Origin of the sequence: Salipiger sp., assembly GCF_048261495.1 — a bacterium.
In the GTDB taxonomy this organism is placed as follows: domain Bacteria; phylum Pseudomonadota; class Alphaproteobacteria; order Rhodobacterales; family Rhodobacteraceae; genus Salipiger.
In genome coordinates this window covers 1-57,671 of sequence record NZ_JBLXFX010000017.1, presented here as the reverse complement: position 1 = coordinate 57,671, position 57,671 = coordinate 1, and the positions used below count along the sequence as shown (strand labels likewise).

The 57,671-nt window shown below is 66.5% G+C and carries 47 protein-coding genes (1 of these 47 running past the window's edge); 23 read left to right on the top strand and 24 right to left on the bottom strand.

The window, feature by feature from the left end; genetic code table 11:
• Positions 1–108 carry the final stretch of a hypothetical protein gene (locus tag ACN0RJ_RS21600; RefSeq protein WP_417725630.1) on the top strand. Its footprint begins 279 nt before the window's first position, so the window shows 108 of its 387 coding nt (coding positions 280–387); its start codon lies beyond the left edge, outside the window; its stop codon occupies positions 106–108.
• A 275-nt stretch (positions 109–383) separates the two neighbouring features.
• Here ACN0RJ_RS21600 and ACN0RJ_RS21595 read toward each other — a convergent pair whose 3' ends face one another.
• Entirely contained in the window at positions 384–698 is a 315-nt protein-coding gene (locus ACN0RJ_RS21595) for a hypothetical protein (protein ID WP_417725629.1), read from the bottom strand.
• 883 nt (positions 699–1,581) lie between these two features.
• On the opposite strand from ACN0RJ_RS21595, the gene mprF reads away from it, so the two are divergent.
• From mprF to ACN0RJ_RS21565, 6 genes are all read left to right on the top strand, one after another.
• Positions 1,582–4,167, top strand: a complete 2,586-nt coding sequence (gene mprF / locus ACN0RJ_RS21590) for a bifunctional lysylphosphatidylglycerol flippase/synthetase MprF (RefSeq protein WP_417725628.1) — start codon at positions 1,582–1,584, stop codon at positions 4,165–4,167.
• Between the two features lie 120 nt (positions 4,168–4,287).
• On the top strand, positions 4,288–4,755 hold the full coding sequence (locus tag ACN0RJ_RS21585; protein ID WP_417722211.1) for an Lrp/AsnC family transcriptional regulator: 468 nt from the start codon (positions 4,288–4,290) through the stop codon (positions 4,753–4,755).
• 177 nt (positions 4,756–4,932) lie between these two features.
• Complete coding sequence (locus ACN0RJ_RS21580; protein WP_417722212.1) at positions 4,933–6,408, top strand: NAD-dependent succinate-semialdehyde dehydrogenase; 1,476 nt, start codon at positions 4,933–4,935, stop codon at positions 6,406–6,408.
• Positions 6,409–6,425: 17 nt separating this feature from the next.
• Positions 6,426–7,796, top strand: a complete 1,371-nt coding sequence (locus tag ACN0RJ_RS21575) for an aspartate aminotransferase family protein (protein WP_417725627.1) — start codon at positions 6,426–6,428, stop codon at positions 7,794–7,796.
• Between the two features lie 360 nt (positions 7,797–8,156).
• The gene (locus tag ACN0RJ_RS21570; protein WP_417725626.1) at positions 8,157–8,759 is read left to right on the top strand and encodes a hypothetical protein; all 603 of its coding nucleotides are present in this window, start codon (positions 8,157–8,159) and stop codon (positions 8,757–8,759) included.
• 11 nt (positions 8,760–8,770) lie between these two features.
• Complete coding sequence (locus ACN0RJ_RS21565) at positions 8,771–9,877, top strand: cache and HAMP domain-containing protein (protein WP_417725625.1); 1,107 nt, start codon at positions 8,771–8,773, stop codon at positions 9,875–9,877.
• Here ACN0RJ_RS21565 and ACN0RJ_RS21560 read toward each other — a convergent pair.
• The 9 genes from ACN0RJ_RS21560 to ACN0RJ_RS21520 form a co-directional block, all read right to left on the bottom strand.
• Positions 9,874–11,856 carry a glycosyltransferase gene (locus tag ACN0RJ_RS21560; protein ID WP_417725624.1) on the bottom strand — a complete coding sequence of 661 codons (1,983 nt, stop codon included), beginning with the start codon at positions 11,854–11,856 and terminating at the stop codon, positions 9,874–9,876. The genes ACN0RJ_RS21565 and ACN0RJ_RS21560 overlap by 4 nt on opposite strands.
• Positions 11,856–13,031 (bottom strand): HlyD family efflux transporter periplasmic adaptor subunit, encoded by a 1,176-nt coding sequence (locus tag ACN0RJ_RS21555; RefSeq protein ID WP_417725623.1) that lies wholly within the window; start codon positions 13,029–13,031, stop codon positions 11,856–11,858. Before ACN0RJ_RS21555 ends, ACN0RJ_RS21560 begins: the two co-directional genes overlap by 1 nt.
• A gap of 119 nt (positions 13,032–13,150) precedes the next feature.
• Complete coding sequence (locus ACN0RJ_RS21550; RefSeq protein WP_417725622.1) at positions 13,151–14,176, bottom strand: glycosyl hydrolase family 8; 1,026 nt, start codon at positions 14,174–14,176, stop codon at positions 13,151–13,153.
• Between the two features lie 138 nt (positions 14,177–14,314).
• Entirely contained in the window at positions 14,315–15,292 is a 978-nt protein-coding gene (locus tag ACN0RJ_RS21545) for an ion transporter (protein ID WP_417725621.1), read from the bottom strand.
• Positions 15,289–16,116, bottom strand: a complete 828-nt coding sequence (locus ACN0RJ_RS21540) for a low temperature requirement protein A (RefSeq protein WP_417725637.1) — start codon at positions 16,114–16,116, stop codon at positions 15,289–15,291. The genes ACN0RJ_RS21545 and ACN0RJ_RS21540 overlap by 4 nt, the downstream gene beginning before the upstream one ends.
• 8 nt (positions 16,117–16,124) lie before the next feature.
• Positions 16,125–16,385 (bottom strand): low temperature requirement protein A, encoded by a 261-nt coding sequence (locus ACN0RJ_RS21535; protein ID WP_417725620.1) that lies wholly within the window; start codon positions 16,383–16,385, stop codon positions 16,125–16,127.
• A 305-nt stretch (positions 16,386–16,690) separates the two neighbouring features.
• Positions 16,691–16,990 (bottom strand): SH3 domain-containing protein, encoded by a 300-nt coding sequence (locus tag ACN0RJ_RS21530; protein ID WP_417722221.1) that lies wholly within the window; start codon positions 16,988–16,990, stop codon positions 16,691–16,693.
• Positions 16,991–17,114: 124 nt separating this feature from the next.
• Positions 17,115–19,535, bottom strand: coding sequence for a ligase-associated DNA damage response DEXH box helicase (locus ACN0RJ_RS21525; RefSeq protein ID WP_417725619.1), 2,421 nt, complete (start codon positions 19,533–19,535; stop codon positions 17,115–17,117).
• 133 nt (positions 19,536–19,668) lie between these two features.
• A complete protein-coding gene (locus tag ACN0RJ_RS21520) occupies positions 19,669–20,604 on the bottom strand; it encodes an aldo/keto reductase (RefSeq protein ID WP_417725618.1) in 936 nt (311 codons plus the stop codon).
• Between the two features lie 172 nt (positions 20,605–20,776).
• On the opposite strand from ACN0RJ_RS21520, the gene yghU reads away from it, so the two are divergent.
• Positions 20,777–21,634 carry a glutathione-dependent disulfide-bond oxidoreductase gene (gene yghU / locus ACN0RJ_RS21515; protein ID WP_417722224.1) on the top strand — a complete coding sequence of 286 codons (858 nt, stop codon included), beginning with the start codon at positions 20,777–20,779 and terminating at the stop codon, positions 21,632–21,634.
• Positions 21,635–21,694: 60 nt separating this feature from the next.
• On the opposite strand, the gene hisG is transcribed toward yghU, so the two are convergent.
• Genes hisG through hisS form a run of 3 tightly spaced genes read right to left on the bottom strand, consistent with a single transcriptional unit; the run spans position 21,695 to position 24,980 of the window.
• Positions 21,695–22,387: an ATP phosphoribosyltransferase gene (gene hisG / locus ACN0RJ_RS21510; protein WP_417722225.1), complete on the bottom strand. Its 693-nt coding sequence runs from the start codon at positions 22,385–22,387 to the stop codon at positions 21,695–21,697.
• Positions 22,384–23,508 carry an ATP phosphoribosyltransferase regulatory subunit gene (locus tag ACN0RJ_RS21505; RefSeq protein WP_417725617.1) on the bottom strand — a complete coding sequence of 375 codons (1,125 nt, stop codon included), beginning with the start codon at positions 23,506–23,508 and terminating at the stop codon, positions 22,384–22,386. The genes hisG and ACN0RJ_RS21505 overlap by 4 nt, the downstream gene beginning before the upstream one ends.
• The gene (gene hisS, locus ACN0RJ_RS21500; RefSeq protein WP_417725616.1) at positions 23,508–24,980 is read right to left on the bottom strand and encodes a histidine--tRNA ligase; all 1,473 of its coding nucleotides are present in this window, start codon (positions 24,978–24,980) and stop codon (positions 23,508–23,510) included. The genes ACN0RJ_RS21505 and hisS overlap by 1 nt, the downstream gene beginning before the upstream one ends.
• A 195-nt stretch (positions 24,981–25,175) precedes the next feature.
• Between hisS and ACN0RJ_RS21495 the strand changes: the two genes are divergently transcribed.
• Complete coding sequence (locus ACN0RJ_RS21495) at positions 25,176–25,382, top strand: SlyX family protein (RefSeq protein ID WP_417722228.1); 207 nt, start codon at positions 25,176–25,178, stop codon at positions 25,380–25,382.
• A 9-nt stretch (positions 25,383–25,391) separates the two neighbouring features.
• On the opposite strand, the gene ACN0RJ_RS21490 is transcribed toward ACN0RJ_RS21495, so the two are convergent.
• Positions 25,392–26,264 (bottom strand): hypothetical protein, encoded by an 873-nt coding sequence (locus ACN0RJ_RS21490; protein ID WP_417725615.1) that lies wholly within the window; start codon positions 26,262–26,264, stop codon positions 25,392–25,394.
• 113 nt (positions 26,265–26,377) lie between these two features.
• Complete coding sequence (gene dnaE, locus ACN0RJ_RS21485) at positions 26,378–29,905, bottom strand: DNA polymerase III subunit alpha (protein ID WP_417725614.1); 3,528 nt, start codon at positions 29,903–29,905, stop codon at positions 26,378–26,380.
• A 344-nt stretch (positions 29,906–30,249) separates the two neighbouring features.
• On the opposite strand from dnaE, the gene ACN0RJ_RS21480 reads away from it, so the two are divergent.
• Positions 30,250–31,125 (top strand): alpha/beta fold hydrolase, encoded by an 876-nt coding sequence (locus ACN0RJ_RS21480; protein ID WP_417725613.1) that lies wholly within the window; start codon positions 30,250–30,252, stop codon positions 31,123–31,125.
• A gap of 57 nt (positions 31,126–31,182) precedes the next feature.
• Here ACN0RJ_RS21480 and ACN0RJ_RS21475 read toward each other — a convergent pair whose 3' ends face one another.
• Positions 31,183–31,365 (bottom strand): hypothetical protein, encoded by a 183-nt coding sequence (locus tag ACN0RJ_RS21475; protein ID WP_417725612.1) that lies wholly within the window; start codon positions 31,363–31,365, stop codon positions 31,183–31,185.
• Positions 31,366–31,523: 158 nt separating this feature from the next.
• Positions 31,524–32,060, bottom strand: a complete 537-nt coding sequence (locus ACN0RJ_RS21470; RefSeq protein WP_417725611.1) for a DUF2269 family protein — start codon at positions 32,058–32,060, stop codon at positions 31,524–31,526.
• Between the two features lie 159 nt (positions 32,061–32,219).
• On the opposite strand from ACN0RJ_RS21470, the gene ACN0RJ_RS21465 reads away from it, so the two are divergent.
• The 9 genes from ACN0RJ_RS21465 (at position 32,220) to ACN0RJ_RS21425 (ending at position 42,712) form a co-directional block, all read left to right on the top strand.
• The gene (locus tag ACN0RJ_RS21465; RefSeq protein ID WP_417722234.1) at positions 32,220–32,552 is read left to right on the top strand and encodes an ArsR/SmtB family transcription factor; all 333 of its coding nucleotides are present in this window, start codon (positions 32,220–32,222) and stop codon (positions 32,550–32,552) included.
• A 59-nt stretch (positions 32,553–32,611) separates the two neighbouring features.
• Positions 32,612–33,082 (top strand): SRPBCC family protein, encoded by a 471-nt coding sequence (locus ACN0RJ_RS21460; RefSeq protein ID WP_417722235.1) that lies wholly within the window; start codon positions 32,612–32,614, stop codon positions 33,080–33,082.
• Positions 33,083–33,320: 238 nt separating this feature from the next.
• A complete protein-coding gene (gene xdhA, locus ACN0RJ_RS21455; protein ID WP_417725610.1) occupies positions 33,321–34,709 on the top strand; it encodes a xanthine dehydrogenase small subunit in 1,389 nt (462 codons plus the stop codon).
• The gene (xdhB, locus tag ACN0RJ_RS21450) at positions 34,706–37,129 is read left to right on the top strand and encodes a xanthine dehydrogenase molybdopterin binding subunit (RefSeq protein WP_417725609.1); all 2,424 of its coding nucleotides are present in this window, start codon (positions 34,706–34,708) and stop codon (positions 37,127–37,129) included. The genes xdhA and xdhB overlap by 4 nt, the downstream gene beginning before the upstream one ends.
• Entirely contained in the window at positions 37,119–38,069 is a 951-nt protein-coding gene (gene xdhC / locus ACN0RJ_RS21445) for a xanthine dehydrogenase accessory protein XdhC (protein WP_417725608.1), read from the top strand. Before xdhB ends, xdhC begins: the two co-directional genes overlap by 11 nt.
• Positions 38,036–39,559 (top strand): ABC transporter ATP-binding protein, encoded by a 1,524-nt coding sequence (locus ACN0RJ_RS21440; RefSeq protein WP_417725607.1) that lies wholly within the window; start codon positions 38,036–38,038, stop codon positions 39,557–39,559. Before xdhC ends, ACN0RJ_RS21440 begins: the two co-directional genes overlap by 34 nt.
• Positions 39,560–39,610: 51 nt before the next feature.
• Positions 39,611–40,696: an ABC transporter permease gene (locus ACN0RJ_RS21435; RefSeq protein WP_417722240.1), complete on the top strand. Its 1,086-nt coding sequence runs from the start codon at positions 39,611–39,613 to the stop codon at positions 40,694–40,696.
• The gene (locus ACN0RJ_RS21430) at positions 40,696–41,604 is read left to right on the top strand and encodes an ABC transporter permease (protein WP_417722241.1); all 909 of its coding nucleotides are present in this window, start codon (positions 40,696–40,698) and stop codon (positions 41,602–41,604) included. The genes ACN0RJ_RS21435 and ACN0RJ_RS21430 overlap by 1 nt, the downstream gene beginning before the upstream one ends.
• 37 nt (positions 41,605–41,641) lie before the next feature.
• Positions 41,642–42,712: a BMP family ABC transporter substrate-binding protein gene (locus tag ACN0RJ_RS21425; protein WP_417725606.1), complete on the top strand. Its 1,071-nt coding sequence runs from the start codon at positions 41,642–41,644 to the stop codon at positions 42,710–42,712.
• Between the two features lie 106 nt (positions 42,713–42,818).
• Here the strand turns inward: ACN0RJ_RS21425 and ACN0RJ_RS21420 are convergent, their stop codons facing one another.
• Positions 42,819–43,805 (bottom strand): hypothetical protein, encoded by a 987-nt coding sequence (locus ACN0RJ_RS21420; protein ID WP_417725605.1) that lies wholly within the window; start codon positions 43,803–43,805, stop codon positions 42,819–42,821.
• A gap of 181 nt (positions 43,806–43,986) precedes the next feature.
• On the opposite strand from ACN0RJ_RS21420, the gene ACN0RJ_RS21415 reads away from it, so the two are divergent.
• On the top strand, positions 43,987–44,460 hold the full coding sequence (locus ACN0RJ_RS21415) for a YdcF family protein (RefSeq protein WP_417725604.1): 474 nt from the start codon (positions 43,987–43,989) through the stop codon (positions 44,458–44,460).
• A 104-nt stretch (positions 44,461–44,564) separates the two neighbouring features.
• On the opposite strand, the gene ACN0RJ_RS21410 is transcribed toward ACN0RJ_RS21415, so the two are convergent.
• Positions 44,565–44,996, bottom strand: coding sequence for a DUF1489 family protein (locus tag ACN0RJ_RS21410; RefSeq protein ID WP_417725603.1), 432 nt, complete (start codon positions 44,994–44,996; stop codon positions 44,565–44,567).
• Positions 44,997–45,175: 179 nt separating this feature from the next.
• Here ACN0RJ_RS21410 and ACN0RJ_RS21405 point away from each other — a divergent pair, with 179 nt between their 5' ends.
• On the top strand, positions 45,176–47,464 hold the full coding sequence (locus ACN0RJ_RS21405) for an adenosylcobalamin-dependent ribonucleoside-diphosphate reductase (RefSeq protein WP_417725602.1): 2,289 nt from the start codon (positions 45,176–45,178) through the stop codon (positions 47,462–47,464).
• A 374-nt stretch (positions 47,465–47,838) separates the two neighbouring features.
• Here the strand turns inward: ACN0RJ_RS21405 and ACN0RJ_RS21400 are convergent, their stop codons facing one another.
• The 5 genes from ACN0RJ_RS21400 to ACN0RJ_RS21380 all read right to left on the bottom strand — a co-directional run bounded on the left by ACN0RJ_RS21400 (position 47,839) and on the right by ACN0RJ_RS21380 (position 52,593).
• Positions 47,839–48,162: a hypothetical protein gene (locus tag ACN0RJ_RS21400; RefSeq protein WP_417725601.1), complete on the bottom strand. Its 324-nt coding sequence runs from the start codon at positions 48,160–48,162 to the stop codon at positions 47,839–47,841.
• 66 nt (positions 48,163–48,228) lie between these two features.
• Positions 48,229–48,642, bottom strand: a complete 414-nt coding sequence (locus tag ACN0RJ_RS21395) for a hypothetical protein (protein WP_417725600.1) — start codon at positions 48,640–48,642, stop codon at positions 48,229–48,231.
• A 349-nt stretch (positions 48,643–48,991) separates the two neighbouring features.
• Complete coding sequence (locus ACN0RJ_RS21390; RefSeq protein WP_417725636.1) at positions 48,992–51,226, bottom strand: Mu transposase C-terminal domain-containing protein; 2,235 nt, start codon at positions 51,224–51,226, stop codon at positions 48,992–48,994.
• On the bottom strand, positions 51,226–51,969 hold the full coding sequence (locus ACN0RJ_RS21385) for a hypothetical protein (protein ID WP_417725599.1): 744 nt from the start codon (positions 51,967–51,969) through the stop codon (positions 51,226–51,228). Before ACN0RJ_RS21385 ends, ACN0RJ_RS21390 begins: the two co-directional genes overlap by 1 nt.
• Positions 51,970–52,170: 201 nt before the next feature.
• Positions 52,171–52,593, bottom strand: a complete 423-nt coding sequence (locus ACN0RJ_RS21380; RefSeq protein ID WP_417725598.1) for a hypothetical protein — start codon at positions 52,591–52,593, stop codon at positions 52,171–52,173.
• A 564-nt stretch (positions 52,594–53,157) separates the two neighbouring features.
• Here ACN0RJ_RS21380 and ACN0RJ_RS21375 point away from each other — a divergent pair.
• Together ACN0RJ_RS21375 and ACN0RJ_RS21370 are read left to right on the top strand one after the other, a co-directional pair.
• Positions 53,158–54,393, top strand: coding sequence for an ATP-binding protein (locus ACN0RJ_RS21375; protein ID WP_417725597.1), 1,236 nt, complete (start codon positions 53,158–53,160; stop codon positions 54,391–54,393).
• A gap of 518 nt (positions 54,394–54,911) precedes the next feature.
• Complete coding sequence (locus ACN0RJ_RS21370; RefSeq protein WP_417725596.1) at positions 54,912–57,392, top strand: DUF4238 domain-containing protein; 2,481 nt, start codon at positions 54,912–54,914, stop codon at positions 57,390–57,392.
• Positions 57,393–57,671: the final 279 nt, after the last annotated feature.

Sequence of the window (57,671 nt, the reverse complement as noted above, 5' to 3'; positions counted from 1 at the left end):
ACCTGGGTGTCAGGGGCGGACTGCTGGCTGGTCGTGCGCGTCGATGCCAACACGCTCCAGGCCTACAAGGACGGCAAGCCTCTGAAGCACCCGTGGAAGATCAAATAGACCAACCGTGTCCGCCGACGTCAGGCTTCGCGAGGGCAGGTTGATCTTGTCTTGACGCTGTGGCCAGGAGGGCGGTGACGTTGACAGGTCCTGACCGTGCATAGAGCCTCTGGGAAGGCCGCCCAGGGCCCTCTAGCGTTCAGCCTAGGGTGAGGTGCCTGACGTACATGGGGCCGCCCGTGACTCTCTCCGTGGCTATACGGAGCAGTCCAGCATGCGACCTTGTCACGGCCACAGGTTCCGGACCTTTCAGCGGTCTGACCTGCAATCTAGAGCTATCCTTCGTTGGCAATGCTTTCCACCCAGTCCGCCTTTGAGCGACCGGTAAGGGCCAACACCTCGACCTCGGTGAGTTCCCCGGCCTCAGACGCGAGTTCGAGAACTCCGACCAGCCCTTCAGGGTCGGGCAGATCGCAGATGGCTCCAGCGACATCGTGAGAACCGGTCGGGGTGAGGTAGTCGTCTCCGTTGACCGACAGTTCGGTGCCGTCACCATCGACAGTATGTACGGTAAGCTCGGAATTGATGGCACGCGCGACGGCCAAGGCCCTGTGAGCCTGTTCAGGCGTCGCCAGAAAGATCTTGGTCACTCGAACAAAGGTGTAGCCGTGTTGGGGCATAGTTGGTTCCTTTCTGAGGTTGACGGTCGCCACCGTGGCCGAGGTGGCTCGGGCTGACTCTGTGACGGTTGAGCAGGGTCGAGGTGGGGGAACTTGGCCTTGAGGACATCCGAGGCTTGCTTCCGGCGGACGACATTGCCTTCGTGGACTTGGAACCGGCCTCTTAACCCTTTGGTGCGACTGAGCGGGTTCTTGCGGAACTTTGTCGGCTAAGTCATTGAAGTTGCGCATTTGAGGTAATCCTCCTCGGTCCGCCACCTTGCACTTCGACAAGATGTGAACGGGTCGCCTCTGGCGGCCCTTTTCTTTTGTTTGCCGGGCTTTGGCCGCGGGGGAGCAGTCGTCGCGGGGTCATCGCGGCTCTCGCGGATGTGCAAACGCTGCAAGGGCAGGGGGGGCGCGCAGGACGGCAGGCACGGGACCGAGACCCGCCGCAGGAACATTACGGATATCCAATCCTGCCGTCAGGCGCCGGTCGGCTCAGGGCCTCAGAACGCGATGCCGAAGGCGGCGGCAGGGTGCCGGGCCTCATGCCCGAAAGGATTCGCCGTGAACTGTCTGATGCCCGCTCCGTTGCCGCCCCCTCCGGATTTTCCGTCGCGGCGCGCTCCGGCGTGACCCTTCCCCCTGCGACCGGCAGGGCCGTGATCGGACCCGGCTGAACGCCCTCCCCGCCCCCGGCCGGGGATGGCTCGCGCCGAGCGCACGGGCTGGTTCCTCCGGCCCGGTGCCCGCACCGACGACCCGGGGCCTTGCCCGGTCCCGTTTCATGGGTCATGCGGAAGCTGCGGCGATCCCGCAGGGTGCCGTGGAGACCGCACGCCCCGCAGCCCGCGATCGACAGGACTGAACCATGGACCGACACGTGACCGATACCACCCGAGCCCGCGCCAGACTGCTGCTTCCCTATCTCGTGACGGCGGCGCTCTTTGCCGCCGGAGGCTGGGCGCTCTACCGGATGCTGGCGCCGGTGGATCTGCGGGACGTGATGGAGATGGTCCGGGCGACGCCCCACACGACCATCCTGCTGGCGCTTATCTGCACCTTCGGCGGCTACGTCGCGCTGATCGGCTACGACTGGTCGGCGCTGCGCTACATCGGGCGCAAGCTGCCGCTGCCGGTGATCGCGGCGGGAGGCTTTCTGGGCTATGCCATCGGCAACAACCTCGGCGCCGGGCCGGTGACGGGGGGCGCGGTGCGCTACCGTATCTATTCGGCGCTGGGCCTGTCGCCCTACGACATCGCGGCGATATCGGTGTTCGGCTCGGTGGCCTTCGGGTCCGGCGCGTCGCTGATCGGGCTGGGCGCGCTGGCCTGGCACCCGCACGCGCTGGACGCGTTCCTGCCCTGGCCGCCAGGGGTGATCCGCTGGTCCGCGCTTGCCATCATCGCCGCGCTCTGTGCCGCGATGCTGGCGCTGTCGCTGCGGCAGGCGCCCTTCACCCTGCGCGGGCTGACCTTCCGGCCGCCCTCGCCGGGGCTGATGGCCGGGCAGTTCGTCTTCACGGCGGTCGAGACGCTTCTGTCCGCCCTTGTGCTCTACATCCTGCTGCCGACCGGGGGCGGAGCCTTTCCGACCTTCCTCGCGGTGTTCTCGGTGGCGGTGATGGCGGGGGTGCTGTCGCATGTCCCCGGCGGGGTCGGGGTGTTCGAGACCATCATCATCGCCGCGCTGCCCGCCACCGTCCCGGTGAGCGAGGCGGCGGCCGGACTGCTGCTGTTCCGCATGGTCTACTACCTTGTTCCCTTCGCGGTGGCGCTGGCGCTGATGGCGCTGGCCGAACTGCGGATGGCGCGCGGCCCGGCCCGCGCCGTGATGATCCCCGTGTTCCGCGCGATCAGCGCGCTGACGCCGCTGGCAATGGCCGCGATGGTCTTTGCCTCGGGCGCGATGATGATGGTCGCGAGCCTGCTGCCGCCCACCAGCGCCTGGACCGAGGAACTGGAACTGATCCTGCCGCTGTCCTTTCTCGAAGGCGGCGCGTTGCTGTCCAGCGCGCTCGGGGCCTGCCTGCTGGTGATCGCCCACGGGCTGCTGCGCCGGGTCGAGGGGGCCTGGTGGCTGGCGCTCTTCGCGCTGATCGTCGGCGCGGGAGCGAGCATCGCGCATGGTGTCGACTACGACCGTGCGGCGATTCTCGGACTGGCGACGCTGATCCTCCTGCCGGCGCGGCGCGAGTTTCACCGCGCGACCCGCCTCACCCGGAACGTGCTCAGCCTGCGCTGGCTGCTGCTCATGCTCTCGCTCGGGCTGATGATCGTCGGGGTGCTGTTCTTTGCCCACAAGGCCACGCCCTACAGTGCCGAGCTTTGGTGGCAGTTCGCCGAGGACGACGCCGCGCCGCGCGCCCTGCGCGCGCTGCTGGTGGGGCTGATCGTCATGGGGCTGGTGCTGCTGCGCTACGCCCTGCGGCCGGGTCGGCTGGAGGCGACCCTGCCGGATGCCGCGACGCTCGACCGCGCGCAGGCGATCCTGCGCGACAGCGACGCCCCCGAGGCCACGGTGGCGCTCTCCGGGGACAAGGCGCTGCTCTTTTCTCCGAGCGGGGCAAGTTTCCTCATGTATCGCACCCAGGGGCGCAGCTGGGTCGCGCTGCACGAGCCGGTTGGCCGCGCCGGGGAACGGGCCGCGCTGGCCTGGGAATTTCACGATGCCGCCTATGCCGCCAATGCCCGCCCGGTGTTCTACGCGGTCTCCGCCGGTTCGGCGCCGCTGTGGATCGACATGGGGCTGGCGCTGCACAAGCTGGGGGAGGAGGCGGTCGTCGACCTGTCCGCCTTTTCGCTCGACGGCAGCGCGCGCAAGCGCCTGCGCACCACGCACAACCGGGCGAAACGGGACGGGCTGGCGTTCGAGATCTCGTTGCCGCCCCATGCGCCCGGCCTTCTCGACCGGCTCGAACGCATCTCCGACGCCTGGCTGGCGGCCCGGTCGGCGGGGGAGAAGGGGTTCTCGGTCGGGGCCTTCGATCGGGCCTATCTCGACCGGACGCCGATCGCGCTGATCCGTCTCGGCGAGGGCATCGTGGCCTTTGCCAACCTCTGGCAGACCGGGCGGAGGACCCGCGCCACGCTGGACCTCATGCGCCATGTCGAGGATGCCCCGGCCGGGGTGATGGAATTTCTCTTCACCGAACTGCTGCTGCATTTCAAGGCCGAGGGTTTTGCCGAGTTCAGCCTCGGCAACGCGCCGCTTTCGGGACTGGAGGCACGGCGGGGCGCGCGGCTCAGCACCCAGCTCGGCGCATTTGTCTACCAGCACGGCGGGGCCTTCTACAATTTCGAGGGGTTGCGCAGCTTCAAGGACAAGTTCGATCCGGAATGGCGCCCCGTATATGTCGCCGTGCCGCCCAGGGTGAACCTGGTGGCGGTGGCCGCCGACCTCGTCGCGCTGATCGGCGGCGGGGTCGGGCGCACCCTGGGCCGCAAGCCGGGCTGAGGCCGCCCCGCCTCATCCGGCATGTGACGCCCGCCGCCGGACGTGATAGGCACCCGATCCGAACGCCTGCCGCCGGCAGGGCCGATGCCGCGATCCGGCGGACCGCAGAAAGGGACAGTCATGGAGCTTGATCGCGCGGATGCCGCCATTCTCGAGGCGATCCAGAAGAACAACCGTCTGACCTCGGACGAGCTGGCCGCCATCGTCAACCTGTCGCCCACCGCCTGCCAGCGACGGCTGAAGCGGCTGCGCAGCGACGGCGTGATCGAGGCCGATGTCTCGATCGTCTCGCCCAAGGCGGTGGGACGGCCGTTCTCGATGATCGTCTTCGTCACGCTGGAACGCGAACGCCACGACATCGTCGACCTGTTCAAGCAGTCCATCCGCGACTGTCCCGAGGTGATGACCGGCTACTACGTCACCGGCGAAACCGACTTCGTGCTCGTCGTCACCGCCGAGGACATGGAAAGCTACGAGGAATTCACGCGGCGGTTCTTCTACGAGAACCCGAACATCCGGGGGTTCAAGACGATGGTGGTCATGGACCGGGTGAAGGCCGGGTTCGAGCTTCCGATTCACGTCGACTGACCCCGCGCCGGGCACTGTCGCCGGATTCTTGCGCCCCGCGCCGCCTCTTTGCAGAAATCCGGCCCGCGGGGCGGGAAGATTGCCGGTTCGCGACCCGCGTCGCGATCTAGAACAAAGGCAGGCGGCACGGCACCGTGCCGGCCCACCCTTGTGACGCGAACCGGAACGGATCCCATCATGAATGCAATCGCACCCCTTGCGCCGGGCGGCGTGTCGGACACGACGCTCTTCCGGTCCGGCGCCTTTCTCGACGGCCGCTGGACGGAGGCGGCAAGCGGCGACAGCCTCCCCGTCACCGACCCCGCGGACGGGGCGCGGATCGGCAGCGTCGCGGCGCTCTCCGCCGCCGAAAGCGCCGCCGCCGTCGATGCGGCGCAGGCCGCCTTTCCCGCCTGGGCCGGTCTGCTTCCGCAGGAGCGCGCCGCGGTGCTGCACCGCTGGCACGACCTGATCCTCGCGGCGAAGGAAGACCTCGCCCGCATCATGGTCGCCGAACAGGGCAAGCCGATTTCCGAGGCGCGGGGCGAGATCGACTATGCGGCGAGCTTTGTCGAATTCTACGCCGAAGAGGCCAAGCGCCCCAATATCGAGGGCGTCACGAGCCACCTGCACGATGCCGAGGTGGAACTCTGGCTCGAGCCGGTGGGCGTCGTCGCGCTCATCACGCCGTGGAACTTCCCCGCCGCCATGCTGACGCGCAAGGCCGCCGCCGCGCTGGCCGCGGGCTGCACCGTGGTCGCCCATCCTTCGCAGGAAACGCCGTTCTCGGCTCTGGCGCTGGCCGAACTGGCGGCGCGGGCGGGCTTTCCCGCCGGGGTCTTCAACGTGGTGACCGGCCGCGCGGCGACCGTCGTGCCGCCCTGGACCGGGGACACCCGGGTGCGGGCGCTGTCCTTCACCGGCTCGACCGAGGTGGGGCGCATGCTCTACCGCGACTCCGCGCAGACGGTGAAACGGCTGGTGCTGGAACTCGGCGGCCACGCGCCCGTGCTGGTGTTCCGGGGTGGCGATCTCGACCGCGTGGTCGAGGAATGCATCAAGGCAAAGTTCGCGACCTCCGGGCAGGACTGCCTCGGCGCCAACCGGATCTATGTCGAGCGGCCGATCTACGACGCCTTCTGCGAAAGGTTCACAGCCGCGACCCGCGCGCTGACCCTCGGCAGGGGCATGGACGATCCCGACATCGGGCCGCTGATGAACGAAAAGGCGGTCGCCAAGCAGGAAGAGCACGTGGCCGATGCCCTCGCCCGGGGTGCGACGCTCGCCTGTGGCGGCAAGCGCCACGCGCTCGGGCCGCTCTGGTACGAACCGACCGTGCTGACCGATGTCCCGGACGACGCGCTGATCGTCCGGGAAGAGACCTTCGGCCCGGTCGCGGCGATCCTGCCCTTCGATACCGAGGAGGAGGTGGTCGCCCGTGCCAATGCCAGCGAATACGGGCTGATCGCCTATGTCCACAGCAACGACCCGCGTCAGATCTACCGCCTCACCCGCGCCCTGCAATACGGCATGGTGGCGGTGAACCGCACCAAGGTGACCGGCGCGCCGATCCCGTTCGGAGGCATGAAGCAATCCGGCATCGGGCGCGAAGGCGCGCGGCGCGGAATGGAGCAATTCATGGAAATCAAATACGTCTGCCGCGACTGGGCGTGAGAAGAAAGGACCGAGACATGCTGCACAACGACCAGCTCGAAAAATGGGACCGCGAGAGCTTTTTCCACCCCTCGACCCATCTTGCGGAATTCGCCCGCGGCAACCTGCCCCAGCGCGTCGTCACCGGCGGCAAGGGCTGTCACATCGAGGATCGCGACGGCAACCGGCTGCTTGATGCCTTTGCCGGGCTCTATTGCGTGAACGTCGGCTACGGCCGCCCCGAGATCGCCGAGGCGATCGCCGAGCAGGCCCGGGAAATCGCCTATTACCATGCCTATGTCGGCCATGGCACCGAGGCCTCGATCACCCTGTCCCGGATGATCCTCGACCGTGCGCCGGACAATATGTCCAAGGTCTATTTCGGCCTGTCCGGCTCGGATGCGAACGAAACCAACATCAAGTTGGTCTGGTATTACAACAACATCCTCGACCGGCCGGAAAAGAAGAAGATCATCTCGCGCTGGCGGGGCTATCACGGATCGGGCCTGATGACCGGCTCGCTCACCGGGCTCGAAGCCTTCCAGAAGAAATTCGACCTGCCGCTCGACCGCGTCATCCACACCGAGGCGCCCTATTATTTCCGCCGCCCGGACCTTTCGATGAGCGAGGCGGAGTTCGTCGCCGATTGCGCCGCCAAGCTGGAAGAGCTGATCGAGCGCGAAGGCGCGGACACCATCGCTGCCTTCATCGGGGAACCGGCGCTGGGCACCGGCGGACTGGTCCCGCCGCCCGCCGGATACTGGCAGGCGATCCAGGCGGTGCTCGACAAGCACGACATCCTGCTGATCGCGGACGAGGTGGTGACCGGGTTCGGCCGTCTCGGCTCCATGTTCGGCTCGGAACACTACGGGATCCGGCCCGACATCATCACCATCGCCAAGGGTCTGACCTCGGCCTATGCGCCGCTTTCGGGGTCGATCATTTCGGACAAGGTGTGGAAGGTTCTCGAAGCGGGCACCGACCGCTTCGGCCCCATCGGTCACGGCTGGACCTATTCCGCCCATCCTATCGGCGCAGCCGCCGGAGTGGCCAACCTCAAGCTGCTCGACGCGTTGAACCTCGTCGACAACGCCCGCGAGGTCGGCGCCTATTTCAAGGCCGCGCTGACCGACGCCGTGGGCAGCCATGCCAATGTCGGCGACGTCCGGGGGGAGGGGCTGCTCTGCGCGGTGGAATTCGTCGAGGACAGGGCGGACCGCGCCTTCTTCGATCCCTCCCGCACCGTCGGCGCCAAGGTCAATGCCGCGCTGCTGAACCGCAAGGTCATCAGCCGCGCCATGCCGCAGGGCGACATCCTCGGCTTTGCGCCGCCGTTCTGCCTGACCACCGAAGAGGCGGACGAGATCGCGGGCAAGCTGAAGGAATCGGTCGCCGAAGTGCTCGGCTGACACGAGCCCCGGCCCGTCGCGGCCTGCCCCTTGCCGCCCCTCGACCGGGGGCGGCGGGAAGGCAGGCCGGACCCGTGCGCAGGACCGCGCCCGCGCGCGCCGCCCGCGACCGTGGCACGATCCACGCAACTTTTCGCGCAGAGCGTCCCATGGCGCGGACAAGCCTATGCGCTGACGCGGAAATCCGGCATCCTCACCTTCGACAGACAAGTCGCCCGCCCCTGTTCCCGGTGCCCGGAAGTGGTCCGTTCCCCGCGCGCTCCGCCCCGGTGATGCGCGCCATGGGCGGGATGATGCCGGGCGGGGTGGACCTGTCGGGCGAATACCGCTTAACGTGTAGTTTATGGACGAAGGACAATCATGGGTTTTCCCTTGACCCGCAGCATCCGCTCCCGTCTCACCGGCCTCGGCGGGGTCGGGCTGGCGGCCCTGCTGCTGTCCGGCGCCGCCCGGGCGGACGGAACCTTTCTGCAGTTCGACATTGCCCCGACCGCGGAGGACGGGGTGGCCGCGGTGACGCGCGGGCGGGTCAACTACGGGCTGACCCATGCGGCCTACGACGGCGGCAGCACGCTCGGCGCCTCGCTCACCTATTCCTTCCCGATCGCGGATGCGGGCACGATCAAGATCGGGCCCAGCCTCAGCCGGACGCTGGATGACGACGGCGACGCCGAGACCGGCTTCGGCGCCAAGATCAGCTACGACCGCTACATCGTGACCGAGGGCGGCTTCGTCTATCTGCTGGGCGAATACAACACCATCGACAACAACTGGTTCGCGACCGTGCAGTTCGGCCTGCCCGCCGCCGTCACGCTGGAGCTGTCCGCCGGCGGAAGCGACAATTACGAGGCCGCGACCGTCGGCCTGTCGAAACGCATCGGGACCGGCCCGGTGAGCCTCCGGGCGGGGTACAAGCTCCTCGCGGAGGAAGTCTACGTCGGCGTTTCGATCAACACTTTCTGAGGATATTGCCGATGCCGACCGCGAGCAACACGACCTCCGTGCAGATGCGCCCGACCCTGGCTGCCGCGACCTACACCTTCGTGGCCCTGACGCTGCTCATCGTGACCTGCGTCGCGGGCGTGTTGCTGTGGAACCGCTCGGACCGGTTGATCGACGATGCGCTGGACAGCGCGGTGCGCCTGCGCACCTCGGCGGCGGGGCAGATCGTGGCGCGCAGCCTTCACGAGGACATGCAGGACCTGCGCGCCCTGGCCGGGTCCATATCGGAGGCCGACGACGCCACCATGCGCGGCATGATCAAGGGCCTGCGCGGCGATTCCGGCCGCCTGTCCTGGATCGGCTATGCCGGGACCGACGGCCGGGTGCGCGCGGCCTCGGACGGGCTGCTGGAAGGCGCGGACGTGAGCGAACGGCCCTGGTTCCGCAACGGGCTCCAGCAGAGGGAGGGGTTTGCCGGCGATGTGCACGACGCGGTGCTGCTGGCCGGCAAGCTGCGCCCGGAAGGCGGCGATCCGATCCGCTTCGTCGACCTCGCGGTGCCGGTGCAGAACGGAACCGGCGAGGTGACCGGCGTGCTCGGCATGCATATCGACGCCGAATGGGTGCGCAAGATCCTGGCCGAAACCGGAGAGTTCCTGTCCATCGACCTTTTCCTGATCGACCGGGCGGGGACCATCATCATGGCCCCCGACGGCGTCGATCCCAGCCCCGACGACGTCGGCATCCTGCGCGCCGCGCGTTCGGGGACGCAGACCTCGGCGCGCGAGGTCTGGCCGGACGGCAAGGTCTATTTCTCCTCGCTGGTGCCGTCGGTGGGCTATGCCGACCTGCCCAGCTTCGGCTGGCGCCTTGCCGGGCGCATCGGCGCCAACGCCTTCCGGCCCAGCCTGTCGTCTCTGCTGACCTCGGTGCTGGTCGCGGCGGGGATCAGCCTGACGCTGCTCCTGCTGCTCACCGCGCTGTTCGTGCGCGTGGTGCTGAGGCCGATCTCGGGGCTGGCCTCGGCCGCCGACCGGATCGCCGCGGGCGAGGACGAATACCCGCCCGACCTGCGCGGCACGCGCGAGGCCTGGGAACTGTCCTCGGCGCTCGGGCGGATGCAGGCCAAGCGGCTCTAGCCGCGCGCGGCGCGCGCGAGCCGCAGCAGCAGATCCCGCACCAGCGCGCTGCCGCGCACGCCGATGACGCCGGGTTCCTCGCCCTCGGCATAGAACCGGATGAACAGGGCTTCGCGCTGGGCGTCGTCGGGCAGAAGCTGCAGGCGCGCGCCATCGCCCGTCGGGGCGATGACGTAGGCGGCGATCTCGCCGGGGATGCCGTCGATGGTCAACTGGCCGCGCTCCTGCGCGCCGAGCGCGACACCGCGCAGGCGCACCGTGTCCATCGTCAGCGAGTCGATCCAGAGGAACCAGCTTATGCCGTCCGTATTGAAGATGGCGCGCACCGGCTTGTCCGCGACGTGTTTTTCGCGGCGCGGCAGTTCGATGCAGGCCATTGCCGTCGTCGCCAGCACGACGAGGTTGTAGAGCGTCCAGAACAGGATCACCCACTTGCCGTCGCCCGCGTCGTTGAAGGCGAAGGTGTCGAAGGCGATGCCCAGCACGAGGCCGCCCAGCGTGGCCGCGAAGGCGATCAGGAACGGCATCATGAGGTGCCACTGCACCGTGATCCGCGAGCGGTCGCCGCCCTTGGCGGTCACGGAAAACGGGTGGCCCTGCGGCTTGAACAGCCCGGTAAACGCCGCGCGGGAGATGGGAATGGCCCCGAGAAGCTGGCTGACGTCGTTCAGGATCGGCACCACCATGCCCCGGCTCAGCAGGTTCAGCGTGAACAGGATCCAGACGAAGTAACAGCCGAAATAGCTGATGACATCGGGCAGGCGCGCATCGACCACGGTGATGTTGAAATACCAGTAGAGCAGGGGATAGATGATCGCCGCGATCCGGAACGGAAAGGTCGTCGTCCAGTACAGCACCGAGTCGATCACGCTCCAGCGGTCGCGCAGCCGCAGGTCGTTGCGTGCGAACGGTCCGAGCGAGGATCGCGCGATCTGCATCAGCCCGAGGCACCAGCGGGCGCGCTGGGTGACGTATTCCTTGAGCCCTTCCGGGGCGAGGCCCTCGGTCAGCGGCTCGGAAAGGTAGACCGTCTTCCAGCCCCGGTTCTGCAGCACGAGGGTGAGCATGAAATCCTCGGTCACGCTCTCGGTGCTGAAGCCGCCCACGTCGCGCAGCGCCTCCCAGCGGCAGACCGAGGAGGTGCCGCAGCAGAAGGCGATGCCCCACCCGTCCCGCGACGGCTGCATGTGATCGAAGAAAAAGCGCTGTTCGTCCGGGTAGGACTGGCTCAGGCCGAAATTGTGCTGGATCGGATCGGCGTTGAAGAAATGCTGCGGCGTCTGCACCAGACCCACCCGCGGGTCGTGAAACAGCGCCAGCGTGCGCGAGATGAACCCCCGGTGCGGCACGAAATCCGCGTCCAGCACGGCGATGTAGTCGGGCGGCACCGGGTCCTCGGCCAGCCGGTCGAGCGTGTGGTTGATGTTGCCCGCCTTCTGCCCCTTGTTGTCCGGCCGCCGCATGTAGCGGACCCCGAGACCGGCACAGAAATCGCGCAGCCAGTCGCGGCGGCTGTCATCGCAGACGATGACCTCCTTGTTGTGGTGCCGCAGCGATTTCGCCCCCACGATGGTGCGTTCGAGAACGTCCCGATCCTCGTTGTAGGTCGCGATCAGGATGGCGACGCGGGGCTCATCGGTGCCCCACCAGCCGGCATGGGCATCGGCCTCGGCGCTGCGCAGGGTGACGCGCGACATGATGACGAAGGCGCTCAGCGACCCGACCAGCGACAGCATCTCGATGCCGAAAAGCGACCAGCTCGCCAGCATCTCGATGGTCAGGCCGGGGGGCGCGATGGTCTCGGTCGCGCGCCACCAGGCGTAGCGGATGGCCAGCGCGAAGGCGACGGCGAACAGCAGGCTGCGGTGCAGGGTGCTGCGCGGGTTGACCAGCGAACTCGCGGCAATCGCCAGCCCCGCCAGCGTCACGAGATGGACCGCGCTCGTCCCCAGCTCGCCCAGGTGGGGGAAGGGCAGCATCAGTCGAACCAGCTGCGCAACAGGTCGAGCGGGCGGCGGTCGAAGAAGGCGCGCCCGGTGTGGCCGACCAGGCAGCCGTCCACGCTGTCGGGCCTCAGCGCGGGCACGTCCAGCGTCACGTCGTAGCGTTCGAGGTGCTTGAGGCTCGGCGCCACGGCCAGGTGTTCGTAGATCGTCGCCGCGCCGCTGCCCGCCAGCCGCGCCACGGTGGCGTCGTGAACGCCGGAGGCGCCGCTCAGCCGGAAGGTGGCGGGATCTCCGACGCGCAGGCTGTTGTAGACGCGCTCGGTCACCGAAAGCGTCACCATCGTGGCGTTGCAGTCGAGGATGCGCAGGATCGGGTCGCCGCGCTGGACCGTGACGCCGTCCGCCTGAAGGATCTCCCAGAACTGCCCCGACACGGGCGAGGCGATCTCGCCGCCGATCAGGTCGTTGACCCGGACCTGTTCGCGCGTGACGCGCCGGGCATAGGCCTCTTCGCGGGCGCGGTTTTCGGCCAGTTGCGATTCCAGGTTCGAGATCACCGTGCTCAGCTCGACCGCGCGCTGTTCGGCATTCGGGGAATCGTTGTAGCCGTCGCCGAGAAAGACGCCTTGCTGCGCCGCGCGCAGGGCGATTTCCAGCACCTCGACCCGCTCGCGGGCATGGTCGAGCACCAGCGCCTCGATGCGCGGTTCGGCGGGCAGGGAGGTCTCCGGGGTTCCTTCGACCGCGTCGAGCAGGCGCTGCCCGTCGCGATCCGGCACGGCGCCGCCTTCGAGAATGGCCAGCCGGGCGCGGGCATGGTCCAGGCGGGTGCGAAGCTCGGCCAGACGCTCCTCGTGAAAGATCGTGCTGCGGGACAGCAGCTCGTCCCGCAGGGCGCGCGTCGCGTCGAGATCGGCCGCCGTGCGCGCGGTTTCGGCCCGTGCCAGGTCGACTTCGAGCAGCAGGTCGTTGAGACGGATGCGGTCGACGATCTTGTCGCTGATCGAGGCCACTTTTTCGCCCTGTTCGACCCGCGATCCGAAGTCGCGGGCGGGTAGGTCAAGTACACCGGAGGTTGTGGACCTCAGGGTGACGACGGGCGCATTCACGACCGCGTCGGCACTGGCGCCCGACATCTGTTCACCCACGATGACCCAGAGTCCGAAAAGGGCGATGGCAATGCCGATCAGGAGGCGAAATCGTTTCATGCTTGTCCCTCTTGTCTTTTTTTGCGCTATACCGGCGGGGTCGTCGTCATGCAATTCACAGTAGGGTGGGTGTGTGCGGGGGTGTAGCCGATGTGGGAAATTTGCCGGATTTCGGCAGATTACAGCTGCCGCCGTGTCGGAGAGGATTCCCGCTGCGCAACCATGGCGAGCATCTGGAGCGTCGCCGGATAGTAGGGTTGGCGCGCCATGTCCCCCGGCTCCGTGCGTATCTCCGACCCGGCGGCAAGGTCGCGGACGGCGCGGTAGCCCGGCAGGTCGCTTTCGGCGAGCACCTGTCCCGACGGGTCCAGAACGACGGCAAGATGGCCGGGCGTGGCGGCGCTGTCGAAGCCGCGCAGCGCCGCAGCCACCGCCGGATGCCCGGCCTGCCCGGACCAGACGAGGTAGAGCGGAATGCGCAGCGCGTCATAGCCCGAGCGGAAATCATGCGCCCCGGGCGCGACGATGCCCTGCCGGGTGATCTCGATCCAGTCGGGCAGGAAGCCCCCGGCGGCAAGGTCGCGCAGCAGCGTTTCGCCGTGATCGGCGGCGCGGACCAGCCGCGGCTCCTTCGCGTGATCGCCGAGTTCGCGCAGCGCGCGGGACATGACGTAGGACGGATTCACGAGGAGGCGTTCGGGGCTCCGCAGCGCCTCGGCGCCGGGGGTGATCAGGGGTTCGCCCTCCGCCCTCGGGTCCGAGGCGAGGCCGAGCGCGAGAAGGTCGCGGATGATCGCGGCGAGGGTTTCCTCCCGGTCGTCCCAGCCGGAATCGCGCGCGGCGCGCAGCAGCGCCCAGGCCCGGAAGAGATCGCCGTCGGTGGCATTGTGCCAGTCTTCGACACCGTGGTCCGGGTGCCATTTCCACGCCATCAGGGCATCCTGCCGGATCGCGAGATGCTCGCGGGTCCAGTCCTCGATGCGGCGGAACCTGTCGCGATCGCCGAAGGCCTGTGCCAGCACCAGCCCGTAGCCCTGTCCCTCGGAATGGCTGATCCCGCCCTGTCCGTCATCCACGACGCGGCCTTCGGGGGTCACGAACCTTTCGGCCCATTGCTGCCAGGCGTCCAGCGCGGTCCCGGACCCGGCGGCGGCGGGCGTCAGGGGCAGGAACATGAGAGAGGTGAGCAGGGTTCTGCGCTGCATTCGCATTAATCGCTTTATGGTTGCGTGCGATCTTATCGCACCGGGCCGGTCCGGGGGAAACGCGCCGCAGCGTCACGGTGACGGTATGATGCGCAAATGCCTCGCAGGCGTGTCTGTGGTGCGGGCCGGGCGGACCGCCTAGCCGGCCCCCGTGGCGCCCTCCGGTTGAAAGGTGTGCCCGCATTCCGGGCAGCGACAGGCGGGGCGGGGCACCTGGCGCAGACGCACTTCGGACAGGATGGCATGGGCGATGTCGCGGTTGATGCCGAGTTCCCGGCGCAGCTTTTCGATCTGCCGGCCCTCTTCGAGATCGATCCGCCCATCCTCCAGCGCAAGCCGGAACTGGTTGCGAAGGTGGTCGCGTCGGCGGTGCAGGTGATCCGCAAGTCCGCTGGCGATGATACCCGCCGGGAGCGCCGCCATGCCGACCCCCAGCACCGTGATGAAACCGCCGAAGATCCGTCCGAGCGGTGTAATCGGCGTCACGTCGCCGTATCCGACCGTGGTCAGCGTCACCAGCGCCCACCACATCGCCGCGGGGATGGAGCCGAAATCGCCGGGCTGCGCCTCGTGCTCGACAAGGTAGGCGCCGGTGGCGGCGAAGACCAGAAGGATGGTCAGGATGGAAAAGGCTGCGGCCAGTGCCCCGGCCTCTTCGCGGATCACCCCGAAGAGCACCGACAAGGCGGGGGAATAACGGGTCAGCTTGTAGATCCGGAACAGCCGCAGGATCCGCAGCATCTGCAGGTCCGAAGTGAAGATCAGCCCGAGGAAGAACGGCAATATCGCCATCAGGTCGACCAGCGCCAGCGGGCTGCGCATGTAGCGCAACCGCGCGCGCCAGGCCGGGCGGGCGGGTTCGCGCTCGGCGCTCGCCCAGACCCGCAGCAGGTATTCGGCGGTGAAGATGGCGACCGACAGCCGGTCGAAGGCCTGGAACAGGGCCTGGTGCGAGGCGTAGAGGCGGGGCACGGTCTCAAGTGCGACCGCGATCACGTTGGCGATGATGAGCAGGATCAGGGCGATCTCGACGATCCGGGCGGCGCGCGGGCCCTGGCCGGGATGTTCCAGCAGCAAGTAGGCCCGCCGCCGCAGGATCGGCTTTTGCGGTGTCACGTCTCCGGCGCCGCGCGCAGGTCCCGCAGCGCGCGCCGCAGCGGCAAGGCGATCTGCGAGAACAGCGCGATCCCCCAGCCGAGGTTTCCGACGATGGCGGGAACGCGGGTGTGGATGAGGAACATGAAGAGCGCCACCGCGATGCCGAACAGTCGCAGCCCGCCACTGTGATAGCGCCGGGTCTCGTCCCGCCCTTCGACCAGCAATTGCAGCACCCGGAGCGCGGCGAGGAAGACCGCCAGCCCGATCGTTCCGATCGCGCCGTAGCCCGGCGGGTAGGGGTCGAGGAAGCCGACATAGACCTCGCCCGCAAGCGCGACGCCGATGGTCACCGCGCTCCACAGGATCACGATATGGGCGAACCAGTAGCTAAGCAGTAGCGGCAATCGTCGGGATCCGAGCCGCGCCATTCCGGCGCTGTCGAAATAGATCCAGGCCAGCGCGAACAGCGACAGCCCGCCCATGACGAGGTTGAAGAAGGTACCGGGGTAGGCTTCGCCGATGCCCTTGTCGGCAAGCGTGACGCAGAGTTTGAAAAAGCCCTCGCCGAGCAGGATCAGCATCAGCAGCCCGAAGCGTTCCGATAGGTGGCCGAGCCGGGGCAGAAAGCGTTCGAACCGCAGCGTGCCAACCCCCGGAAGCAGGTATTGCAACTGGATCAGCAGGATGCCGGCACCGAACAAGAGGTATCCGTAGGGCGCGGGCAGGAAGCCGGAGACGGCAAAGACCGCCGCAAGCGCGAGGAAATTGCGCCCCATCTCGTAGGCGAGCGAGGTCGTCTCGGCCCCGACATGGCGCGCCCGCCAGTAGAGCCAGGCGGTCAGGGCCCGGTTCAGCGCATAGCCGACCGCGAAGAACGGCCAGCCGCCGTGGTGATTTCCGGGATCGCGGCGGCAATGATCATCATGGTGACGATCTGCACGGCCATGACCACGCGATGCGGGATGTCGGTCGAGATGTAGAGCGAGTTGTAGACCGAGGTATCCGCCCAGGCGAAGAACACCGCGACGAAGATGCAGGTGTAGGTCCAGAACCCGGCCCAGTCGAGGTGGTGCCTCGGGCGGGTCCAGATCGGAAAGTCCTTCAATGGCATGGGCGTCCCCCTGTCGCGTCTCCCGTCTTCAAGGGGTAGTGAATGTTCGGGTCGCTGCAAAACGTTCTTGCAAGGGCGCCGGGCCGCCGGGCGACGCATCTGCCGCCCGCGCCTGCGGTGCATCCCCGCCTGCCGAACCCCGCAGGCCGCCGCCGACGCGCCGCGGCTTCCGGCATGGATCGTCCTGCCCGCGCTGTCGCTTGCCGTGCTCGGGGGCTGCACCGGCATTGCGGTGCCGCTGATGCATCCCGTGCCGTTGATGGCGGGCGTCTGCGGTATCGGGGGCGAGGCCGGCCGTCGCCCGTTCAGAGCTTGCGCAGGTAGGTTTGCGAGACATAGCCTTCGAGACCCGGCGAACGGTCCAGAACGATCCGGCACCACCGCGTGCCGCCGAGCCGCGAGCAGTCGCGGACGCGCACGATCTCTCCGTTCGGCAGGCCGACCCGGACGTCGAACCCGGTGCCGGGCCCGGCGCGCAGCTTCAGCATGTCGCCCTCGCCGACACCGTGGACCTCGTAGCGGTCGCCGAGCAAACCGCCCGGCCCCGGTGCCTGGCATGCGGCCAGAACGCTCAGGACAAGCGCGCCGATGATGGATCTGTACATGGGTGTCTCCTGCTCGTTGCCTTTTCCCCTGATCTAATCCGGCGCCGGCGGGAAAGGAACGCCGCGCTGCGGTCGGGGCGGGATTTGCGCCCGAGCGATGCAAACGCGCCGCCCTCCTGGCGTTTCACCCGTCCGCGCCGACCTGCGACAGCCCGGCATCGTCGAGCAGCCGCGCGATCTCCTCGCGAAGCAGCCGTTCCTCGGCCGATCCGGCAATCGGAACCCGTCCGTGCTCAAGGAACAGCGGCGCGGCCAGCGGCGTCACCCGGTCGACCCGGTGCAGGTCGATCCGCTCACCCACGCGCTCGCACATCTCCCGGATGCGGGCGAAATCCACCAGCCCGCGCATCGCCTCCTCGCGGGTGATCTGCAACAGCAGGTGGTCCGGGTCGTACTTCAGCAGGGTGTCGTAGAGAATGTCCGACGACATCGTCGCCTGCCGCCCGCTCTTGCGCTGCCCGCCGAGATTGCGCTCGATCAGCCCGGCGATGGTGGCCGAGGCGCGGAAGGTCCGTTTCATCACCGCATTGCCGGCGAGCCAGGTCTCGAGCCCGGCCTCCAGCCCGGCGAGGTCGAACAGCGGGCGCGGGTCGGTGACCGCGTCCAGCCCCCAGATCAGCACCGCGTAGTCGGTCGCGACGAAGCCCATCGGCGCCAGCCCCTGCTCCTCCATCCGCTTGGTCAGCAGCAGCCCCAGCGTCTGCATCGCGTTGCGCCCGGCAAAGCCGTAGACCACAAGCTGTTCCCGCCCCTCATGCGGAAAGCTCTCGATCAGCAGACGGCCCGGTTCCGGCAGGCGCGACACCTCGCGCTGAAGCGCCAGCCACTCGGCGGTGTGACGGGGCAGGCCGGGCCAGGAGTCCTGCCCGAACATGCGAAGGATGCGTTCGGACAACTGGGTCGAGGTGGCGAACTTGGTGCCCATGAAGGTGGCGATCCTGGGCTTGCGCGCGGCATCCCGGCTGACCTCCACCACCATCTCGCGCAGCCCCTCGTAGCGCACGATCTGGCCGCCGATCAGGAAGGTGTCGCCGCGGGTGAGGCTGGCGGCAAAGGTCTCCTCGATCTCGCCCAGCGGAGCGCCGCCCCGGCCGCGCCAGCGCACCTTGAGCGTGTCGGTGTCCTGGATCGTCCCGATATTCTGCCGGATGCGCTGGGCGGAACGCGGATCGCGCAGCTGCCACAGCCCGTCCGGGCGCTGCACCAGGCGCTGCCAGCGGTCATAGGCCCGCAACGCGTAGCCGCCGGTGGCGCAGAAGGCCAGGCAGGCATCGAACTGCGCCCGGCTCAGCCCGGCATAGGCCCCGGCGGTGGTCATCTCTGCATGGAGCTCGTCGGCATCGAACGGCCCGGCACAAGCGGCGATCAGGATGTGCTGGCAGAGCACGTCGCGCGGCCCCGGTCCCCGCGTCTCGCCGTCCAGGTCACGGGCCTTCACCGCCTCCAGCGCGGCGACGCATTCCACCACCTCGAAGCGGTTGGCGGGCACCAGCAGCGCCTTGGACGGCGCATTGTAGCGGTGGTTCGCCCGCCCTATCCGCTGCACCAGCCGTTTCACGTTCTTCGGCGCACCGACCTGGATCACCAGGTCCACGTTGCCCCAGTCGATCCCCAGGTCCAGCGATCCGGTGCAGACGATGGCCCGCAAATCGCCTCGCACCATCGCCTGCTCGACCTTCTCGCGCTGCGCCCGGTCGAGCGAGCCGTGGTGGATGCCGATGGGCAGCGCCTCCTCGTTGGCCAGCCAGAGGTTGTGGAAAAAGATCTCGGCCTGCGCCCGGGTGTTGTGAAAGATCAGTGTGGTCCGATGCCGCTTCACCTCGCGCAGCACCGCCGGAATGGCATGCGAGGCACCGCCCCCCGACCAGGGCGGCGCTTCCTCGGTCACCAGCATCGAGATGTCGGGCTCGGGCCCCGGATCGGCCTCGACGATCTCGCAGGGGTCCGGGTGACGCGCCAGAAGCCGCGCGATGGCGCCAGGGTCCTCCACCGTGGCCGACAGGCCCACCCGCCGCAGGCCGGGGCAGAGGCGCGACAACCGCGCCAGCGCCAGCATCAGCTGATCGCCCCGCTTGCTTTCCGCCAGGGCGTGGATCTCGTCCACCACGATCCGCTTCAGCCCCGCGAACATCCGCGGCGCATCCTCGTAGGAGGTGAGCAGGGCAAGCGATTCCGGCGTGGTCAGCAGGATGTGCGGCGGATCCGCCCGCTGCCGCCGCTTGCGCGAGGACGGCGTGTCCCCGGTGCGGTCCTCGACACGGATCGCCAGCCCGGCCTCCTCGATCGGCACCAGCAGGTTGCGCCGGATGTCCGTGGCGAGCGCCTTCAGCGGCGAGACATAGAGCGTGTGAAGCCCCGGCGCCGAGTCCTCGGCCAGCTCGGCCAGCGTCGGCAGGAACCCCGCCAGGGTCTTGCCGCCCCCGGTTGGTGCGATCAGCAGCAGGCAGGGCGCGCCGGCCCTGTCGAGCATGGCCTGCTGGTGCGGATGGACCTGCCACCCGCGCCCGTCGAACCAGTGCTGAAGCTCATCCGGAAGTCTCTGCATACCCGCTACATAGTGCGGGAACAAAAGCGAAACAATCGCGGGCCTCTTCTGGCCGGAAATATCCTCGGGGGGAAGCGCGCCCCGGCGCGCGAGGGGGCGGACAGCCCCCGCCGCGGCGCCGCAGGCGCCGCGATCAGACCTCTTCCAGCCGGTCCGTCGCGGGCGGCGGCGTCGGGCCGAGCGCGCAGAGCGCCGCATAGGTGGCATCGTCCATATCGTAACTCACCGCCGCCAGCGACGGCGCCAGCTGTTCGGCCGAACGCGCCGACAGGATCGGCACCGGCGAGGCCGCATGCCGCGCCACCCAGGCCACCGCCAGCGTGGCCGGATGCACCCCGAGTTCGCCTGCCAGCGCCGTCAGCTTCGCCGCGGTCTCGTGCATCGCATCCTGGCCGTAGCGCTTGGCATAGCGCGCGTCCTCGGTCAGGCGGCCCGCGCCGCCGTGCACGTACTTGCCGGTCAGCAAGCCCCCGCCCAGCGGCGAATAGGGCACCGCCTGCACCCCTTCCGAGGCGCACATCGGCAGGATCTCGACCTCGGCCTGCCGCTTGGCAAGGTTGTACATCGGCTGCAGCACGTCGATGCGGATGCCGTAGCGCGCCGCGACGCCCTGCGCCTTGACCACCTGCCAGGCGGCATAGTTCGACACGCCCACGTGCCGGCACAGGCCCTTGTCCACCAGCTCCGCCAGCGTGCCGAAGGTCTCCTCCAGCGGCGTGTCGCCGTCCCAGCGGTGCATGTAGAGCAGATCGACGCTGTCCATGCCCAGCCGGCCGCGGCTTTCCTCGAAGGAGTTCAGGATGTTGTCGCGCGCGGCGCCACCGTCGTAGCTGGCCTTGGTCGCGATGAAGAGCGACTCGCGCTCCCCGGCCGCGAACCGGCCCAGCATCGTCTCCGAGCTGCCCCCGGTGTAGACGTAGGCGGTGTCGAAATGGCTGACGCCCGCCTCCCGGCAGGCCTCGTACATCGCGCGGGAGGCCGACTCGTCCGCCTTGCCGCCGAACTGCATGCATCCGAACGCGAACCGCGATGCGGGGGCGCCGGACAGGGTGCGAAGATCTGGTGTCATGCGCCATCGGTGCCACGGCGCGCGCGTTTCGCAAAGCGAAAACTTTCCCGCGCCCGTTCCGCAGGCGGGGGAGCCGGGCACAAGCCCCTGTGCGCAGAAGCACAGCTTGCCGTTCTGGCAATTTCCGCCCGTTTCCCTACCTTCAGCCCGAACAATCCAAGGATGCACCGCCATGACAGAGAGTTACGTACCCCCGAAAGTCTGGACCTGGGACAAGGAGAACGGCGGCCAGTTCGCCTCGACCAACCGGCCGATCGCCGGCGCCACCCATGACGCGCCGCTTCCGAAGGGCAAGCACCCCTGGCAGCTTCACAGCCTGGCCACGCCCAACGGCCAGAAGGTCACCATCCTTTTCGAGGAACTCCTCGAAGCCGGGCACGACGCCCAATACGACGCCTGGCCGATCCGCATCGGTGACGGCGACCAGTTCGGCTCGGGCTTCGTCGAGATCAACCCGAACTCCAAGATCCCGGCGCTTCTGGACCTGACCGGGGAGACGCCCGTGCGCGTCTTTGAATCCGGCGCCATCCTGCTGCACCTCGCCGAGCGCTACCAGGCTTTCCTCGGCGCACCCGGCGACCGTCCGGAGATGCTCTCCTGGCTGATGTGGCAGATGGGCAGCGCGCCCTATCTCGGCGGCGGGTTCGGGCATTTCTACGCCTACGCCCCGGAACGCTGGGAATATCCGATCAACCGGTTCGCGATGGAAACCAAGCGCCAGCTCGACGTGCTGGACCGCAACCTCGCCGAGCGCCGCTACATGGTGGGCGACAGCTACACGATCGCCGACATCGCGATCTGGGCCTGGTACGGCAATCTCGCGCTCGGCCGGCAATACGATGCCGGCGAATTCCTCGACGTGGAAAGCTATACCAATGTCCGCCGCTGGGCGCAGGAGATCGACGCCCGCCCGGCGGTCCGGCGCGGCCGCAAGGTGAACCGGCTTTTCGGAGATCCGTCGGAACAACTGCACGAACGCCACGACGCATCCGATTTCGACACCCGCACGCAGGACAAGCTCGGCGGTTGAGCCGGGCCAAATTCCTTCAAAGGAATTTGCAAAAGCCTTGAAAGGCTTTTGGTCCCCGGCTCAGAGGCCGAGCGTGTCGCAGAGCGTCCGCAGATTTCCCCGGTCGGTATCGTCCAGCGGTGCCGACCGGCTGCGGAACAGCGTCGCCTGGGACCGCAGCACCGGAGGCTCCTCGAGGATCTTCAGGTGGTTGGCCCGCAGCGTCTCTCCGGTCGAGGTGATGTCCGCGATCGCCTCGGCCGTCAGGTTCTTGACCGTGCCCTCGGTCGCCCCCTGGGAATCCACCAGCTGGTAGTCGGCAACCCCGCCCATCCGCAGGTAGTCGCGCACCAGCCGGTGGTACTTGGTGGCGATCCGCAGCCGGAAGCCGTGCCGCGCCCGGAATGCCGCCGCCGCCGCATCCAGATCGTCCAGCGTGTTCACGTCGACCCAGCAGGCCGGCACGGCGACGATCAGATCCGCCTGTCCGAAGCCGAGTTCGGCCAGCGGCTCGACCTTCTGATCCCACTGCACCAGCTTCTCGCGCACGAGGTCCGTGCCCGTCACCCCGAGGTGGATGTGGCCCGCCGCCAGTTCACGCGGGATCTCTCCCGCCGCCAGCATGACGAGGCTGACGCCCGCGATGCCTTCGACCGCCCCGGCATATTCCCGCTCCGAGCCGGTGCGCGACAGGCCGATGCCCCGCGCCCCGAACCAGTCGAAGGTCTTCTCCATCAGCCGCCCCTTGGAGGGCACACCCAGCTTGACGCTCATCCCCGGCTCTCCAGTTCCAAAAGCAGCCCCGGCCGGATCACCCCGCCGACCGCGGGCACTTCCCGCCCGCCGCCGAGGATCCGCGTCAGCGCGTCGTAGCGCCCGCCCGTGGCGACCGGCGGCAGGTCGGGTCGCGCCGGCGCCAGGAAGCCGAACACGAAACCGTCGTAATATTCCATCGACGTCCGCCCGTAGCTTGCCTCGAAATCCAGCCGCGCGACATCGACGCCCCGCGCCGCCAGCGCGTCGCAGCGCCGTTCGAACCGCGCCACCGCACCCGCCAGCGCCGGCAGATCGACGGCGATGTCGTGCAGGTGCTCCAGCGCGAAACTGCAGGTCTCGCGCACCGCGAGCACGGCGTCGATCAACTGCACCTGCGACCGGCACAGCGGTCCTTCCTCGGCATCCGCCTGCAGCGATGCGATCCGTGCCGCGATCTCGTCCGGCCCCCTGAGGCCGATCTCGGCCCCCGCTTCGGCCATCGGATCGCCCCCGCCGAGCAGCGCCAGCCGCGACGGCGGCGGGGGCGTCCGCCCGGAATAGCGGTCCAGCAGCGCGCGGAACCGCCGGGGCCGCCAGATGTGCCGCAGCAGCGCCGCCTTGCGCCGCTCCGAAGTCTCGAGCCCGTGCACCGCCGCGGTCAGGATGCCGATATCCCCGGTCACCGCCCGCAGCTTGTAGGGGTCCAGGACCTCCGCAAAGAGGGCAAAGACCTCGGCATCGTCGCTCACCGGATCGGCGGCCTCCGGGGCACGTGCCCCCGCGGGCGGCGGATCGGCCCGGTCGAAGATCTCGTAGCCCACCTGGAAATACTCGGAATCGCGCTCCGGGTGCTCCTCCTGGCGGCGAAAGACCTTGCCCGCGTAGGTGTAATGCGCCCGCTCCACGTCGCGGGCGATGTGCATCTCGGTCACCGGAACGGTGAAATCCGGGCGCAGCATCATCTCGCCCCGCGCCGGATCCTGCGTCACGTAGGCCCGCGCCCGGATCTCCTCGCCGTAGAGATCCAACAGCGTCTCGGCCGGTTGCAGGATGTCGCATTCCACCGGGACGGCGCCGCGCGCCGCGAACCAGTCGCGCAACAGGTCGGACTCCCGCTTGATCCTTCCGGCCTCCGACATCACGCGCCGTTCCCGAGGATCTCGCGCACCTTCGCCACCAGATCCCCCCGCGCCACCTCGTATTGCGACGGGCGCTCCTTCCATTCCTCCAGCGAGGCATTCTCGGCGATCTGCGCCCCGAGGATCAGGTCCTTGATCTGCACCACCCCGCGCGCCTTCTCCTCGCCGCCCTCGATGACGGCCACGGGAGAGTTGCGCTTGTCGGCATACTTGAGCTGGTTGCCGAAGTTCTTCGGATTGCCGAGGTAGACCTCCGCCCGGATGCCCGCAGTGCGCAGTTCCGCCACCATCGCCTGGTAATCGGCCATCCGGTCGCGGTCCATGACGGTGACGACCACCGGCCCCTGCACGGTGCCGCCGATCCGCCCCTTCTCGCGCAGCGCGGCCAGCAGCCGGTCGACCCCGATGGAGACGCCGGTCGCCGGCACCGCCTGCCCTGTGAAGCGCTTGACGAGATCGTCATACCGCCCCCCGCCCGCCACCGAGCCGAACTGACGCTTGCGACCCTTCTCGTCGAGGATTTCGAAGGTCAGCTCCGCTTCGAACACCGGGCCGGTATAGTATCCGAGACCACGGACGACCGAGGGGTCGATCTCGATCCGGTCCGGCCCATACCCCTGCGCCGACAGAAGCCCGCCGATCTCTTCCAGCTCGTCGACGCCCTCTGCGCCGATCTTCGACGCGCCGATCGCAGCGCGCAGGTTGGCCACCGTGGAAGCAGCATCCGCTCCCTTCGAGGTCAGGAAGGCCACAACCGGCCCGGCCTGATCGTCGCTCAGCCCCACGCCATCGATATAAGCCCCGGACGCATCCAGCCGTCCCTTGCCGAGCAATGCGCGCACCCCGGCCTCGCCCACCTTGTCGAATTTGTCGATGGTGCGCAGCACGGCGTCGCGCTGGCCGTCATCGGACAGCCCCATGCACTCCAGAACCCCGTTCAAAACCTTGCGGTTGTTCACCCGGACAAGATAGTCCCCGCGCGGAATCCCCACCGCCTCCAGCGTATCCGACAGCATCGCGCAGATCTCGGCATCCGCCGCCACCGTGGCCGCGCCCACCGTATCCGCATCGCACTGGTAGAACTGCCGGAACCGTCCCGGCCCCGGCTTCTCGTTGCGCCAGACCGGCCCCATGGCGTAGCGCCGGTAGGGCAGGGGAAGCTCGTTGCGGTGCTGCGCATAGACCCGCGCCAGAGGGGCCGTCAGGTCGTAGCGCAGGGCCATCCAGCCCTCGTCCTCGTCCTGCCAGGCAAACACGCCCTCGTTCGGGCGATCCACGTCGGGAAGGAACTTGCCCAGCGCCTCGACCGTCTCGACCCCGCTGCTCTCCAGCGCCTCGAACCCGTAGCGATGATAGACCCCGGCAATCGCGCGCAGCATCTCGGCGCGCTCGGTCACCTCGGTGCCGAAGTAATCGCGGAACCCCTTGGGCGTCTGGGCCCTCGGGCGGGGGGATTTCTTGTCCTTGGCCATGGCGTCGTGGCTCCTCCGGAATGCGCGCCTCCCTTAGCCCCTCACAGGCCGGGGAGCAAGCAAGCGCCGCGCGCCCGTGTTTCTTCTGGCGTCAAATATCCCGGGGGAGTCTTGAAAGGACGGGGGCAGCGCCCCCATCGGCGCTTGCCAGCGGCGCGCCGCTCGCCTATCCCGCGCCGCAAAGGGAGTTGCGCCATGCCGACCGATCTCTTGCCCTACGAGGAACGTCTCGCACACCTGCAGCGCGTGGTGGACGACCTCTCCGATACCATCGCCCGCCAGGATCGCGACATCGCCCTGCTGACCCACCGGGTCGCGATGCTGATGGAGCGCGAGGCCGAGCGCCAGCAGGACGACTCGGGGGGCGTCGTGCTCGGGGACGAGCGTCCGCCGCATTACTGAGCGGCGCCTTCAGTGCCGGTCCACCGCCACGACCGCGCCGTCATGCAGCAGGATGTCGAGCCAGTTGCGGCTGCCGAAGGCGGGATAGACCGTGACGAAGGCCGTGTCCTTCTCCAGCCGCGAAAGCGCCCGTCCGCAGGGCTTGCCGCTGGCGACCTTGCAGACCCCGGCCTTGACCTTTTCGTAGGCGGCATCGGTCGTGCTGCGCGGCAGGGTCTTGCCCGCCGGCCCGTAGCGCAATTCCTCGTGCATCTCTGCGCTCCCGAACATCGCCAGCGCCCCGGTGAGCTGACGCGCGCAGCCGTCGGGGAAGCCGGTCAGGAACAGCGTCCGCGCGCCGCTCCCGCCCGGAGCGGTGTCGTAGAGCGCATAGCCGTTGCGCCGGTTCTCCGGGTAGGTGGCGATGCGCGTGCCGAGCGCGTGTTCGGGCACGCCGCATAGCCGGGCCATCTCGCCGAAGGGCAGGGTGGTGCCGGGCCCGACCTGCCGGAAATCCGGCGCATCGGGTGCGGGGCCCTTGCCGCCGCCGCCGAACAGCGCGGCCAATCCGCCGCCCGATTGCTCCGATGCCGTCGCTGCCGTCCCGTCCGGCGACGCTTCCCCGGGCGCGGACTCCGCCGCCTTCGCACTCGCCGCCCTGCGCGCGAAGAATCCGAGCAGACCGCCGCGCTCCGCGTCGGATTCAGCGCCGGGCCCGGCCGAAGCGGCCGGGGCAGGCGCGTCGAGAAAGCCGCCGTCCGCGTCGGTTTCCGAGGGCGCGGCCAGCGCCCCGGCGCGGGCCCCGCCGCTTTCGAGTGTCGTCCCGGACAGCGCCGGAACGGCCCCGGGCGCCTGCGCGCAGCCCGCCGCCAGCAGGCAGAGCGCCAGTGCGGCGCGTGTCATCGTCGGCAATTGTCTCCCCCCCGGGATGGTCTTTCCCCGGTTGGTAAAGACACCGGCCGCGGGAATCCATAGCCCGGCCACTCGCCCGGCGCGGAGTCGCCGGGGCGGGGGGCTCAGAAATCCTCGACCGCCAGCACCCCGTCGAGCGATTTCACCGCACCCTTGATCTCGGGCGAGACCGGGAATTCCTGCTGAAGATCCAGCTCCACCTCGCCGGGCAGATCCGGCTGCGCAAGACAGAGCCGGATCGGCCCGCGTCCCGCCTTGGGCATCTGCTCGCTCGCGCGGGTCAGCACGCTGGCGATCTGCGGGATGGCCGATTGCGCCTCCACGTAGATCCTGAGCCCGGTCGCCCCGGCGCCGGCGACGACCTGTTCCACCGGCCCGACCGACCGGCCGAGCAGCTTCAGCACGTCCGCCTCCATCGTCGCCTCGACAGTGACGACGACCTTGGTGCCGGTCTCCAGCATATCGCGGCATTTCTCCAGCGTGTCGGAAAACAGCGTGATCTCGTAGGCGCCGGTCGGGTCGGACAACTGGGCAAAGGCAAAGCGGTTGCCCTTGGCCGACTTCCGCTCCTGGCGGCCCGCGACCACGCCCGCCAGCTTGGCGACGCAGGCGCCGCCGCGCGCCTTGTGGGTCAGCGCCTCTAGGGTCGTCACGTCGCGCCGCTTCAGCGCGGGCATGTAGTCGTCCAGCGGATGTCCCGAGAGGTAGAAGCCGATGGCCTTGAATTCTTCGCTGAGGCGTTCGGCGGGCAGCCAGTCGGGCACCGGCGACAGGCGCGGCTCGGGCAGATCGTCCCCGGCCTCGCCGAACAGCGACACCTGTGCGCTGGCCTTCTGGTCGTGGATCGCGGCCGAATAGGCCACCAGCGCATCCAGCGATTCGAACACCCGGCGGCGGTTCTTGTCGAGCGCATCAAAGGCTCCGGCCCGCGCCAGCATCTCCAGCGGCCGCTTGCCGACGCGCTTGAGATCCACCCGGCGGGCGAAGTCGAACAGGGTGACAAAGGGCTTTTCCGCGCTCCGGGGCCGGTCGGGATCGCTGCGCCGCCCGTCGACCACCAGCCGCATCGCCTCGACGCCGACGTTCTTGAGCGCGCCGAGCGCATAGACCAGCTCTCCCCCCACCACGTCGAAGGTCGCCCGCGAACGGTTCACGCAGGGCGGCACGTAGCCCAGCTTCAGCCCGTTCTTCAGCTCGTCGAAATAGACCGCCAGCTTGTCGGTCAGGTGGATATCGCAGTTCATCACCCCGGCCATGAACTCGACCGGATGATTCGCCTTGAGCCAGGCGGTCTGGTAGGACACCACCGCATAGGCGGCGGCGTGGGATTTGTTGAAACCGTAGTTGGCGAATTTCTCCAGCAGGTCGAAGACCTCGGTCGCCTTCTTCTTGTCCACGCCGTTCTCGGCCGCGCCCTTTTCGAACTTGGGGCGCTCGGCGTCCATCGCCTCCTTGATCTTCTTGCCCATGGCGCGGCGCAGCAGGTCGGCGCCGCCGAGGCTGTAGCCCGCCATGACCTGCGCGATCTGCATCACCTGTTCCTGGTAGACGATGATGCCCTGCGTCTCGGCAAGGATGTGGTCGATGGACGGGTGCACCGAGGTGATCTCGCGCAGCCCGTTCTTGACCTCGCAATAGACGGGGATGTTCTCCATCGGGCCGGGACGATAGAGCGCCACGAGCGCGACGATATCCTCGATGCATGTGGGCTTCATGCGCTTGAGCGCATCCATCATGCCCGAGCTTTCCACCTGGAACACCGCGACCGTCCTGGCATCGGCATAGAGACGGTAGGTCTTTTCGTCATCCAGCGGGATGAGGTTCATCTGGTTTTCGCCGCCCTCGGCGGGCTGGTAGAGCTGCGTGCCGTCCTCGGCCTCGTGCAGGGCGCGGCCGGATTTCAGGATCAGGTCCAGCGCGTTCTGGATCACCGTCAGCGTCTTCAGGCCGAGGAAGTCGAACTTCACCAGCCCGGCCTGTTCCACCCATTTCATGTTGAACTGGGTCGCCGGCATGTCCGAGCGCGGGTCCTGGTAGAGCGGCACCAACTCGTCGATGGGCCGGTCGCCGATCACCACGCCCGCCGCGTGGGTCGAGGCATTGCGCAGCAGCCCCTCGACCTGCTGGCCGTAGGTGAGCAGTCGGTCGACGACCTCTTCGGACTGCGCCTCTTCGCGCAGGCGGGGTTCGTCCTGCAGCGCCTTTTCGATGGAGACGGGTTTCACCCCCTCGACGGGGATCATCTTGGACAGCCGGTCGACCTGTCCGTAGGGCATCTGCAGCACCCGGCCCACGTCGCGCACGGCGGCCTTGGACAGCAGGGCGCCGAAGGTGATGATCTGGCCCACCCGGTCGCGGCCGTATTTCTGCTGCACGTAGCGGATCACCTCTTCGCGGCGATCCATGCAGAAGTCGATGTCGAAGTCCGGCATCGACACCCGTTCCGGGTTCAGGAAGCGTTCGAACAGCAGCGAATAGCGCAGCGGATCGAGGTCGGTGATGGTCAGCGCATAGGCCACGAGCGAACCCGCGCCCGACCCCCGCCCCGGACCCACCGGGATGTTGTGATCCTTGCCCCACTTGATGAAGTCGGCAACGATCAGGAAGTAGCCGGGAAAGCCCATGCCCTCGATGATGTTCAGCTCGAAATCGAGGCGCTTCTGATACTCTTCCGGGCTCACGGCGTGGGGAATCACCGCCAGCCGCGCCTGCAGCCCCTCGTTGGCCTGGCGGCGCAGTTCCACCACCTCGTCATCGGCGAATTTCGGCAGGATCGGGTTGCGGCGATAGGCCATGAAGGCGCAGCGGCGGGCGACCTCGACGGTGTTCTCGATCGCCTCGGGCAGATCGGCGAAAAGAGTCGCCATCTCCTGCGGCGATTTCAGGTAGTGCTGCGGCGTCAGGCGCCGGCGCGGTTCCTGCTGGTCGACATAGGCGCCCTCGGCGATGCAGATCAGCGCATCGTGGGCCTCGTACATCTCGGACTTGGGGAAATAAACGTCGTTCGTGGCGACCAGCGGGATGTTCAGCTCGTAGGCCATTTCGACGAAGCCGCGCTCGGACAGGCGTTCCGCCTCGGGCAGACCGTCCTCTCCGGGGTGGCGCTGCAATTCGACGTAGAGGCGGCGGTCGTAGACCTGGTGCAGCGTCGCCATCAGCGTCTGCGCCGCCGCGCGGTGGTTGTCGCGCAGCAATCGCCCGACCGGCCCGTCCGGCCCGCCGGAAAGACAGATCAGCCCGGCGTGATGGCGTTCCAGTTCTTCCAGCGTGACATGGGGCAGGGTGCCGTCCCCGCGCAGGTAGAGGCAGGAGTTGAGCTTCATCAGGTTCTCGTAGCCCAGTTCGTTCTGCGCCAGCAGCACGATGGGGGCGGGGTCCTTCGGACGCTCGCCGGGGGCGGGTTCGAGATAGCGCAGATCGACCTGGCACCCGATGATCGGCTGCACCCCGGCCCCCGCCGCGGTCACCGAGAATTCGAGCGCCGCGAACAGGTTGTTGGTGTCGGTCACGGCGATGGCGGGCATGCCCATCGCCTCGCACATGCCGGGAAGTTTCTTGAGCCGAACGGCCCCTTCGAGAAGGGAATATTCGGTGTGGACGCGGAGATGGATGAATCGGGGTTCGCTGCTCATTCCGCCACACTAGGCGCGCGGGGCGGTGGCGGAAAGGCCCGGAATCGTCCGCCGCGGCGGAATGCGGCCATGCGGCGCGACCGCGGCGGAGACTGGACCCGCGCCTGCTCCCGGAGTAGACTCGCGGGCGAGGTCGACAGGCATCGTCGCGCCCCGTCATTCTTCGGAACCGACTTCGCCAAAGTCTCGTCATGTTCTTTTGTTAGCACGGAAAAAACCGGGTCCGCGATGTCGCTGGGCCGCAGGAACATGTGAATGGACCGGTGAGAACTCTACTGGATCATACCCGCCGAAGCGCGGGAGGCGGCGCGCGCATTCCGCCGGACGCAGGGACGGGGCCCCCGGTGCAGAGCGCCGGAGACGGGCTGCCCGACGCCGGTCCCGGCACGGCGACCGACAGGCGGGTCCGCAGGCGGTTGCTGCACCGGGCGGCGCGGCTGTTTCCGGCGGTCGTGGCGCGGCGCCTCGCGCGGCGCTACCTGCAGGCCTCGCCGCGCGCACCGCTCGATCCCTCGGACACGCGCGGAGGGATGCGGCTGATCGCGCTGGGCGAGGATACCTCGGTGCTGCGCCATCCGGCGCGGGAAGGGACGACCGCGCCGCGCCGCATTCTGCTGGTCCACGGCCACGACGGGAACATCCGCCAGTTCGTGCGCCTGATCCGCGCGCTGCAGAACGCCGGAGCCGAGGTCGACGGGCTGATCCTGCCCGGCCATTCGGGCGGCGCGCGCACCGTCTGCAGCATGGCGACGATGGTGCGCGCGATCCAGCGGACGGTCGGCGCGCTCGGGCCCTATGACGGGATCATCGGCCATTGCGTCAGCGCCAACGCGCTGCTCTTTGCCCTGGACGAGGGGCTTCGGGCCGGGCGGGTGGTCTTTGTCTCCTGTCCGATCGAACTGCGCACGCTGATCCGGCTCGGCGGTCGGCAATACGGGATCGGGGGCGCCTGTCTCGAAAGCTTCGTGCAGCGGGTCAGCGCGCTCGGCGCGCCCTATCTCGCGGAAACGCCGTGGCGCCCGCTGGCGCAACGGCGGCACGAACCGATGCTCGCCGTGCATTCGCGCCACGACTATGCCGCCCCGGTCGAGGACATGCAGAGCCTTCAGGCCACCTGGCCCGGCGCCCGGATGGTCGTCGTGGAAAACGGCGGGCACAACACCATCGTGAACCGGGCGCCCGCCATCAAAAGCATCACCGCGTTCCTCACCGAAGGCTGATCGTCCGGCACGGTCCCCGGCCCGGCCGCGGGATGCGGCGGACCGGGGGCGGTGGTGTCAGGATTGCAGCGGGCCGCGGATCTGGCGGATGGCCGCCTGGACGGACCGCCATTTCTCGGCTTCGGCGTCGCGGCCCTTGCGTTGCTCCTCGCGCACGTGGCGCGCGGCCTCGGCTTCGGCCTTGCCGCCCAGCGACCGGTAAAGCGCGTGTCCTACCCGGGATGCCTGCATGGCATTCATGGTCAAATCCTCCCTTGAACAGAACGGTTGTCCCGCAGTGCGGGATCACAACATACCGCATTCCGGGCCTTCGGGCGACTCCTGTCGCGCCTTTGCCGCCCGGTCGGCCATTGACCGCCCGTTCGCGACGGGCGGCCGAGGGGCGGAGGGGGCCGGGATCAGGCCGACTGCGGCCGCCCGTTCGCGGGTGTCAGTTTCAGCGCGATGCCGAACAGGCCGAGAGCGAACAGGCCGACCAGCGGCATCTCCTCCCAGCCGGGTTTGACCACCATCAGGCAGACCACCAGCACCAGCGCCGCCTGTTCGATGCGCAGCGGCAGCGCCAGACGCAGGATGGTGTCGGCGGCCTCGCGCCGGCGGCCCTGTTCGTTCAGCGCGAACGCCCGTCCGATGGCCGGCCCGAAGACACGGGCGCCGGCGACGAAGCTGGCCAGCGTCGCGGCCAGCGCGACCAGCATCCAGGGCGCCGCGCCCCAGGCGCCGAGCCAGACCAGCGTGCCCCCGGTGACGAGGACCGTCAGGCTCGACGGCATCATGAGGATCGGCATCGCCGGGGCGAAGACGGCCAGTGTCCGCAGGACGCGGTCGCCGTCGCGTCCGGCAAGGTGGATGAGGAGGGTGGAGAGTATCCCCGCGCCGACCCAGAGGATCGCCGCGATGACGTGAAGGAATTTCAGAACGAGATAGACGTCCATGACAATATCGACCTGTGTTGAAAAGGTGGCCTGCTCTACTGCCGCGCCGGGCGGGCTCACAGTCGGGGAAACCCGACTTTCCGAGCGGCCGGACCAATGGTTAGCCTGTCGTGAAAGTAATGCTTGCACCGACTCGGATTTTCGTAAATGGTTAGCCACATGGATAACCATCTCGACAACTTCTTCTCCGCGCTTTCGGACCCCACCCGCCGGGCGGTGATCGAGCGCCTCGCGCAGGGCCCTGCCGCGGTGACGGAGCTTTTCGCGCCCCATGACATCGCGCTGCCCTCCTTTCTCAAGCATATCAACAAGCTGGAGGCGGCGGGGCTGGTGCGCACCATCAAGACGGGTCGCACCCGCATGGTCCATATCGAGGCCGCGCCGCTGGAACTGGCGGAGGGCTGGCTCAAGCAGCAGCGCCGTATCTGGGAGGGGCGGACGGACCGCCTCGCGGCGCTGGCAGAAGCGCTGGAGCGGCGTTCCGGCGCCTGAACACCGTCCCGGCCCCCGTTTCCGAAACCCCCTGTCCAACCCCGAGAGGAGACCATGGCATGAGCGCCTTCAACCCCGAGACCGACCTGAAACTCGAACGCTTCATCAAGGCCCGCCCCGAAACCGTCTGGCGCTGCTGGGAAGAGCCGGATCTGTTCCGCCAGTGGTTCTGCCCGAAGCCCGTCGAGGTGACCGAGATCGACCACGACATGCGCGCCGGCGGCCGTGCCTACACGGTGATGAAACTGCCCGACGGCACGCTGATGCCCAACGACGGCAGCTTCCTGCTGGTCGAGAAACCGAACCGCCTGATCTTTACCGATGCGCTGCTTGCCGGGTTCCGGCCGGTCTCGTCGCCCTTCATGGTGGCCGACATCCGCTACACCGCGCAGGATGGCGGCACGCTCTACACGGCGCACGTGATGCACCCCGACGCCGCCAAGAGGGACGAGCACGACAAGATGGGCTTCCAGGAGGGGTGGGGAACCGTCGCGGGGCAATTGGCGGAACTGGCCGAAAGCCTCGAATGACGGCCACGGGCGCCGGGCGGACCCTTCCGGCCGCCCTCCCGGCGCCCGACCTCTGCCGGGCAAGCGCCTGTCCTGCGGGCACTTTCCGCGCCGGCGCCCGGGAAATCGGCAAATTCTCCTTGCCAAGCGCGAAACCCAGCCCCTAGCCTGAGATCAGGAACAGGGATGGTCCGCGCGCCTTCTACGCCGCATCGAGGGCGCGCAGCAAACGGATTGGGTAAGGCGGCGGGTCAACGACATGGACATCTCCTTTCTTCTGAACGGGGAAAACGTCACGCTGCGCGGCGTCTCGGCCACGCGCACGACGCTCGACTGGCTGCGCGAGGAGCGCGGCCTCACCGGCACCAAGGAAGGCTGCAACGAAGGCGATTGCGGCGCCTGCACGGTCATGGTCTCGGACGAGGACGGCACCCGTGCCGTGAACGCCTGCATCCTGTTCCTGCCGCAGCTTCACGGCAAGGCGCTGCGCACGGTCGAGGGCATCGCCGCGCCGGACGGCACGCTGCATCCGGTGCAGAGGGCGATGATCGACCACCACGGATCGCAATGCGGCTTCTGCACGCCGGGCTTCGTGGTCTCGATGGCGGCGGCGCATCTCAACGGCGACCGCAACCACGACGACGCGCTGGCTGGCAACCTCTGCCGCTGTACCGGCTACGCGCCCATCGTGCGCGCCGCCGAGGCCGCCGCGGGCGAACCCGTGCCCGACTGGCTGCGCGACATCGCCCCCGATACCGCGACGCCGTCCCCTGCCCAAGACGGGCCCGCACCGCTGTTCCACGCCCCCGAAACCGCCGACGACCTGGCCGAGATCGCCGCCCGCCACCCCGAGGCGGTGATGATCGCGGGGGCCACCGATGTCGGCCTCTGGGTCACCAAGCAGTTGCGCGACCTGCCCGAGGTGATCTTTCTCAACCGCTGCCGCGACCTTCGGGAGATCGTGCAGGACGACGCTACCGTCCGCATCGGCGCCGGTGTCACCATGGACCGGGTGCTGCGCCTGATGCGCGATCTGCACCCCTCCTATGCCGAGATGCTGCGCCGCTACGGGTCGGGGCAGGTGCGGGCGGCGGCCACCATCGGCGGCAATGTCGCCAACGGTTCGCCCATCGGGGACAACCCGCCCGCGCTGATCGCGCTGGGCGCGACCCTGCATCTGCGCTACCGCGACACCCGGCGCGAAATGCCCGTCGAAAGCTTCTATCTCGACTACGGCAAGCAGGACCGCCATCCCGGCGAATTCGTCGAGGCGATCTCGATCCCCCGGCAGGCCGACCGGCTCAGGGTCTACAAGCTGTCCAAGCGCTTCGATCAGGACATCTCGGCCGTCTGCGGCGCCTTCAGCATCCGCGTGAGCGACGGCAAGGTCGACAGTGCCCGCATCGCCTTCGGCGGCATGGCGGGCATTCCGAAACGCGCCGCGGCGGTCGAGGCCAAGCTGGTCGGCAAGCCCTGGGGCGACGAGGCGGTCGTCGCGGCATGGGATGCCTGGGAGACGGATTTCGCGCCCATGTCCGACATGCGGGCCAGCGCCGACTACCGTCTCGGGGCGGCGCGCAACATGCTCACCCGCTACCTGCTCGAGGATCTCGGCGCCGCCACCAACGTCCGGGAGGTGCGGCCATGAGCGTCGCCAGTCCGCTGCCCCACGATGCCGCCCCCCTGCACGTCACGGGCCGGGCGCGCTATGTCGACGACATCCCCACCCCCGCCGACTGCCTGCACCTCGCCTTCGGGCTGAGCGGCATCGCGGCGGGGCGGATCACCGCCATCGACCTTTCCGAGGTGCGGGCCGCTCCCGGCGTGGTGAAGGTCTGGGAGGCAAAGGACCTGCCCTCGGACTGCGACTGCTCGCCCTCGCTGCATGACGAACCCCTGCTCTCGGGCAGCACGATCCACTACCTCGGCCAGCAGGTGTTTCTGGTCGCCGCCACCTCGCACCTTGCCGCGCGCAGGGCCGCCGCGCTGGCCCGGATCACCTGGCACGAGCGCGACGCGATCCTCACGGTCGAAGACGCCATGGCCGCCGGGTCGCATTTCGAAGAGGGCCCGCGCATCTGGGAGCGCGGCGATGCCGGTGCGGCGATCGAAGCCGCGCCGCACATGATCGACGGCGTTCTGGTGATGGGCGGGCAGGAGCATTTCTACCTCGAAGGGCAGGCGGCCATGGTCATGCCGCAGGACGGCGGCGAATTGCTGGTCCACACCTCGACCCAGCACCCGACCGAGATCCAGCACAAGGTCGCCCATGCCCTGCACCTGCCGATGAGCGCGGTGCGCGTCGAATGCCGCCGCATGGGCGGCGGCTTCGGCGGCAAGGAAAGCCAAGGCAACGCGCTGGCCGTCGCCTGCGCCGTGGTCGCGGCCGAAACCGGCCGCCCGGCCAAGATGCGCTACGACCGCGACGACGACATGATGATCACCGGCAAGCGCCACGATTTCCGCATCGAGTATTCGGCGGGCTTCGACGACGACGGGCGCCTGCTCGGGGTGGAGTTCCTGCAACTCGCCCGGTGCGGCTGGTCGCAGGACCTTTCGCTGCCGGTGGCCGACCGGGCGATGCTGCATTCCGACAACGCCTATGACATTCCCGCCATGCGGATCGAAAGCCACCGGCTCAGGACCAACACCCAGAGCGCCACCGCCTACCGCGGGTTCGGCGGTCCGCAGGGGATGTTCGGCATCGAGCGCGTGGTGGACCACGTGGCGCATTACCTCGGGCGCGATCCGCTTGAGATCCGGCGCCTCAACTACTACGCCGACGGCGACGGTTCCGACGCCGCCCGCGCCCGGCCCGCGCCGGACACCGCACCGCCGCGCGTCGCGGGCGATGACGACACCGACCTCGCCTCGCGCGGGGCCTCGGGCGGGGTGCCGCAGCCCGCCCCCACCGTGCCCCCGGCCGAGGCCGCGCAAAGCACCCATTACGGCCAGCCGGTCGAGGATTTCGTGCTGAACGCGCTCACCGACCGGCTCGCCGAAAGCTGCGACTATGCCGGGCGCCGGGCGGGGCTGCACGACTGGAACGCCGCCAACCCGGTGCTGAAGCGCGGCATCGCGCTCACCCCGGTCAAGTTCGGCATCTCCTTCACGCTCACCCACCTCAACCAGGCGGGCGCGCTGGTGCATGTCTACCAGGACGGATCGATCCTGCTGAACCACGGCGGGACGGAGATGGGGCAGGGCCTGTTCCAGAAGGTCGCGCAGGTCGCCGCGCACCGCTTCGGCGTGCCGATGGAGATGGTCAGGATCACCGCCACCGACACCGCCAAGGTGCCCAACACCTCGGCCACGGCGGCCTCTTCCGGCTCCGACCTCAACGGCATGGCGGTCAAGGTCGCCTGCGACACCATTCGCGACCGCATGGCCGAACATCTGGCGCTGCTGCATCAGGACACCCCCGCCGATGTGCGCTTCGAGGACGGCATGGTGCATGTGGGCGGCTCGAAACTCGGCTTCGCCGAAGCGGCAAAGCTCTGCTACGAGGGGCGCGTCAGCCTCTCGGCGACCGGTTTCTACAAGACCCCCAAGGTGGAATGGGACCGGATCAAGGGGCGGGGCCGCCCGTTCTTCTATTTTGCCTACGGCGCCGCCTGCACCGAGGTGGTCCTGGACACGCTCACGGGCGAATACCGTATCCTGCGGGCCGACATCCTGCACGACTGCGGAGCCTCGCTGAACCCCGCGCTCGACCGGGGCCAGATCGAGGGCGGCTACGTGCAGGGCGCGGGCTGGCTCACCACCGAGGAACTGGTCTGGGACGACAAGGGGCGGCTGCGCACCCATGCGCCCTCGACCTACAAGATCCCCGCCTGTTCCGACCGGCCCGAGATCTTCAACGTCGACCTCTGGGACGGCCGCAACCGCGAGGACACGATCTACCGCTCCAAGGCCGTGGGGGAACCGCCCTTCATGCTCGGCATCTCGGCCTTTCTCGCGCTCAACGATGCCGTCGCCGCCTGCGGCGAGGCCTATCCGGCGCTCGACGCGCCCGCCACGCCCGAACGCGTGCTGGCCGCCGTGCGGAGGGTGATGGATGGCGCTTGACCTCGCCGCGCTGAAGGCCGCCGTCGCCGCCCATGGCCGCGTGGCGCGTGTCGTCGTGGCCGAGGTCGCGGGCTCGACCCCGCGCGGGGTCGGAACGGCGATGCTGGTCTGGGCCACCGACAAGGGCTTCGGGCAGGAGGGCACCATCGGCGGCGGTGCGCTGGAATACGCCGCGACGCGGGCCGCGCTGTCGACCGAAGGCTTCACCCGCCACCCGCTCGGCCCCGCGCTGGGCCAGTGCTGCGGCGGCTCCGTCACCCTGCTGACCGAACGGTTCGACGCCGCCCGCGTCGCGGCACTGGAGGGCGAGGAGGTCTTTGCCCGGGGCAGGGGCGAGATGCCGCTCGCCGTCAAGCGCCTGCTCGACCGCGCGCGCGGGCAGGGTGAACACCCATCGCCGCAACTCCTTCAGGGCTGGTTCGTCGAGGCGGTCGCCTGCGAAACCCGCCCGCTCTGGATCTGGGGCGCGGGCCATGTCGGGCGGGCGCTGGTCGGAGTGCTGGCGCCGCTGCCGGACCTCGCGATCACATGGGTCGACACCGCACCGGACCGCTTCCCGGCCGCACCGCCACAGAGGGTCACCATCCTGCCCGCCGCCGATCCGGCGCGGCTGGTGCCCCACGCGCCGAAGGAGGCCGCGCACCTGATCCTGACCTACAGCCACGAGCTCGACCTCGCGCTCTGCCACGGGCTGCTGTCCCATGACTTCGCCTTTGCGGGTCTCATCGGCTCGGACACGAAATGGGCGCGCTTCCGCAAGCGTCTTCAGGCGCTTGGACATGCAGACGCACATATTTCCCGCATCTGCTGCCCGATCGGGCAGAAAGCCCTCGGCAAACACCCGCAGGCCATTGCCATCGGCGTTTCGGCGCAGCTACTCACATTGCAAAAAGGGGACGTGACGGGGTGGACGACACACTTCTCAGCATCCGGGGCCTGACCAAGGCCTATCCGGGCGTCGTGGCCAATGACGACGTGTCCTTCGACATCGGCAAGGGCGAAATCCACGCGCTTCTGGGCGAAAACGGCGCGGGAAAATCCACGCTGGTCAAGATGATCTTCGGCCTCGTCAAGCCCGACAAGGGCGAGATGACCCTCGACGGCACGCCCTACGCCCCCGGCAAACCCTCCGACGCGCGCAATTCCGGCGTGGCGATGGTGTTCCAGCACTTCTCGCTCTTCGATGCGCTCGACGTGGCCGAGAACGTGGCACTGGGCATGGAGAACCCGCCCAAGCCCCGCGACCTTTCCCGCCAGATCAAGGAGGTCTCCGAAACCTACGGCCTGCCGCTCGACCCGCACCGGGTTGTCGGCACGCTTTCCGCAGGCGAACGCCAGCGGGTCGAGATCATCCGCTGCCTGCTGCAGGGCCCGCGCCTGCTCATCATGGACGAGCCGACCTCGGTCCTGACCCCGCAGGAGGTCGAGATCCTGTTCCAGACCCTGTTCCAGCTCAAGGCCGAGGGCACCTCGATCCTCTACATCTCGCACAAGCTGGAAGAAATCCGCACCCTCTGCGACGAGGCGACGATCCTGCGGCGCGGGAAAAAGGTCGACACCTGCACCCCGCGGGAGGTCACCGCCCGCCAGATGGCCGAGATGATGGTCGGCGCAAGCTTTGCCACCCCGGAGGCCAAGGCGACCGAAAAGGGCGACATCCTGCTGCAGACCAAATCCCTGTCGCTGCCCGCGCCGGGCGCCTTCGGCACGCCCCTGCGCGAGGTCTCGCTCGAGGTCCGGGCGGGCGAGGTGCTGGGCATCGGCGGCGTCGCGGGCAACGGGCAGGACGAATTGCTCATGGCGCTCTCCGGCGAACGCCTCGCGGCTGCGGGGTCCGTCTTTCTGAAAGGTCGGGACGTCAGCCGCGACGGCCCGGTGAAACGCCGCGACGCCGGGCTGCTCTCGGGGCCGGAGGAACGGCTGGGCCACGCGGCGGCGCCGAACATGAGCCTGATCGAGAACGGCGTGCTGACGGCGGCACGCCGCGCCGGGCTGGTGCGGCGCGGCTTCATCGACTGGGGCAAGGCAAAGGCCTTTGCCGAGGACGTGATCCGGAAATTCGACGTCCGCACACCGGGCCCGGGCACGGCCGCCCGCGCGCTCTCGGGCGGGAACCTGCAGAAATACGTGGTCGGGCGCGAGATCGTGCAGAACCCGGATGTCTTCGTGGTGAACCAGCCCACATGGGGCGTGGACGCGGCGGCAGCGGCGGCGATCCGGCAGGCGCTGCTCGACCTCGCCGCGAACGGCGCGGCGATCGTCTGCATCAGCCAGGATCTCGACGAGCTCATGGAAATCTCCGACCGCTTCGGCGCGCTGAACGAGGGGCGGCTGTCGCCCACGCGGCCGGTGTCGGAACTGGATATCGAAAAGATCGGCCTGATGATGGGCGGCGCCCATGACATGGAGGTCGCCCATGCCGACCATTGAGCGCCCCCGGATGTTCGCACGAAAAACCGCGCCGCTGCCGGAGGTTACGCAATGATCCGGCTCGAACGGCGCCCGCAGCCCTCGCAGATGTGGACGGCGATCACCCCGGTCCTCGCGGTGATCCTCACCATGATCGTCGGCGGCATCATGTTCGCCCTTCTCGGCAAGCCGCCGCTGGAGGCGATCCGCATCATCTTCTGGGATCCGCTGTTCCATCCCCAGTTTGCCGCCTATTCCCGGCCGCAACTGCTGGTGAAGGCCGGGCCGCTGATCCTCATCGCCATCGGCCTGTCCATCGGGTTCAAGGCGGGGATCTGGAACATCGGCGCCGAGGGCCAGTACATCATGGGTGCCGTCGCCGGTGCCGCCACGGGGCTCGCCTTCTACCCCGCCGACACCGCGCTGCTCTTCCCGCTCATGGTGATTGCCGGTGCGCTCGGCGGATGGGCCTGGGCGATGATCCCCGCCGTGCTCAAGACCCGCTTCGGCACGAACGAGATCCTCGTCTCGCTCATGCTGGTCTACGTGGCCGAAAACATCCTCGCCTCCGCCTCCTCCAGTTGGTTGCGCAACCCCGAGGGCATGGGATTTCCCGGCTCTCGCAACTTCAAGCAATGGCCGGCCACCTTCAACGACGAACTGATCGCCGGCACCGGCATGCACTGGGGCGTGGTCACCGCCTTCCTTGCCGTCATCGCCGCCTATGTGCTCATGGCGCGCCACATCCAGGGCTTCAACGTCCGCCTGACGGGCGAGGCCCCCCGCGCCGCGCGCTTCGCCGGGGTGAACCCCGCGCGCATCGTCTTTCTCTGCCTCGGCATCTCCGGCGCGCTCGCGGGCATGGCGGGGCTGTTCGAGGTCACCGGCCCCGCGGGCCAGATCACCATCGACTTCGGTTCGAACTACGGTTTCACCGCGATCATCGTGGCCTTCCTCGGGCGGCTCCACCCCGTCGGCATCCTGCTCGCCGGGCTGCTCATGGCGTTGACCTACATCGGCGGCGAACTGGCACAGCTCATGCTGGGCCTGCCCGGCGCGTCGATCCAGCTTTTCCAGGGCATGCTGCTGTTCTTCCTGCTGGCCACCGACGTCTTCACCAACTACCGCATCCGTTTCCTGCAGAGGGAGACCGCCTGATGGATCCCGTCCTCCTCGTCGCCTCGATCATGGTCTCGGCCACGCCGATCCTCCTCGCCGCCATCGGCGAAATGGTGGTCGAGAAAGCCGGCGTCCTGAACCTCGGGGTCGAAGGCATGATGATCGTCGGTGCCGTCATGGGCTTTGCCGTGGCCATCGGCACCGGCTCGCCGGTCCTCGGCTTCCTCGGGGCGGCCGTCGCCTCGGCGGTGCTGTCGCTCAGCTTCGGCTTTCTCACCCAGGTCCTGCTGTCGAACCAGGTCGCCACCGGCCTCGGGCTCACGCTGGTGGGCCTCGGCCTCTCGGCCCTGATCGGCTCGGCCTACGAGGGCAAGAAGGCGCCCTCGCTCGCAAAGGTCCACATCCCCGGTCTCAGCGACATCCCCGGCATCGGACGCATGCTGTTCAGTCACGACTTCATGGTCTACGTGAGCCTGCTGCTCGTCCTCGCCGTCTGGGCCTTCCTGCGGTACACCCGCGCGGGGCTGATCCTGCGCGCCGTGGGCGAAAGCCACGACAGCGCCCATGCGCTCGGCTACAAGGTCGTGCGCGTGCGCATGGCGGCGATCTTCTTCGGCGGCGCCTGCGCCGGGCTGGGGGGCGCTTACGTGAGCCTCGTGCGCGTGCCGCAATGGACCGAGGGCATGACCGCCGGGGCCGGCTGGATCGCCCTCGCCATCGTCGTCTTCGCCTCGTGGCGGCCGCTCGGCGTGCTGATCGGCGCCTACCTCTTCGGCGGCGTCACCGTGCTTCAGCTCAACCTCCAGGCCGCCGGAACCTCGGTCCCGGTCGAGCTCTTGTCCATGTCGCCATACCTGATAACGATCATCGTGCTGGTGATCATCTCGGCCCGCGGCGCCGCCGGTGCACCGGCCTCGCTCGGCCGTCCGTTCCACGCGTCAACATAAGGCGCGCAACCACCCGAAAGACAGGGAGACCAACACCATGAAACGCAGAACACTCCTCGCCTCCGCCGCGGCCCTGAGCCTCGCCGCGGGGGCCGCCTTTGCCCAGGACGTGCCGAAGATCGCCTTCGTCTACGTCGGCCCCGTCAATGACGGCGGCTGGTCGCAGCACCACCACGAGGCGGCGATGAAGATGAAGGAGCACTTCGGCGACGCCGTCGAGGTGATCGAGCAGGAATCCGTTCCCGAAGGTGCCGACGCCGAGCGCGTGCTGACCCAGATGGCCCTTTCCGGCGCCGACCTGATCTTCACCACCTCCTTCGGCTACATGGACCCGACCGTGAACGTCGCGGCCAAGTTCCCGGACGTGAAGTTCGAACACGCCACCGGCTACAAGCAGGCGCCCAACGTCTCGGTCTATTCCGCCCGCTTCTACGAGGGCCGCGCCATCACCGGCTACCTCGCGGGCGCGATGACCAAGACCAACAAGATCGGCTACATCGCCTCCTTCCCGATCCCCGAAGTGATCCGCGGCATCAACTCCTCCTACATCCACGCCAAGCAGGCCAACCCGGATGTCGAGATCGCCGTGGTCTGGATCTCCTCCTGGTTCGACCCGGCGAAGGAGGCCGACGCCACCCAGGCGCTGCTCGACCAGGGCGCCGACGTGGTCCTCGCCCACACCGACTCCACCGCGCCGCTGGCCGTGCTGGAAAAGGCCGGCGCCTACGGCTTCGGCCAGGCGGCGGACATGGCCGACTACAAGCCGACTCCGCGCATCTCCTCGATCATCGACGAATGGGCGCCCTATTACATCGAACGCGTGCAGGCGGTGATCGACGGCACCTGGGAAAGCGTGAACACCTGGGACGGCATCGGCGCCGGCATGGTCGGCATCGGCGAATTCACCGGCCCGATCCCCGAGGACGTGCTGGCCACCGTCACCAAGATGAAGGACGACATCGCCTCCGGCGCCTACCACCCCTTCACCGGCCCGCTGAACAAGCAGGACGGCTCCGCCTGGCTCGCCGAGGGCGAAGTGGCGGACGACGGCACGCTGGCCGGGATGAATTTCTACGTGGAGGGAGTTTCGGGAGAGATTCCGAACTGAACTCTTCTGTTCGGTATTTCCGCCGGGGCACCGTTCCGGCGGAAATGCTACGTAGGTAAGATGCCGGTTTCATATGAATCTCGTTAGCAAATTTCGGCGATTGGCGTCATGCATTGTCGTTTCTGAAAATTTTCAGATCAAGTGCCGCTATCGACGCAAGAGAAGCCCCGACTGGCTCTAATCCTATTTCATCTCTCAATAAGTCAAGGAACAAGAACTGCATGTATCGTTCGGCGTCTTTGTGTAGGGAAATCCTCTTGCCGCGATGGTAAAAGTCATTTCTGGATCTAATGACCCCCCGCCAAAGAAGTCGTTCTTCAACCTCATTTTTTGTAAATCCGTAAATTCTTTGAAGTCTTTTGTTTGTTTCCATCGTACCTCCGCCTTCGCAGAGTACTTGAATGGAGGTCCAGTAGAACACAAACTTTTCAGTCAAGGCAGTGTCTGGACAAGTTTTCCCACTGTGGAATAGCTCCAAGGCTCGCTGGATGCGATCCTTTGTGTCGGAATCTCCTATCACTTCGATGCGCTGACATGTCTCCTCGAAATACTCCCAGTTTTCCGGAAGCATTTCGGGACCATCGCACGGTTGGATGTTTGCTATCACTTCTCCAATTACGGAGTATTGCCCACCCTTTTGGGCGTCAATCAGCGCCGAAAATACTACTTTGAAAACTGAATTTCTTCCGAAATAAAGAGCTAGAAGTGCCTCTACCCTGTTTAGACGATTTTCGGTTTCCACTTCACTTGATGCGATCCCGTCAATTTCATGGGGGGTAGCCAGATAAAGGTAGGAACTCAATGGGAGGTCTATGTGGGAGAGATGGTTGGGCCAAACTATCTGTCCTGTCTCTGGGTTGCTGTAGGGTTGTTTCCACTCTGCTCTAAGGAGTTTGTTGGCCTCCATTTCACAGCCGCCCAGCCAAACGGGAATTTTGTCAGATGTGGGCATTCTGGTCTTGCCTGAAAACATTTCCTTTATTTTTGAAGTGGGGCAAGGAATGATGCTATAGAGGCGGAGGAGGAATTTGGATTCTTCTGGGTTTTCGCACCAACCAGATGGCGCAAAATCGCAAAATTCTACTTTCTCCATGAATATCGACTCCTAATTTCCTAAGAGGCTAACTTATATCTTCTCGGTGGCATACTTTTTACGACCTAGGTATTGATCTCGTGTGTGGTTGTCCTTTTGGTAAATAACTGACAGGTGACTTTGGGCGGGTGCGATGGAAAAAAGCAGAAGAATGAATGTGTGTAAATTCAAACATAGTTCTGTGGCCCCCGCCCCCGCCCTCGTCCTCGGCGCCGCCGTCTGGGAAGGCGGTCGCGCCTCGCCCACGCTCAGGCGCCGCGCCCTCCGGGCGGTGGAACTTTGGCAGGCGGGGGAGGTGAGTGCCATCATCGGCTGCGGCGGGGAAGGGGCGCATCCGCCCTCCGAGGCGGAGGTGATCCGTGCACTCTGCCGGGAACGGGGCGTGCCGGAGGCCGCGCTTCATGCCGAGACCGCCTCGATGAGCACCGAACAGAACATCCGCCTCGCCCTGCCGATCCTCGCGCGACTCGGCACGACCGAGGTCGTCATCGTCACCGACCGCTTCCACCTGCCGAGGGCGCTGCTCACCGCCCGCCGTCTCGGCCTCACCGCCCGGGGCGCCTGGCCCGAGGCGCCGCTCACGCCGCGGCGGGTGAAGGCGATCCTGCGCGAGATTCCGGCCTTTCTCTGGTACGCGCTGCGGGTCCGGCGCTGAGGCAGGCCGTACGGCAGGGATGTCCCGATCGTACGTCGGACCGGTACGGTGCCGGACGGCGGGCCAACCCTACGTGAGCCACGTACGTCTGGTACGCGAGGCGCTCAGATCACCCCGATCTCGGCCAGCGCGCCGGCCAGTTCCGGGGGCAGCGCATCCTCGGTCTTGCGCCCCTCGCGCATGTCGCGCGGGGCATCGCCGGGGGCGAGATAGCGCCAGCCCTGGAAGGGCCGTTTCGGCGTCGGGGCCACGCGCACCAGCTTCGGATCGAGCACGATGGCGCAGCGGTCGACACCGTCCTCGCCGGTCACCGCGTCCAGACGCAGGATGCGCTGGCGGCACTGGACCAGTCCCTTGATGACCCAGAAGATCGACCCGCCCGCCAGAACCTCGGCCTCGCGGCGGGGCCACATGCGCGTGACGTGGCGGGGCAGTCCGTCCGGGGTCGGCGCGCGGCGGCTTTCCTGCCAGGCGGCCAGATCCTCGACCCCTTCGGTGCCGACGCTGAGCTTGATGAGATGGGTGAATTTATCCACTGAGTCCTCCACAGACCGCGTAAGCTATGGTATCCTGTTGCCCTGCGGTTTCAAGATGTAGTGTTTCCGACCCGCTCCGACGCGGGTTGGCTCTTGGCCGCGGTGCCGCTATTTAGGCCTGCCGTTCGGCACGGGAATCGCCTAGCCTGTGCCCGCTCCCCCAGGAAGGACTCTCTCGCATGACCCGCTTTGCCGCCCCCATCGCCGAACAGATATGGGACATGAAATACCGCTTCAAGCAGGCGGACGGCACCCCCGTCGACGTGACGGTCGAGGACAGCTGGCGCCGCATCGCGCGGGCGCTCGCCTCGGTCGAGACGGATGCGCAGGGCTGGGAAGACACGTTCTACAGCGCGCTGGAGGATTTCAGATACCTCCCCGCCGGGCGGATCACCGCGGGCGCGGGGACGGCGCGCTCGGTCACCATGTTCAACTGCTTCGTCATGGGCACGATCCCCGACAGCATGGGCGGCATCTTCGACATGCTGAAGGAGGCCGCGCTGACCATGCAGCAGGGCGGCGGGATCGGCTACGATTTCTCGACCATCCGACCGAAAGGGGCGGTGGTTCATGGGGTTGCGGCGGATGCGTCGGGGCCGCTGTCCTTCATGGATGTCTGGGACGCCATGTGCCGCACCATCATGTCGGCGGGGTCGCGCCGGGGCGCGATGATGGCCACGATGCGCTGCGATCACCCCGATATCGAGGATTTCATCGGCGCCAAGGCGGATTCGGCCCGCCTGCGCATGTTCAACCTGTCGGTGCTGGTCACCGACCCCTTCATGGAGGCGGTCAAGGCCGGGGGCTCCTGGGACCTGATGTTCGGCGACAAGGTCTACCGCACCGTCGAGGCGCGCGATCTCTGGAACCGGATCATGCGCGCGACCTATGACTACGCCGAGCCGGGGGTGATCTTCATCGACCGGATCAATGCCGCCAACAACCTGAATTACATCGAGACCATCGCCGCCACCAACCCCTGCGGGGAACAGCCTCTGCCGCCCTACGGCGCCTGCCTGCTGGGCTCGATCAACCTCGCCCGGCTGGTGAGCGATCCCTTCGACGACGCTGCGCGGATCGACGAGGCGGCGCTGGAGCGGCTGGTGGCGACGGCCGTGCGGATGATGGACAACGTCGTCGATGCCTCGCGCTTTCCCCTGCCGCAGCAGCAGGAGGAGGCCCGCAACAAGCGCCGCATCGGGCTCGGCGTGACCGGGCTGGCGGATGCCCTGCTGATGACCGGCCTGCGCTACGGCTCCGAGGAGGCGGCGCGTCAGACCGAACGCTGGTTGCACCGCATCGCCCGCGCCGCCTACCTGGCCTCGGTGCAATTGGCGAAGGAGAAGGGCGCTTTCCCGCTGTTCGACGCCGACAAGTACCTCGCCTCGGGCGCCATGATGCAGATGGACGACGACGTGCGCGAGGCGATCCGGACTCACGGCATCCGCAACGCGCTGCTGACCTCCATCGCGCCGACGGGCACGATCTCGCTCTATGCGGGCAACGTGTCGAGCGGCATCGAGCCGGTCTTTGCCTATGCCTACACCCGCAAGGTGCTGCAGAAGGACGGCACGCGGACCGAGGAGGAGGTCGTGGATTACGCCGTGCAGATGTGGCGCGACCTGAAGGGGGATGCACCGCTGCCGGAGTATTTCGTGAACGCCCAGACCCTCGACCCGCAGGATCATGTGCGCATGCAGGCGGCGGCGCAGAAATGGGTGGATTCCTCGATCTCCAAGACCATCAACTGCCCCGAGGACATCTCCTTCGACGCGTTCAAGGAGGTCTACATGTCGGCCTACGAGAGCGGCTGCAAGGGCTGCACAACCTACCGTCCGAACGACGTGACGGGATCTGTGCTGTCGGTGTCCGAAGAGAAGCCGAAGGCGCCCGAGGTGGTGGCCACTCCCGCCGCCGAACCCAACCGCCCTCATGGCGACGTGATCTACATGGCCGAACCGCTCGACCGTCCGCAGGCGCTCGAAGGACAGACCTACAAGCTGAAATGGCCCGACAGCGAACATGCCATCTACCTGACGATCAACGATATCGTCGTCAGCGGTCACCGTCGCCCGTTCGAGGTCTTCATCAACTCCAAGAACATGGAGCACTACGCCTGGACCGTGGCCCTGACCCGGATGATCTCGGCCGTGTTCCGCCGCGGCGGCGACGTGTCCTTCGTGGTCGAGGAGCTGAAGGCCGTCTTCGACCCGCGCGGCGGTGCCTGGGTGCAGGGCAAGTACATCCCCTCGATCCTCGCGGCCATCGGCGGCGTCATCGAACGCCACATGATCGCGACCGGCTTCCTCGAAGGCGAAGGCATGGGCCTGAAGTCCGACCCGCAGGCACAGGTCGTCAACCTCGATCCCCCCCGAGGCAAATCCTGTCCCTCCTGCGGTCAATACGACATGCGCATGGTCGAAGGCTGCATGACCTGCGCCAGCTGCGGACACTCGAAATGCGGGTAGGGTTCATCTCGTGAATTGGTATGATGACAAGCTAAATTTGGCCATTTTCCGGGGAAAACGGCCATTTCACAAGTTAACGACGGCTATTGGGGAAGACCTCTCCAAAAGCCGTTATTGTGGAGGCACCGAAGCAATTCTCGAGCCGGAACGCCACTGACTGGAACATGGGTCCCCAAAGAACTCTGCGCAAACCGATATCCGAAGTTTTTGTGATTTTCTGGTATGCGATCCGGCGTCGGGGCCGTTCTCCGCTCGGAGAGCATCTTTGCGTGCCAGTATGCATCCGCCGAAAGCAAGAAGGCCGCGAGTGTCCCCGCGGCCTTCGAGTTTTGCATGAGTGGCGGCGCGCCCTCACATCAGTCTGTCTGGTGGCCTCACGCGGCCTCTGTGCCCTTCATCATAAGGGCGGCATCGATCCTGGCTACCAGTAGGTCTCGCATCGCGAGGATCTGCCGGAAGCCAAGGGTTTCCTGCGTGATGGCCAGGTCGAGAAGATCTTCGATGCATCCGATTTCTTTGGCCGCCGCCTCGGACAGCGGTCCGTGCCGGCGCAAGGCGGATAGGGCTTGCAGAACCGTATTGAGGTCGGTCGCGGCCAACTCCGCATCATTGCGCTGGACCTGATCGTGCAGGACGTCGAGCCCTCGCAGAATGCGCGTGCAGAGTTCCTTGTTTGTCATTCGGTCGAAGTATTTCATGGCTGTGTCCTCGTCTCGTTGCTGGGATGTGGCAAGCGGTCGGCCGTGTCCGGTCGACCTGCTGTTTCAGGCTGCATCGTTGACCTGGAGGGCGAGTGCTCGGGCATCCCGGGCATCGTCAAGTTCGCCGATCTCGACGAGAAGTTCGTAGAGCCGGTCAGTGACAAGGCAGAGCTCCTCCACCTCCGGGCTGGCCGGGTCGAGGAGAACCCAGGACGAGAGGTCGGGTTCGAACGCATCGATGACCGGGTCGAGTGAAAGCAGCCTGTGCAGGTCGACCAGCCGGAGACGGGTCGTCCGGTCGAGGCGTGATGCGTTTCGCAGCTCGGACATGAGCCGCAGCACGCGAGCTTTTCCGGCATCGCCGTCGATCAGCGCGGCAGCGTTGCACAGAGCGTCTCCGTGCTCGGCACAATGCGCCCGGACGGCAGCGAGTTGAGGGTCGTGGGACAGGGTCTTTGTGGGTAGTCGGCGCAGCATGTGTTCCTCCGTTGTTGCGCGTCTGCCAATTCCGGCAGCGTCAAGACTGTCCGTCGCTATTTCCGTGAGGGTGCTCCTGCTTCATGTGCTGTGGAGTAGGATTCCTCCTTCCGACAAGAAGATTGGCCACAAGGCGCCGGAACGAAGAAAAAACATTCGGGTAGATGCTGGTCTTGCCATCACGCTTCTGCGCCGATCTGAAGGGGATCTCGGTGCGGCTGCTGGACCTGCGCGCGCTATGCTGAACTGGGAGCGCCGTCCGCGTCTGATAGATCCCAGCGACTGAACAAAGAAAGGCCCCCGCAGTTTGTGTCGACTGCGGGGGCCTGTCGTGTTCCGGGCATTGGGCCTACTTGTCTCCGAAGGACCAATCCGCGTCGGGGTCCGCAAAGGGATCGGGAGCCCCAGCCACCTCGGAGGCATGGTTCGGAGCCGCGAGAACTGGATCACTCGCCGGGCGCAAGGGTTGCGCGACTGACGGCGCCGTGGGCAGGTCAATGCCCAGACCGTCGGTAGCAGGCTGCATCCGAACGTTGCTCGGCGTCTCGTCCACCTCGAACCCGATCAGGAAGCGGTCCTCGAGTTCCGCGATGCGCTCCTTGGAGTAGTCGTCGACGAACAGCCCTTGGCGGGCGATGGCATTGGCGTTGATCTCGCGGATGCGGGTCATCGCGTGGAAGATGACCTCCTGGTCGATCTTTTTCTGTGCCGCGACCGAAGCGCGGACCTCACGCACCGCCAACATCCAGGTTTGCGCACGCTCTCCGCGGAAGCGTTCGAAGACGGAGGGCACCTCGATCCACTCACCGTCCAGTTCCACCGCGATCGCGCCGAGATCCTCCGAATACCAGCGGATACGGACCTCCTTCTTGGTGTTGTGCATGAACCAGCGGGCGAGCGCCTCTGAGTGGTAGCGAATGCCAAGAACCGATATGCCCTTCTTGGACACCGTCCGTTGCAGCCGGGTGCCGAGTGCCCTGCGCCGCAGCCCGACCGCGGGCATCGGCGCGACGCCATACCGCGCGACGAGCCGGTTCCAGCAATCGAGGGGCGTTTCCCCGTTCAGGCCCGCATGCGGGCGGCGATGGTACACGTCCACCACCCAGCGGACCAGCGCCTCACTGAGATCCTCGGCTGTCAGTGCTGCCCGGGCTTCGGCATCATAGTCGCCCTTGACGACGGTGTTGCTGAAGGTGCGTCCTGTGAACCGTCCGATGAAGTTGTTCGCCATCGTGCCGAACAGGCGCTCGATCCGCGCCCGGAACTCCGGCATCCCCGCCGGGCCTGCGTCGATATTGATCCCGAGATCGGTCGCTCCGACCCTTGTGTCGAAGTCGATGAAGGCGGAGCCGCAATCGGTGACGATGAGCTCGGGCGTGCCGGACATGTTCCATGGAGAATGCGCACCGACCGCGTCTGCCCACACCCCCTTGTCGCGCACGATCATGTCGATCGTCTGCATGGCACTGCGCTTGCTGGGCGTTCGTGAGAGCTTCATCGCTACGACACAGCGAGTTGTGCAGCATATGGCGGCCGTCAGGAACCAGCGTGCCTTCTTGCCCTCCTCGAGGCCGAGGCTGGCCTTCTCCTCTTGGCTCAATATCGACCAGATGCCCGACTCCGCCAAGAGGGACATGAGATCGACCTTCCACTCGTCCATCTCGACGCGTTCGAAAGGACGGGTCAGTTCCAGCCCCTTTCCGACCGGCGCATTGCGCTTGCGGGCCTCTTCCAGTCCGAAACGCGCTATGTCGACCTCGAACGGGTCGAGCTTCCTGACCGCGAGGCGGATCGTCTCCCGAGACGGTGTCACGAGGGGCCTCGTGCTCTCGCCAAGCTTCTCCCCGGCCGCTTCCCGTTTTCTCAGGTCTTCGCGACGAAGGTTCTCGGCAATGAAGGCGTGGTCCACGTCTTCTACCACTTGCGTGACAGACGGTTGGTCCATCGTGAGGTAATTGCGGACCGTTCGGGCCAAAAGAGCAAGTTCGTCCGGGCCAAGGCGACGGCTGCGACGTCCCTGACCGCCCTGACCATAGAGGGCTGCCATGCCATGCCGGCGGAAGCGCGCAGCCAGTTTCAGGAGCCGGCTCGCGCTGATCTTCGTGGGGACGATCATGGTGTTGCCGCTCCCCGTGGACGGGTCGCCTTCGCTCGGCACCGAGAGGAATTTCCCGGCCCGGAACTTTATCTCGGGCAAGGCGGCCTTCACGGCGTTTTCGGTGCGTTTGACCTTACCCTCGGCTTCCATTTCCAGGAATGCACGGACCAGGGGCTCGTGGTATTTGGCCTTCTGCTGTTTCTTCAACGGAAGCGAGGACAATTCTTGTGTCGGGAGCCTCAACCTGCGTTTTGCATGATCCGGAAGGAATGCGTCGCGCCGATGTTCGATCTCGCCCGAAGACACCCGTTGCGACAGAGTTGCGTGAGTAAATGCCTCGGCAACGCTTGTGCGATCGGTTCGCTCGAGCGTGTAACCGAATTCGTTGCTTTCCAGAAAACGGTATGAAATCCCGTCCATAATGATTTCGTCGTATTCGCCGAAAGCGAAACGGGGCAGTGTCGGGCTGAACTGGACATCGAGCATCACGCGGCCCTCCGCATGACATGGCTGTCGTAGTCGATCCGCACCCGGCCCCGCAGTTCCAACTCATGCGCACCGATGAGCCGGGCAATCGACCGGAAGCCCCGGCCGCCAAGGCCGGTATGTGCGATCAGATCTCCGATCTTTGCTGCCCCGATCAGGTTGGACACCATATCCCGCATGATGGCATCTGCGTCCGGGTCAGGCTTGCGCACCGCATTCAGCAGTGTCGCGTTGTGGACAGCGACAGGGTCGAGGTGCTTTTCTGTCATCAGGGTCACGCGGTCCGCGAAGTCGGCGGTCACCTCTGCTGCGATCCGGGAACTCTTGGCGAAGAACTCTTCGTCGCTGAGCTTCTCGTCATACTTGACCATGATCGCGACCCGACTGCCGTCTGTCATCGTCGCCCGGAAGTCGAAAAAGTGCCGTTCCTTGGGCCCGTCCTCCGGTCCCCAGGTGAATAGAACCTGGTTTTCCAGGTCGGCGACGTCTGCGCGCGCCTGCAGCACAAACGCGACACGCTTCTCGGTGAGGCTATCCGTTTTCATCACGGAACCTGCGCCCGGCCCGTGCACAAAGGCGCAGGAGAAGTGTTTCTTTGCGCCGACACCGGGGGTGCGGTCAGTGGCAGGACGTGCAGGCAACACGGCATCGGTATCCGGCTCGGATGTGACCTCGATGACGAGGCCATTGTGGTCGCCTGTTTGGCTCCTATCGGAGCAATGTTTGTTCAGGGGGTGAGCCATTTCTCTGTTCCTTCTCTGTTCTGGGCATGTCCCAGGAGCGCCCCGCTCGAGAAGAATTTTGGTCGAAGCGGAAATTCCGGAAGCCGAAAGTGGGGTCACGGCGAAGAAAATTCAAAAACCCATGTAAGTCTCTGATAAATATAGACATTACTCATGATCTGGGGAGGGGCACCCCGGTCTACCAGCAATGCCGCTGGGTGACTACGAGAAGCCCCGCCATGCCGTGAGAGCGGCCTCAATCCGCGCGTAGGCGTGCAGGGCTTCGTGCTGCGAGTGCCACCCGCTGCAAAACTGCAAGGCATAGATGTCCGCGCCGGTATCCTCAATCAGATAACCAAGCGCCAGGAAGGCCTCCCTGGCAGCGGGGGTAAGCAGCTTGCTGGGTCTCGGTCGCGCCATGACCGTAACGCCGGCGACCTCGTTGCCGATCTGTGTGTAGTGCCGGTCGACCCAAAGGTGCAAAGACCGGACCCCGAACTTACCTTGAAGCCAGAGCGTGACATCGCAGATATCCTGTTCAGGGCCGAACTCGTCAGGGTAGACGCTCAGTCGACGATTTTTCGCGACCTGCGAAGTGCATCGTGTGCCCGTTGTGCTATGGATGGCTGCCCCCTTCAGTCGCATAAACTTCGTTAGGTGTTCGGGTTTCTGATATCTGTCTCGAAAAGAAGGTTGGCCGAAGTGCAGCTTTCCGAAACACTTTTCTTGTTCAGGCCGCAGGCAGCCATTCTTGCTCGTTTGAAGAACAGATGAAGACGCTCGTGCGCATGCAAGATGTCGGAGGCGAGGTCGCTCCCAAGAGCCGAACCAACCGGCTCGCTTCTGGATCTGATCCGCCCTACGCTCTGGCCCTCTTGCTCTAAGCGAAGTTTGGGGTATCACTTCCAGCCGCCGGACCATCCAGAACGGCCCCCTCCGGACATTCGCAGGGTCGGCTATCGCTGCGATGCAGCGCCTCCGAACCGTACAATGGCATCGTGCAACACGGCCTTGCAGGCCAAGGTCGGCCATACGGGACCTTCCTGCCGTTCGCCGCACCAAAGCCCAAAGACTGCCCAGCCAGGATCATCGCTGAAGGCCACCAGCTGGTGTAGACTTTACCCTCGTCTGACACGCCCCGAAGTCATGGATACTCATTGATGTTCGGCCATTTGCTGTTACCCACAATGGAGGTCAGGGAGAACGTGAATGGGCGAAGAGATACAGCGGCGCGCGACCGTTCAGGATCATGCGGCCTTCTTGGCCGGGACGCATGACTTTCAGGCGGACATCGAGAAGTTGGCCGGTAGTGAGCTCGTCGGCACAATCCTGGAGACCGTCATGCTGGCCACCGGCATGAGGTTTGCCGCGGTGGCCCGGGTGACGACCGACCGCTGGGTGGCCTGTCGCACGGTGGACGAGGTGAACTTCGGGCTGGCCGAGGGCGATGAGATCGAGATCCAATCAACCTTCTGCCAATCCGTGCGGGAAACGTCACAGAAGGTCCTGTTCAGCGATTCCGCCACCGACAAGGTCTACAAAAATCATCCCATTGCGGCCAAGTTCGGCATCGTCAGCTATGCCTCCATTCCGATCCATCGCAGTGATGGCACCTTCTTCGGCACGCTCTGCGCGATCGACACAGAGCCGCGTGACGTGCAGCATCCGCGTGCGGTTGCCATGCTGGAGATGTTCGCGGAGATCATTGGCCGGGGACTGGAGACCGAGGAGCGGCTCGAGGCGCATGAGCGGCTCGTCGAATACGAGCGCGAGATGGCCCGCGCGCAAGAGGAATTGGTCGCAGTGCTCGGCCACGATCTGCGCAACCCGATCGCGGCTCTCGATGCCGGGGTGAGGCAGCTCGAAAAGGAGCCGCCGTCGGAAAGGTCCCAGAAGCTTCTGCCGCTGATGCGATCGTCGCTCCATCGCATGAATGACCTGGTCGAAAATATTCTGCTGCATGCCAAGTCGCGCTTGGGGGGCGGCATTCGGATTTCCGCAACGCCGGACGCCCCTCTGGCAGAGGCCATCCGACAGGTCGTCGACGAGATCCGCACGGCATTACCCGACCAGGAGATCACACTCGACCTGCGCTTCGACAGGCCGATCAGCTGCGACGCGCCGCGCGTAGCACAGGCGGTTTCCAACCTGTTGTCCAACGCAACGCGGCACACGACGGATGGCGCGCCGATCGCGGTGCAGGGTTTGGTGCGGGACAGCGAGGTCCATATCACGGTCGCAAACCGCGGCAAGGCTATACCCGAGGATGTCCAGAAGAACCTGTTCCGACCGTTCCAAAGAGGCAGCAATGCGACCGGAGAAGGTCTGGGCCTCGGGCTGCACATCGCCTCTTCGATCGCCAGCGCGCATAACGGGCGTGTCGAACTCCTCTGTGCGGACGGAACCACGACCTTTGCCTTCAGGCTGCCTTGGTTGACGTCTTAGAAACCAGACCGCTTCCATCCCCTTCAATCTGACCACTCGATTTACCGACGGAAACGTACCGAGATCCCGGCGCGGTGGATGCCAGTCGTGCGATTTGTTCAGAGTGGACATTCGCCGAGTTCAGCATGGAGGTCCGCTTTGGGCCGGGCGACAACCTGAGTCCCCCGCCGCGCTTGCAATATCAGCCTGGCGCCCTCTGGTCAGTCTTGGGCTCGAAGCAGTCATGCGGCGCTGAGGCGGGGTCCCGGTGCCGCGTAATTTTCGCCCGGCACGCCATGTTCAGTTTGGGCTCGGAGCCGATATGCGTTGTCGCAGCGAGTCGTGCGCTTGGCAGGCAGCGGCGACCGTCGCTCCCGGCCCAGAGCCGCCTCTCGATGGTCGACCGTTCGATGGCGGCTTTGCGCCCCGCTACCTAACATTCGGGAAGCTTTTCACCACTGCTAACGGCGGACATTGACGGTTAGCCGATCAACAGATCAGGATGGTTGGATATCCCGTATCGGACGACGCGAGCACTTATGTCAGTCACCAGGAAGAACCACTATGTCCCGCAATGGCATCAAGAGAGGTTCTTCTCCCCAGGGAAAACCACGCATTTTCTCCTCGACCTGAACCCACCCACCTTCAAACGTCGGGACGGAACGGTGGCCAGCGGACGTTACCTTTTCGATGCACCCACGTCACGGGCGTTTGTCGCTCAGGATCTCTACTCGACATTCTTCGGAGTCGAGGTCAACGACGAGATCGAGAGAATGTTCTTTGGTGACATCGACAAGCGAGGTGCCGATGCGGTCCGGGCATTTTGCGGCGATGACCAAGGTGCTTGGCATCAACATTTCAAGGACCTCTTCGAATTCCTGGACATCCAGAAGTTGCGAACGCCCAAGGGTCTTGCATGGCTACGCCAGCAGTATCCGGAGATCGGTCGGCTCGGTGAGGTGTCGCCGGGTATTGCCCAGAACCAGTTGATGTTTGAGATGCAGGGTATCCGCATGCTCAACGTTACGACTTGGACCACTGGAGTTCGGGAGATCGTCTCGGCAGAGCGGGCCGGCGTCAAGTTCATCCTGAGCGACCATCCTGTCACGGTTTACAATCATGCCATACCTCCGTCTGACGCTCGCAACCGGTATCCCGAAGATCCGTCAACGGCCCTAAAGGGATCGCAAACGCTTTTCCCCTTGGGGCCGGATCACCTCCTGATCCTGAGCAACCTCGAATACGCGAAGAATCCCGGGACGCGCCCCGAAGCAAAGCGGACGTTCGCGCGGAACTACCGGTCCACGATGGTGTCGACGATCGATTTCATCAGGAAGCGGTACCTCACTGACGATCAGGTCGCCGAGGTGAACTTCGTGATCAAAGCTCGCGCGGACCGCTATGTCGCCGGGTCCCGCCGGGAGGATATTTTTCCCGAACAGGTGGTGTCCAAATCCTGGGCCGACCTGCGTGCTACATTCTTGCCGCCTCCAGACGAACTCTACCGGTTCGGCGGAGAGATGTATGCCCGCTTCGAGAACGGAGATGTCCATTACCAGGACGAGTTCGGGCGAACGGAGAAGCCGCGGGAATGGCTTCTGAAGGAGGAGCCAAAGACCCGGCTCCTGCCACGCGACTACTGTCCGTGTGGATCCGGAAAGTCGTTCGGGAATTGCTGTCGGGACAAGCCGGCGCACCTGCGCATGTCGTGGACGGAGAGGAGTATCCGTGAGCGCAACATGATGTTCATGGACGCCCTGACCCAGCTCTTCGAATTGGGGAGCAATGATTGGGACACGATCCGCCGCGAGATGACCGACGACAAGATCGCGCAGATGTATCGCCTGTACGAGGCCCTGTGGCCGCTGGAGACTGACCTGCTGGCCCTCTTGCCCAAGCCGGACGGCAAGATGCGCTCGGTCTATACAGGATCGCTGCATCCCAAGCTGATCATGGAGTTTGCGCTCGGGGCACCGTTATATTTCGGTGAGGTCATTATTCAGAACCCGTTCTTGATCTCTCGGACCCTGCAGAAGGACAAGCGACCCACTGAGCACCCTCGCCAGTATCGAGGCGAAGCTCTCAAGACCCTGATGACCTTTTTCCAACTCATGCCGCTCGTTGAGGCTGGGCTGATCACCCTGATTCCGGATCCATGCGATTTCGATTTGCACCTCCGTGACCAGATGATGGCCATGGCACGGGCCCGTTCCCGAACCATGAAGTTCGGCCCCTCCGACGACCCGCGGCTCGACGCCGTGATGCAAGAAGACATGCGCCGCATGATGCTGAACATGCCGAAGGACGCCCTTGCTGAGCACATGGTGGAGATGGCTGGCGATGACGAGCCAATCGGGATGGATACCCTCGTCGATCTCATCGAACAGATGAAGGTCGAGGACGAGTTGGCCATCCTTCAGGACGACCCGCTCACGAAGGGCGGCCAGTTCGAACTTATGAAGATGGTCCCCAACTTCGAGATGGCGATGTACTTGGCCCAGGCCACCGGCGCCCAGATACTGACTGACAGTCCTTTCCGCTGGAAAGAACTCGACGCTGCGCTCGCCAGGCGGCACCTCGGAACCAATCCTGCCCTGATCCAGTTGCAGAGCGAAATCTCATCGACTCCAATTGAATTTCCGGTGGGCCACCAAGCGATATTCCACGTGTTCGACGACCCATCGTTCCGTGAGATGGAGTCGCTATTCCGTGCTGCCTTCGCGTACACGGCTGCTCGTACCGCGGACAAGGTGAAACCGAACTTCGAGGCACACCTCACCGCACGTTTCCGGCGACAGCGGGACACGATGAAATCCTTGATCGCCCGCGCCAATGTCCCCGCCGTCGCGGCGCGCCTTACAACAGTGTTCCGCTTCGGCGGTTTTCAGGACAACACCATCAATCGGCTACTGCTGATGTCGAGCTCTGAACACCACTTGCACTCCGTCCCTATGGCGACGTTGATAGAGCGTTGGGATGCTGCACCACGAACGGACAACCCGAAATCTTGGGTGTTCTGAGCCTGAGGGCTACGTAGGTCTATCGGTTGCTCTGGGTTGCTCCGTACCGAAAGCGGCTTGTCTGCTCCGCTCCAAAGCGGCCATTCAGCCCTGCCGCGGCGAAGGCCCGCTTCCCGCCCTTACAAGCCAGGTCGACCTCCTCCGTATCCGTCCGGTGCGACCGCTCTGACGGAGGGGGGCTGCTGCCGATAATGTCCATGATCGATAATGGACATCTTGAGGCACTCCATGGCGGGAAAGAAGGGCCAGAAGAAACGGTTCTGGTCTGACGAGGAAAAG

Excerpts from the sequence above, each read along its gene's own strand:
- mprF (WP_417725628.1), top strand. The coding sequence starts at position 1,582 with ATGGACCGACACGTGACCGATACCACCCGAGCCCGCGCCAGACTGCTG.
- ACN0RJ_RS21585 (WP_417722211.1), top strand. The coding sequence starts at position 4,288 with ATGGAGCTTGATCGCGCGGATGCCGCCATTCTCGAGGCGATCCAGAAG.
- ACN0RJ_RS21580 (WP_417722212.1), top strand. The coding sequence starts at position 4,933 with ATGAATGCAATCGCACCCCTTGCGCCGGGCGGCGTGTCGGACACGACG.
- ACN0RJ_RS21575 (WP_417725627.1), top strand. The coding sequence starts at position 6,426 with ATGCTGCACAACGACCAGCTCGAAAAATGGGACCGCGAGAGCTTTTTC.
- ACN0RJ_RS21570 (WP_417725626.1), top strand. The coding sequence starts at position 8,157 with ATGGGTTTTCCCTTGACCCGCAGCATCCGCTCCCGTCTCACCGGCCTC.
- ACN0RJ_RS21565 (WP_417725625.1), top strand. The coding sequence starts at position 8,771 with ATGCCGACCGCGAGCAACACGACCTCCGTGCAGATGCGCCCGACCCTG.
- ACN0RJ_RS21560 (WP_417725624.1), bottom strand. The coding sequence starts at position 11,856 with ATGCTGCCCTTCCCCCACCTGGGCGAGCTGGGGACGAGCGCGGTCCAT.
- ACN0RJ_RS21555 (WP_417725623.1), bottom strand. The coding sequence starts at position 13,031 with ATGAAACGATTTCGCCTCCTGATCGGCATTGCCATCGCCCTTTTCGGA.
- ACN0RJ_RS21550 (WP_417725622.1), bottom strand. The coding sequence starts at position 14,176 with ATGCAGCGCAGAACCCTGCTCACCTCTCTCATGTTCCTGCCCCTGACG.
- ACN0RJ_RS21535 (WP_417725620.1), bottom strand. The coding sequence starts at position 16,385 with ATGCCATTGAAGGACTTTCCGATCTGGACCCGCCCGAGGCACCACCTC.
- ACN0RJ_RS21530 (WP_417722221.1), bottom strand. The coding sequence starts at position 16,990 with ATGTACAGATCCATCATCGGCGCGCTTGTCCTGAGCGTTCTGGCCGCA.
- ACN0RJ_RS21525 (WP_417725619.1), bottom strand. The coding sequence starts at position 19,535 with ATGCAGAGACTTCCGGATGAGCTTCAGCACTGGTTCGACGGGCGCGGG.
- ACN0RJ_RS21520 (WP_417725618.1), bottom strand. The coding sequence starts at position 20,604 with ATGACACCAGATCTTCGCACCCTGTCCGGCGCCCCCGCATCGCGGTTC.
- yghU (WP_417722224.1), top strand. The coding sequence starts at position 20,777 with ATGACAGAGAGTTACGTACCCCCGAAAGTCTGGACCTGGGACAAGGAG.
- hisG (WP_417722225.1), bottom strand. The coding sequence starts at position 22,387 with ATGAGCGTCAAGCTGGGTGTGCCCTCCAAGGGGCGGCTGATGGAGAAG.
- ACN0RJ_RS21505 (WP_417725617.1), bottom strand. The coding sequence starts at position 23,508 with ATGTCGGAGGCCGGAAGGATCAAGCGGGAGTCCGACCTGTTGCGCGAC.
- hisS (WP_417725616.1), bottom strand. The coding sequence starts at position 24,980 with ATGGCCAAGGACAAGAAATCCCCCCGCCCGAGGGCCCAGACGCCCAAG.
- ACN0RJ_RS21495 (WP_417722228.1), top strand. The coding sequence starts at position 25,176 with ATGCCGACCGATCTCTTGCCCTACGAGGAACGTCTCGCACACCTGCAG.
- ACN0RJ_RS21490 (WP_417725615.1), bottom strand. The coding sequence starts at position 26,264 with ATGACACGCGCCGCACTGGCGCTCTGCCTGCTGGCGGCGGGCTGCGCG.
- dnaE (WP_417725614.1), bottom strand. The coding sequence starts at position 29,905 with ATGAGCAGCGAACCCCGATTCATCCATCTCCGCGTCCACACCGAATAT.
- ACN0RJ_RS21475 (WP_417725612.1), bottom strand. The coding sequence starts at position 31,365 with ATGAATGCCATGCAGGCATCCCGGGTAGGACACGCGCTTTACCGGTCG.
- ACN0RJ_RS21470 (WP_417725611.1), bottom strand. The coding sequence starts at position 32,060 with ATGGACGTCTATCTCGTTCTGAAATTCCTTCACGTCATCGCGGCGATC.
- ACN0RJ_RS21465 (WP_417722234.1), top strand. The coding sequence starts at position 32,220 with ATGGATAACCATCTCGACAACTTCTTCTCCGCGCTTTCGGACCCCACC.
- ACN0RJ_RS21460 (WP_417722235.1), top strand. The coding sequence starts at position 32,612 with ATGAGCGCCTTCAACCCCGAGACCGACCTGAAACTCGAACGCTTCATC.
- xdhA (WP_417725610.1), top strand. The coding sequence starts at position 33,321 with ATGGACATCTCCTTTCTTCTGAACGGGGAAAACGTCACGCTGCGCGGC.
- xdhB (WP_417725609.1), top strand. The coding sequence starts at position 34,706 with ATGAGCGTCGCCAGTCCGCTGCCCCACGATGCCGCCCCCCTGCACGTC.
- xdhC (WP_417725608.1), top strand. The coding sequence starts at position 37,119 with ATGGCGCTTGACCTCGCCGCGCTGAAGGCCGCCGTCGCCGCCCATGGC.
- ACN0RJ_RS21435 (WP_417722240.1), top strand. The coding sequence starts at position 39,611 with ATGATCCGGCTCGAACGGCGCCCGCAGCCCTCGCAGATGTGGACGGCG.
- ACN0RJ_RS21430 (WP_417722241.1), top strand. The coding sequence starts at position 40,696 with ATGGATCCCGTCCTCCTCGTCGCCTCGATCATGGTCTCGGCCACGCCG.
- ACN0RJ_RS21425 (WP_417725606.1), top strand. The coding sequence starts at position 41,642 with ATGAAACGCAGAACACTCCTCGCCTCCGCCGCGGCCCTGAGCCTCGCC.
- ACN0RJ_RS21420 (WP_417725605.1), bottom strand. The coding sequence starts at position 43,805 with ATGGAGAAAGTAGAATTTTGCGATTTTGCGCCATCTGGTTGGTGCGAA.
- ACN0RJ_RS21405 (WP_417725602.1), top strand. The coding sequence starts at position 45,176 with ATGACCCGCTTTGCCGCCCCCATCGCCGAACAGATATGGGACATGAAA.
- ACN0RJ_RS21400 (WP_417725601.1), bottom strand. The coding sequence starts at position 48,162 with ATGAAATACTTCGACCGAATGACAAACAAGGAACTCTGCACGCGCATT.
- ACN0RJ_RS21395 (WP_417725600.1), bottom strand. The coding sequence starts at position 48,642 with ATGCTGCGCCGACTACCCACAAAGACCCTGTCCCACGACCCTCAACTC.
- ACN0RJ_RS21390 (WP_417725636.1), bottom strand. The coding sequence starts at position 51,226 with ATGCTCGATGTCCAGTTCAGCCCGACACTGCCCCGTTTCGCTTTCGGC.
- ACN0RJ_RS21385 (WP_417725599.1), bottom strand. The coding sequence starts at position 51,969 with ATGGCTCACCCCCTGAACAAACATTGCTCCGATAGGAGCCAAACAGGC.
- ACN0RJ_RS21380 (WP_417725598.1), bottom strand. The coding sequence starts at position 52,593 with ATGCGACTGAAGGGGGCAGCCATCCATAGCACAACGGGCACACGATGC.
- ACN0RJ_RS21375 (WP_417725597.1), top strand. The coding sequence starts at position 53,158 with ATGGGCGAAGAGATACAGCGGCGCGCGACCGTTCAGGATCATGCGGCC.
- ACN0RJ_RS21370 (WP_417725596.1), top strand. The coding sequence starts at position 54,912 with ATGTCAGTCACCAGGAAGAACCACTATGTCCCGCAATGGCATCAAGAG.